At 40.4% G+C, this 57,671-nt stretch carries 40 protein-coding genes (1 of these 40 running past the window's edge); 17 read left to right on the top strand and 23 right to left on the bottom strand.

Annotated elements, in window-relative coordinates; genetic code table 11:
- The 6 genes from H6G18_RS13720 to H6G18_RS13695 all read right to left on the bottom strand — a co-directional run.
- Window positions 1-608, bottom strand: partial view of an NADH-quinone oxidoreductase subunit M gene (locus H6G18_RS13720; protein ID WP_190407654.1) — the 5' end (the start) only. 895 nt of this gene lie to the left of the window's left edge; the window shows 608 of its 1,503 coding nt (coding positions 1-608); it begins with the start codon at window positions 606-608; its stop codon lies beyond the left edge, outside the window.
- Between the two features lie 87 nt (window positions 609-695).
- Window positions 696-2,558: an NAD(P)H-quinone oxidoreductase subunit F gene (locus H6G18_RS13715; RefSeq protein ID WP_190407653.1), complete on the bottom strand. Its 1,863-nt coding sequence runs from the start codon at window positions 2,556-2,558 to the stop codon at window positions 696-698.
- A 920-nt stretch (window positions 2,559-3,478) separates the two neighbouring features.
- A complete protein-coding gene (locus tag H6G18_RS13710) occupies window positions 3,479-4,948 on the bottom strand; it encodes a dihydrolipoyl dehydrogenase family protein (protein ID WP_190407652.1) in 1,470 nt (489 codons plus the stop codon).
- 38 nt (window positions 4,949-4,986) lie between these two features.
- Entirely contained in the window at window positions 4,987-6,093 is a 1,107-nt protein-coding gene (cobD, locus tag H6G18_RS13705; protein WP_190407651.1) for a threonine-phosphate decarboxylase CobD, read from the bottom strand.
- Between the two features lie 26 nt (window positions 6,094-6,119).
- Complete coding sequence (locus H6G18_RS13700; RefSeq protein ID WP_190407650.1) at window positions 6,120-6,404, bottom strand: HU family DNA-binding protein; 285 nt, start codon at window positions 6,402-6,404, stop codon at window positions 6,120-6,122.
- Between the two features lie 581 nt (window positions 6,405-6,985).
- Complete coding sequence (locus tag H6G18_RS13695; RefSeq protein ID WP_190407649.1) at window positions 6,986-8,428, bottom strand: cobyrinate a,c-diamide synthase; 1,443 nt, start codon at window positions 8,426-8,428, stop codon at window positions 6,986-6,988.
- A 195-nt stretch (window positions 8,429-8,623) separates the two neighbouring features.
- On the opposite strand from H6G18_RS13695, the gene H6G18_RS13690 reads away from it, so the two are divergent.
- On the top strand, window positions 8,624-10,807 hold the full coding sequence (locus H6G18_RS13690) for a family 10 glycosylhydrolase (protein ID WP_190407648.1): 2,184 nt from the start codon (window positions 8,624-8,626) through the stop codon (window positions 10,805-10,807).
- A gap of 95 nt (window positions 10,808-10,902) precedes the next feature.
- On the opposite strand, the gene ilvB is transcribed toward H6G18_RS13690, so the two are convergent.
- The 3 genes from ilvB to H6G18_RS13675 all read right to left on the bottom strand — a co-directional run bounded on the left by ilvB (window position 10,903) and on the right by H6G18_RS13675 (window position 15,046).
- Window positions 10,903-12,801, bottom strand: a complete 1,899-nt coding sequence (gene ilvB / locus H6G18_RS13685) for a biosynthetic-type acetolactate synthase large subunit (protein ID WP_190407647.1) — start codon at window positions 12,799-12,801, stop codon at window positions 10,903-10,905.
- 211 nt (window positions 12,802-13,012) lie between these two features.
- Window positions 13,013-14,278: an MFS transporter gene (locus tag H6G18_RS13680; protein WP_190407646.1), complete on the bottom strand. Its 1,266-nt coding sequence runs from the start codon at window positions 14,276-14,278 to the stop codon at window positions 13,013-13,015.
- Between the two features lie 195 nt (window positions 14,279-14,473).
- Window positions 14,474-15,046 (bottom strand): hypothetical protein, encoded by a 573-nt coding sequence (locus H6G18_RS13675; RefSeq protein ID WP_190407645.1) that lies wholly within the window; start codon window positions 15,044-15,046, stop codon window positions 14,474-14,476.
- A gap of 262 nt (window positions 15,047-15,308) precedes the next feature.
- Between H6G18_RS13675 and H6G18_RS13670 the strand changes: the two genes are divergently transcribed.
- Window positions 15,309-16,424: a ferrochelatase gene (locus H6G18_RS13670; protein ID WP_190407679.1), complete on the top strand. Its 1,116-nt coding sequence runs from the start codon at window positions 15,309-15,311 to the stop codon at window positions 16,422-16,424.
- A gap of 624 nt (window positions 16,425-17,048) precedes the next feature.
- On the top strand, window positions 17,049-18,140 hold the full coding sequence (locus H6G18_RS25200; RefSeq protein ID WP_190407644.1) for a hypothetical protein: 1,092 nt from the start codon (window positions 17,049-17,051) through the stop codon (window positions 18,138-18,140).
- Between the two features lie 338 nt (window positions 18,141-18,478).
- Here the strand turns inward: H6G18_RS25200 and H6G18_RS13660 are convergent, their stop codons facing one another.
- Window positions 18,479-19,024, bottom strand: coding sequence for an NADPH-dependent FMN reductase (locus H6G18_RS13660; protein ID WP_190407643.1), 546 nt, complete (start codon window positions 19,022-19,024; stop codon window positions 18,479-18,481).
- 314 nt (window positions 19,025-19,338) lie between these two features.
- Between H6G18_RS13660 and ftsH the strand changes: the two genes are divergently transcribed.
- Window positions 19,339-21,237 carry an ATP-dependent zinc metalloprotease FtsH gene (ftsH, locus tag H6G18_RS13655; RefSeq protein ID WP_190407642.1) on the top strand — a complete coding sequence of 633 codons (1,899 nt, stop codon included), beginning with the start codon at window positions 19,339-19,341 and terminating at the stop codon, window positions 21,235-21,237.
- A 282-nt stretch (window positions 21,238-21,519) separates the two neighbouring features.
- Here the strand turns inward: ftsH and psaK are convergent, their stop codons facing one another.
- Window positions 21,520-21,780: a photosystem I reaction center subunit PsaK gene (gene psaK / locus H6G18_RS13650; protein ID WP_190407641.1), complete on the bottom strand. Its 261-nt coding sequence runs from the start codon at window positions 21,778-21,780 to the stop codon at window positions 21,520-21,522.
- Window positions 21,781-22,017: 237 nt separating this feature from the next.
- Between psaK and glsA the strand changes: the two genes are divergently transcribed.
- Window positions 22,018-22,932 carry a glutaminase A gene (gene glsA, locus H6G18_RS13645; protein WP_190407640.1) on the top strand — a complete coding sequence of 305 codons (915 nt, stop codon included), beginning with the start codon at window positions 22,018-22,020 and terminating at the stop codon, window positions 22,930-22,932.
- Between the two features lie 60 nt (window positions 22,933-22,992).
- On the opposite strand, the gene H6G18_RS13640 is transcribed toward glsA, so the two are convergent.
- Window positions 22,993-24,411, bottom strand: coding sequence for a hypothetical protein (locus tag H6G18_RS13640; RefSeq protein WP_190407639.1), 1,419 nt, complete (start codon window positions 24,409-24,411; stop codon window positions 22,993-22,995).
- A 628-nt stretch (window positions 24,412-25,039) separates the two neighbouring features.
- Here H6G18_RS13640 and psaA point away from each other — a divergent pair.
- The 7 genes from psaA to H6G18_RS13605 all read left to right on the top strand — a co-directional run bounded on the left by psaA (window position 25,040) and on the right by H6G18_RS13605 (window position 33,075).
- A complete protein-coding gene (psaA, locus tag H6G18_RS13635; protein WP_190407638.1) occupies window positions 25,040-27,298 on the top strand; it encodes a photosystem I core protein PsaA in 2,259 nt (752 codons plus the stop codon).
- A gap of 122 nt (window positions 27,299-27,420) precedes the next feature.
- On the top strand, window positions 27,421-29,652 hold the full coding sequence (gene psaB / locus H6G18_RS13630; RefSeq protein ID WP_190407637.1) for a photosystem I core protein PsaB: 2,232 nt from the start codon (window positions 27,421-27,423) through the stop codon (window positions 29,650-29,652).
- Between the two features lie 511 nt (window positions 29,653-30,163).
- The gene (locus tag H6G18_RS13625; RefSeq protein WP_190407636.1) at window positions 30,164-30,751 is read left to right on the top strand and encodes a hypothetical protein; all 588 of its coding nucleotides are present in this window, start codon (window positions 30,164-30,166) and stop codon (window positions 30,749-30,751) included.
- Between the two features lie 68 nt (window positions 30,752-30,819).
- Window positions 30,820-31,026 carry a hypothetical protein gene (locus H6G18_RS13620; protein WP_190407635.1) on the top strand — a complete coding sequence of 69 codons (207 nt, stop codon included), beginning with the start codon at window positions 30,820-30,822 and terminating at the stop codon, window positions 31,024-31,026.
- A complete protein-coding gene (locus H6G18_RS13615; protein ID WP_190407634.1) occupies window positions 31,026-31,373 on the top strand; it encodes a type II toxin-antitoxin system PemK/MazF family toxin in 348 nt (115 codons plus the stop codon). Before H6G18_RS13620 ends, H6G18_RS13615 begins: the two co-directional genes overlap by 1 nt.
- 323 nt (window positions 31,374-31,696) lie before the next feature.
- Window positions 31,697-32,137, top strand: a complete 441-nt coding sequence (gene cynS / locus H6G18_RS13610; protein WP_190407633.1) for a cyanase — start codon at window positions 31,697-31,699, stop codon at window positions 32,135-32,137.
- 32 nt (window positions 32,138-32,169) lie between these two features.
- Window positions 32,170-33,075, top strand: coding sequence for a DNA-methyltransferase (locus tag H6G18_RS13605; protein WP_190407632.1), 906 nt, complete (start codon window positions 32,170-32,172; stop codon window positions 33,073-33,075).
- Window positions 33,076-33,131: 56 nt separating this feature from the next.
- Here H6G18_RS13605 and H6G18_RS13600 read toward each other — a convergent pair whose 3' ends face one another.
- Window positions 33,132-33,344, bottom strand: coding sequence for a hypothetical protein (locus H6G18_RS13600; protein ID WP_190407631.1), 213 nt, complete (start codon window positions 33,342-33,344; stop codon window positions 33,132-33,134).
- A 369-nt stretch (window positions 33,345-33,713) separates the two neighbouring features.
- On the opposite strand from H6G18_RS13600, the gene H6G18_RS13595 reads away from it, so the two are divergent.
- Both H6G18_RS13595 and H6G18_RS13590 read left to right on the top strand, forming a co-directional pair.
- Entirely contained in the window at window positions 33,714-34,865 is a 1,152-nt protein-coding gene (locus tag H6G18_RS13595; protein WP_190407678.1) for an SGNH/GDSL hydrolase family protein, read from the top strand.
- Between the two features lie 198 nt (window positions 34,866-35,063).
- A complete protein-coding gene (locus tag H6G18_RS13590; protein WP_190407630.1) occupies window positions 35,064-35,426 on the top strand; it encodes a DUF4864 domain-containing protein in 363 nt (120 codons plus the stop codon).
- Window positions 35,427-35,490: 64 nt separating this feature from the next.
- On the opposite strand, the gene larE is transcribed toward H6G18_RS13590, so the two are convergent.
- Together larE and hrmK are read right to left on the bottom strand one after the other, a co-directional pair.
- Window positions 35,491-36,321 (bottom strand): ATP-dependent sacrificial sulfur transferase LarE, encoded by an 831-nt coding sequence (gene larE / locus H6G18_RS13585; protein WP_190407677.1) that lies wholly within the window; start codon window positions 36,319-36,321, stop codon window positions 35,491-35,493.
- 57 nt (window positions 36,322-36,378) lie between these two features.
- Entirely contained in the window at window positions 36,379-38,193 is a 1,815-nt protein-coding gene (gene hrmK, locus H6G18_RS13580; RefSeq protein ID WP_190407629.1) for a hybrid histidine kinase/response regulator HrmK, read from the bottom strand.
- Between the two features lie 189 nt (window positions 38,194-38,382).
- Between hrmK and H6G18_RS13575 the strand changes: the two genes are divergently transcribed.
- The gene (locus H6G18_RS13575) at window positions 38,383-39,249 is read left to right on the top strand and encodes a branched-chain amino acid ABC transporter permease (RefSeq protein WP_190407628.1); all 867 of its coding nucleotides are present in this window, start codon (window positions 38,383-38,385) and stop codon (window positions 39,247-39,249) included.
- Window positions 39,250-39,398: 149 nt separating this feature from the next.
- On the opposite strand, the gene psaX is transcribed toward H6G18_RS13575, so the two are convergent.
- Window positions 39,399-39,530: a photosystem I protein PsaX gene (gene psaX, locus H6G18_RS13570; protein ID WP_190407627.1), complete on the bottom strand. Its 132-nt coding sequence runs from the start codon at window positions 39,528-39,530 to the stop codon at window positions 39,399-39,401.
- A 164-nt stretch (window positions 39,531-39,694) separates the two neighbouring features.
- On the bottom strand, window positions 39,695-40,597 hold the full coding sequence (lipA, locus tag H6G18_RS13565; RefSeq protein WP_190407626.1) for a lipoyl synthase: 903 nt from the start codon (window positions 40,595-40,597) through the stop codon (window positions 39,695-39,697).
- Window positions 40,598-40,797: 200 nt separating this feature from the next.
- Between lipA and H6G18_RS13560 the strand changes: the two genes are divergently transcribed.
- Entirely contained in the window at window positions 40,798-41,439 is a 642-nt protein-coding gene (locus H6G18_RS13560) for a response regulator (protein ID WP_190407625.1), read from the top strand.
- Between the two features lie 449 nt (window positions 41,440-41,888).
- Window positions 41,889-43,451, top strand: a complete 1,563-nt coding sequence (locus H6G18_RS13555) for an NAD(P)H-quinone oxidoreductase subunit N (RefSeq protein WP_190407624.1) — start codon at window positions 41,889-41,891, stop codon at window positions 43,449-43,451.
- A gap of 125 nt (window positions 43,452-43,576) precedes the next feature.
- On the opposite strand, the gene H6G18_RS13550 is transcribed toward H6G18_RS13555, so the two are convergent.
- The 6 genes from H6G18_RS13550 to H6G18_RS13525 form a co-directional block, all read right to left on the bottom strand.
- Window positions 43,577-44,887: a sensor histidine kinase gene (locus H6G18_RS13550; RefSeq protein WP_190407623.1), complete on the bottom strand. Its 1,311-nt coding sequence runs from the start codon at window positions 44,885-44,887 to the stop codon at window positions 43,577-43,579.
- 151 nt (window positions 44,888-45,038) lie between these two features.
- Complete coding sequence (locus H6G18_RS13545; RefSeq protein ID WP_190407622.1) at window positions 45,039-50,429, bottom strand: trifunctional serine/threonine-protein kinase/ATP-binding protein/sensor histidine kinase; 5,391 nt, start codon at window positions 50,427-50,429, stop codon at window positions 45,039-45,041.
- A 119-nt stretch (window positions 50,430-50,548) separates the two neighbouring features.
- Window positions 50,549-51,769, bottom strand: a complete 1,221-nt coding sequence (locus H6G18_RS13540) for a hybrid sensor histidine kinase/response regulator (protein WP_190407621.1) — start codon at window positions 51,767-51,769, stop codon at window positions 50,549-50,551.
- Between the two features lie 85 nt (window positions 51,770-51,854).
- A complete protein-coding gene (locus tag H6G18_RS13535) occupies window positions 51,855-54,623 on the bottom strand; it encodes a hybrid sensor histidine kinase/response regulator (RefSeq protein ID WP_190407620.1) in 2,769 nt (922 codons plus the stop codon).
- A gap of 260 nt (window positions 54,624-54,883) precedes the next feature.
- Entirely contained in the window at window positions 54,884-56,653 is a 1,770-nt protein-coding gene (locus H6G18_RS13530) for a WD40 repeat domain-containing protein (RefSeq protein ID WP_190407619.1), read from the bottom strand.
- 409 nt (window positions 56,654-57,062) lie between these two features.
- Window positions 57,063-57,446: a hypothetical protein gene (locus tag H6G18_RS13525; RefSeq protein ID WP_190407618.1), complete on the bottom strand. Its 384-nt coding sequence runs from the start codon at window positions 57,444-57,446 to the stop codon at window positions 57,063-57,065.
- Between the last annotated feature and the right edge of the window lie 225 nt (window positions 57,447-57,671).

Below are 57,671 nucleotides of genomic sequence, written 5' to 3'. Positions count from 1 at the left end.
CCGGCGGAAAGGTTTTGAGTAGAGACTGCATCAAAGGCGAAACTAGTAGAACCAGTCAGCCAAACCATGCCTAAGAATGTAGCGAGAATTAAAGCGCCAGAAACGGCAGTGTAAATTAAAAACTTGATACCAGCGTAAGCCCGTTTTTCCCCTCCCCAAATAGAAATTAGCAAATAAAAGGGAATTAATTCTAATTCATAGAACAGAAAGAATAACAGTAAATTTTCTGCTAAAAAAGCACCTGCAACTCCACCACTCACTAACAAAATCATGGAGTAAAAAAGTCGAGGGCGTTCTGTTTGTTTACTGCTACTATAAATAGCAATCCAGGTAAGGAGGCTATTTAAAATCAACATCAAAATTGATAGCCCATCCACACCTAATTGATAACTCAATCCCAAAGTATCATTCCAAGGTAGATACTCTTGAAACTGCATCCCCGGATTACTGATGTCAAACTTTAGCAGAATGAAAACATTCCAGAGTAAAACTATCCCCGCAACAGTTAAAGCTACTAGGCGAATGCGGCTAGTTTGATTGGGGCTACTAGGCCAAAATCCAATGAAGATAGCACTTAAAATCGGTATCCAGATTAGTACACTAAGCATAATACTTTGGGAAATAGAATATTTATTACACTATGGGTATTAGTCGTCAGTTGTTAGTTGTTTTGCCACTGACAACTGACTAATTACTTAAAACATCAAATCGAGAAACTGGACTCCCCAGAAAGGCCACGTTACCCACGCACCTAAAACACCTACTCCTAGAAGAACAGTAAAGGCATAAAATTGGGTTTGTCCAGAAGTACTATATTTTAGACCTTCACCACCTAACAGCGAAAACAAACCAACCAAATTCACAATGCCATCGACTACGAAGCGGTCAATCATGTCGGCGAATTTAGAAAGCTGGGCAACGCTGAAAATAATGGTTATCCGGTATAGTTTTGGGGTATAAAAATCGTATGCCAGTAGGTCTTGTAAACCTTTCCAAGGCAGGCGAATTGGTTTAGGAATGATGTTGCTTAAATACATGACACCGCTAATACTGCAACCGAAGATGCTTGACCAAATTAGTAGTAAGACAACATCTTTATTGAGGGTTGCCCAATCAGGTAAAAGTGATAAGCTTTGCAACACTAAAGGCAGATGTAAAACAAAGCCTAATAAAATCATCATTGGTAGGATCATCGGCCAATGAACTTCTGGCGATCGCTCAGTCATCTGTTTGGGTTTACCACCAAAAATTAAGCCAAATTCTCTGACTAAGCTGAAGGCTGTTAGTGCATTGACAGCTATAACAATTCCTACTAACCAAGGGTGAGTTTCCCATAAGCCATCGGCTAATTTTAGTAATGCCCAAAAGCTACCTAAAGGGGGAAATCCAATTAAGCCCAATGTACCAACAATAAAGGCTAAACCAGAAATGGGACGACGTGACCACAGTCCGCCTAATTGAGTTACATCTTGAGTAATACTATTCCAAATAATGCCGCCAGTACTCATCACTAATAACGCCGCCGATACTGCGTGGGTAAGTACTAACAACAGTGCTGCTTCATCTTGTTGTACGCCTACAGCAATAAACACCAAACCCATGTAAGCGCTGACAGAATATGATAAACAGCGTTTAACATCAATTTGAGCGATCGCTATTAAAGAACCACCAATCGCTGTCACTGCACCAATCGCCACAATAAATGATGAAACTATGGGCGACAGAGTTAAAACAGGTTGGAGTTTAATTAATACCCATGCACCACTAGCTACTACTACCGAGTTCCGCAAAATCGTACTGGGAACCGGGCCTTCCATCGCTTCATCTAACCACAGATGCAAAGGGAATTGGGCGCACTTACCCATTGGCCCGGCAACTAAGGCTAAACCAACTAATGTAATGATTGTGGGGTCAACATTGGCTGTTTGCGCCCATTGTTCTAGTTCTGGGTAATTCCAAGTTCCAGCTAGAGGCCATAATCCCAATACCCCCATGAGTAAGAACAAGTCTCCTACCCGCTTAGTTAAGAACGCATCTCTCGCACCAGTAACTACCAGTGGTTGACTAAACCATAAGCCAACTAATAAGTAGGTTCCTAATGTCAGTATTTCCAAAATTACATAACTAAAAAACAGGTTATTACAAAGGACTAAAGCACATAACCCGGCTTCAAATAATCCCAATAATGAATAGAAGCGTCCCCATCCCCAATCTCTTTCCATGTAGCCGATGGCAAAAATTTGGGCAAGAAAATTTAAGCCCGTAATTACTACCATCGCCCCCACACTGATTGAAGAAATCTCTAAGGCAATAGTGAGGTCTAAGCCAGCAGTCGATAGCCAAGGAATAAATACTTCTTGAGGTAGATGATTCCAAGTGGCTTGTAAGGCGATCGCACTATGAAGTAAAGCCAAAAATGTCATTATGAGATTTACATAGCCAGCTGGTCTTGGCCCCATTTTGCGAATGATCCCCGGCGACCAAGGTATAGCTAATAACCCGCCTATTAACGCATACAAAGGAACAAGCCAAACAGTCTCAAGGAGAAACTGAGCCATGAACTTACCTCTAGATTTATCAAAAAAGATTAAAGTATTTCAGAGTTGACTTTCATCACTCCGAGTAAATCCAATTATTGTAAATAAGGCAAATTTATATTTGCTTAATATTCTTCTTAGCTTACCTTTATATCTATCAAAAAGGAATTACCGATCAAAATAAATTAGAGATATATACTCTAATTTATTCTTATCTATTAGAAAATCGAATAATAACTATCAATAAAAGTCTATAGTATTCTGGTTTGGTTTTTGAAATAAACATAGGGTGGGCATTGCCCATCATACAGATACTGAAATTTTTCAGCGCAGGCTACGCCAACAAAAATCAAGGCATATTGCTGCTATATGTAGTTAACTCTAACTTTTTTGGGGTGATAAAGTACACAACGCTAGTATGGGGCAGTATAAATAAAGCTACTATGCCAATCAGCACAAGCCTTAATACATAAACCTTTTAACTTGATGATGGATGGTACTAGCTTTTAGTTTTTAGACCTTTGTCTCTCTCAATTTATACTGCACCAAACCGAAAAACGTTCTATAAAGTCAAAATTATCATCCATAACATAATGTTCGCGTAGCTTTCTTTAGAGTAAAGAATTGAAAAAAAGCGAGTATAAACACCAGTCAGTGTTTTCAAAATGAATCTTGATGACTGTGCCTACTCGCTTCGAGATATACAAGGTTTTTGAGAAAAGCTTTACTTAATATATAGTGAAAAACCGAAAATCAAATGTTTGATAGATAACAAATCGTTATTTTTTATAATTTTTTATAAGTATTTTTTTTTACCCTGTTTTATGATTCAATAATCAGCCTCACTTAAATTATGTCCAGAATTGTTTTGATTGCTGATTTCAATTGAACAAGAAATTGTGATTACCAAAATCCAAAATTGGCACTATCAATGTAAAAATTCACAAATTCCAATTACGGCGCAAATAAAATAAGCCCTCTAACCAATCTTGCCAAGCCCCGTTACCGTAGAACCTCTGCTGAATAAACTCTTGCGCTGTTTGTTCGAGAATTTCTGAGAAACTGGGATAGACAGCAGATAAATCGCCTAAGTGTTTGACAGAAATCTTTTGAGACATTGCCAAAGCCACTAGATTAATTAACTCTCTAGCTTCTGTACCAAATATAGTGGCTCCTAAAATTTCTCCGTTACGTAGCACAACTAACTTGCAAACACCTGTAATTTCATTCCTGAGTTGGGCTGCGGCTATTGATTTATAGTAATGCTGTAAAACTAAAACTTCTTGTTTGTCAAATTGGCGTTTTGCCTGATTTTCTGTCAAACCTACTTGCGCTAGGGTTGGGTAAGATAATATTGCCCAAGGAAGGCATTGGTAATTAACTTGTAACCTGGGAAAAAACAAAGCATTATTCAGGGCAATTTTGGCTTCGTAGTTAGCAATGTGGGGGAACTCATAACCACCAATGACATCACCACAAGCATAAATCCGGCGATTAGTGGTTTGTAACTTACCATTGACGAGTAAACGATGCTGATGCCATTTCACTCCTACTTCGGACAAATTTAAAGACTCAATATTTGGTTGCTGTCCGGTAGCTACTAAAATTTCATCAGCTTCAATTGCCTTTTCTCCTGCCTGAATCCATTTTTGATCATCAATTCGCCTGACTTGTGTCACGAATTTTTGAGTCAGGACACGCACACCATCAACTTCTAACTGTGTTAGAAGCAACTGAGCAATTTCTGAGTCGATGTGAGGTAGAAGATGAGGAGATTTAACTACTAAAGTGACACTACAACCCAGTCTTGCTAGAGTTTGGGATATTTCAATACTTTGAGGACTACCGCCAATAATTACCCAATTTTGCGGTGGTTTTGAAGACAGAGAATCTGGCTTGTGTAGAGATTGCCAAATAGTTGCTGGTGTCAAGTAGCCAGTGGCTTGTAATCCTTCAATTTTGGGAATTGCCGGCAGGGAACCACTGGCAATTAAATAAGTGCGCCCACGTAGTAGTCGGTGATTTACAGCAAATGCTAAATGGGGAGATGTTTGAAATTGACCACTGTCAACAATGACATCAACTCCTTGAGCTGCTAAGTTAGCAACAGATAGTTGTTCTTGGATATTAGAAACAACGACTGGAGCAGATAGCATTGCTTCTGCCCATGCTACAGAAATTTGGCACTTTTCGGAAGTATCAGCGTTTATGGTGTTGATGCCAAAACCAGTCAAATTAGGGAACTTTTGAGTAAGGTTGGCAATTTGCCCTACAGCTTGCTGAAAAATCAAGCTGTTATTTATCTGAGATTCCACTAATGCCACTTTAGCTCTTAGTTGGGTGGCAGTTAAGGCGGCATAGCGTCCCGCAAGACTGCCGCCAATAATCACGACATCATAATCAATTGTCATTGGTCATCGGTCAGTGGTCGATAGTCAACGGTCAATAGTCAAGTATCAACAGAGTTCTTGACTATTGCGCTCAGTGCTGTTATTAGGCGTTGATTATCAGAGTGGGAACGGACGGCTACTCGGAAAAAACGATCGCCTAGTTCTTTAAAACTCAGACAATCACGAATTAAAATCTGGTGTTGCTGGAGTAATTGTTGCTGTAACTGCACACTCGATTGTTGTGTTTTCACTAATAAGAAGTTAGCAGCACTGGCATGGGGTTGTAATCCTGGGATAGAGGTTAGTCCCTGGAATAGTTGCCCTCGTGCAGGCGGTAGCCATTGCCAAGTTTGTGCTTGAAATTCCCGGTCTTCCAGGGCAGCTACTGCCGCAGCTGCCGCCAAGGTATTGACAGGCCAGGGGTCACGCCACAATTGCCATTTTTGCAGACGGTCTGGGTGAGCGATCGCATATCCTAATCTCAGTCCGGGTAGACTGTAAAATTTTGTCAGCGATCGCAATACCACTAGGTTGGAATATTCTTGAACTAATGGAATTAGGCTTTGTTCCTCCTCAGGAGGAACAAAATCCATAAATGCTTCATCCACCACCACCAAAGCAAACTGTGCCAATAAAGGCAAAATTTCCTCGCGTGTAAATAGCTTTCCTGTAGGGTTGTGGGGATTGTTCAGTAATAAAGCGTAATTAGTAATGAGTGGAGAGTGCTGAGTTTTGAGTATTTGCTGTAACTTACACTCGTTTCTCAACACTCGTTCCTCAGCACTAAGAAGGGGAAACTCCAGTACTTTAGCGTGGTACGCCCTCAAGGTTCGGTAGTAATCGCCAAAGGCTGGAGTGATTAAAATTGTTGCGGCTAATTCTGCTAATTCCCTACCTGCGAGAGTAAGTAATTCTGCTGAACCATTGCCCGGCAGAATCCACTCTAAAGGTAATTGATGGAAATGACCTAGAGCCAGTCTCAGTTCACCGTAATCAGGATCTGGATAGTGCCTGAGATTACTAATTTGTGACTGAATAGCAGCGATCGCGCTTTGAGGCGGCCCCAACGGGCTGATGCTAGCAGAAAAATCCACAATAGCATCCGCATAGCAGCCAGCTAATGCTGCTGCCCAAGCTAAATTTCCCCCGTGATCTGGTTGCCGCATCAAATTCAGGTTCCTAACAGTAAAACCTACTCTTTTGGGGGTGCTACTTTTTCTCTAAACAACTTACCAGCAGAGAATGCAGGAACTCTTGTCGCCGGAATTTCCATCTTTTCGTTAGTTTTGGGGTTACGACCTTCACGAGCTTTACGTTCTCGTGACTCAAAGGAGCCAAATCCCACCAACGTTACTTTATCGCCAGAGGAGACAGCTTCAATAATCGTTTCCAAAGCTGCTGTCAAGACAGCATCAGCTTGTTTTTTCGTAACACTAGCCTTTTCAGCTACGGCATCAACCAATTCACCTTTGTTCATTTGGAACTCCTTAATGTTTACTTGAGATTCAGCACCCATGCACCTTGTTGCATCTTGACTGAAACTCTGTTTGGTGGGATACAAAAGTCATCCTTTGGGAGTATATATACCCAAAATGCCTGTACATCCCATCGGCTCTACTTTTCAATGAATCATTCTAAGGTGTTGTAGCCAGAAGTGGATAGATGAAACCATTAATTTATATGGATTTCGGCTTTTTTTTTATTTTTTGGGTCATTGTTGCACTCAAAACCACTCCAAAAGTAGGAAAAAATACTTAGTAAATCCCCTTATAGCGAGGGTAACTCAGACTAAAACAACATAGCAAGTACTATCAATTTAAAATTCAAAATACCCTTCCAGAAGGCAAGTCTACAAAATTCAAAATTGCAGAAAGCTAGACTTGCTCTAAGTTTCCGGGTTTAAATCAGTTGCTTTTTTTGGGGGAATTGGTACAACATCTGAGTTGGCTCAACTAGCGAATATTAAGTTCTATTAACAAATTCAACTTTTGTTGAGTATCGTAGGGGTTACTTGGCGATCGCCAAGTCAAGTTGTCATATATTTTTAGTGCATATGTACTAAATAGCGTTAGTGGTTTTCCAGACACAGGCGCATCTCTGAATAAACTGGCGAGGAATTTCTACACTCTCTCCCCAATGAAGATGAATATAAGAGGCGTGGATATTTTGCGGTAACCCCCATCCTTCACAGCCCATATTTTCTGGACAGTCATAGCGGTAAGTTTCAAATAAGGGCTGAGTGGGTGCTGCAATCAACCGTGAGCGATGAAACTCATGTCCGTAGATATTTCTACTTGCATTCATTAATAGGCTATCTTGCAAGGCTACAGCACGACGATATCCTAAAGTTAAACGTCCACCCATAGCCGCAGATGTAGGTAATACTCCCACCATCGGCCAAGCTTTACCGTCAAAATCAACGATTTCCTCACACAAATACATTAATCCCCCACACTCAGCAATTGTGGGCATTCCTGCGAGGATAGCTTGTTTCACAGCATCACGAGCGCTGCTGTTTTCGGCTAGTTGCTGGGCGAAAACCTCTGGAAAACCGCCACCAAAATACAACCCCCGCACACCAGATGGTAGTTCCCCATGTGCTAAAGGACTCCAGAACACCACTTCTGCACCCAACTCTTGTAACAAATCGAGATTGTCTTGGTAATAAAAATTAAAAGCGCGATCGCGGGCTACGGCGATTTTGAGGGGAGTAGGGTAGGGGGCAGGGGGAAAAGGGGAAATCCTTCTGTAAGTTCCTCTCTCCTGCTCCTCTGTTTTTAACAAGGGTAATAAACTTTGCCAATCGAAGCAGGTATCACCTAAATCAGCGAGGCGATTAATTACAGCATCTAATTCTGGTAGTTCGGCAGTTGGGATTAAACCTAGATGGCGATCAGGAATTGTAATGTCATCTTGACGACGTAATACACCAAGTATAGGTAATTGCAAGTCTTGAAGAGAATTCTTCAGAAGAGAGAGATGGCGATCGCTGCCCACACGATTTAACACTACCCCAGCCATTTTAATTCTGGGGTCAAAGGAACGATAACCGTGAGCGATCGCCGCCACAGAACCAGACAAGCGGCTACAATCAATCACCAAAACCACAGGTAAATCTAAAAGCCGCGCCACATGAGCAGTACTAGCAAAATCAGTGCTTTTTCCTGAATGGGGAGTTATAAAATTATTCTCCCTGCTCCCTGTCCCCTGCCCCCTGCCAATTCCATCAAACAACCCCATGACTCCCTCAACCAGAGCATATTCACTCTCTTGGGAATAACGAGCAAAACATTGCTGGACGTAAGCTTCCGAAGTCAATACTGAGTCTAAATTGCGGCAATCACGACCAGTAACATAAGTGTGAAACATCGGGTCAATGTAGTCTGGCCCAACTTTGAAAGACTGCACTGTAGCATTGCGCCGACATAAAGATGCTAAAAGGGTGAGCGTAACTGTTGTCTTGCCCACCCCACTACGTTCCCCAGCAATCACTAAAGCCATAAAAAGGTTGACTAGCTTAAATCTTAGAACAGTAGTATACCGTCCCAGCTAAAATTCTGATTTGGCACTACATAGCCATTATTTGCGTCAAGTTCGTACTGAGGACTCTAGTCCTGACTACAAACTATGTAATGTTGCCTTGAATTCAATCCTCTCAATTAAGCTCATTTATTAAGCATCAATCTTGAGCCTGTAATGTTAACTAACTTATTCTCCATACCAAAAAAAGTGCTTTTTGTTCTTCAAGGTTGGTGGTCAATCAAGCGACTCTTACCAATCTTATTTACACTATCATTTGCTACAGTACTACTACTACAGAACCTAACTCCGGTAACTGCTCAACTACCCCAGTCACCACGTCAAGAAATTCGGGGAGTTTGGCTGACCAATAATGATTTTAACATTCTCAGAAATCGCACTAAAGTACAGGAAACACTTACTCAATTGCGGCGGTTAAACTTTAACACAGTTTATCCGGTGGTTTGGAATGATGGCTATGCCAAATTTCCTAGTGCCGTCACCCAAAGAATGGGTATCCCTTATTTCTTCAAAGGTACAGAGGGACAAGATGTAATTGCAGACATCATTAGTCAAGCTCGTAGTCAAGGTTTACTGGCGATACCTTGGTTTGAGTTTGGTTTCATGGCTCCCCTAACTTCAGAATTAGCATCAGAGCATCCAAATTGGCTCACGCAAAAGCAGGATGGAACCCAAACTTCAATTTCTGCGGCTGGTGAAGTCGCCTGGTTAAATCCTTTCCACCCAGAAGTGCAACAGTTTATTACTGATCTTGTAGTAGAAATCATTACCAAATACAACGCTGATGGGATTCAATTTGATGACCACATGAGTTTGCCGGTTGATTTTGGTTATGACAAATACACAATTAACTTATACACACAAGAAACTGGAAGTCCACCGCCACCGAATCCTCAAGCTCAAGCATGGATAAAATGGCGAGCAGATAAAATCACAGCTTTCATGGTGCAACTCAACCAAGCTGTGAAAGCAAGAAAGCCTAACGCAATTTTTGCAGTTTCTCCCAATTACTATGATTTTGCATACAAACTTCAGTTACAAGACTGGCTCAACTGGGTGCGATTGGGTGTTGTAGACGAGTTAGTAGTCCAGGTTTACCGGAATGATTTGGAAAGTTTTAGCACTCAAATTACGCGTCCAGAAATTATCGAAACACAACAATTAATACCTACTGGTATAGGTATTATGACTGGCTTGAGAAATCGCCAAGTTTCCATGTCACAAATTCAGTCGCAAGTAAGGGCGGCTCAAGGACGTGGTTTAGGTGCAGTCTTTTTCTACTACGAGAGCCTGTGGGACTATGCACCAGAACCAGTGGCGCAACGACAGACAGCCTTTCAACAACTGTTTCCCAATCTGGCTAGACGTGATACTTCTCAAGTCACAGCCCGAAAACCTAGTTTTGATACCATATCAGTCCCTTTGTATCCAAGAGGTTCTGTCGGTCAACGCCAGCGCGGTTATTTTCTCGAAGTAGCTGTGGCTAACGGTCAACCAAGACGTGTTCTTGTGGATACAGGCTCTGCGGGGCTGCGAGTGCCTAGAGAATTTTTAGGCAATGCCCCTATTAACAGAACTGGTCAAGTAGTTAGAGAAGTCTTAAGTGATGGTACTAGGATTGAAGGCGAGATAGTTTACGCCAATGTCAGGATTGGTTTGATTGCAACTGAAGAACCAGTTCCGGTACAAGTTGTCACCAGCCGCCAATGTATTCCCCAAAAACCTAACTGTTCTGCCAAAACGAATACACCATTCTCTGGTATTATTGGCGTCAATTATTCGGAACGGACACTTCCTTACAACCCTTTAAGAAAACTCCCAGGAAATTTAAGTAACGGATTTATAGTGACAGGCGATCGCGGTAGTAACAACAGTAGGCTGATTCTAGGTTTAACACCACAGAATCGAGGAGGTTTCAATATCGCCGCCCTGAATCAACAACCTGTAATTGATAGTATACCTGGCAACAGATGGGACTCTAGACTCAATGGAGTTTGTTTAACTATCGCTGGTAGTTCGATGAAAAATACCTGTAATGCCAGAATGGTAATGGATACAAGCGTAAGCAGTAGTTTTATTGATTTTAAGTCTGCCCCTCTCATGGGTAAACTCAAGCCAGGAAGATTAGGCCCAAATAATACTCTCAAGTTATCTATTCCTCGGATATTGGACTACAGCCTCGCCCCAGGAAACAGGGACGGGTTTAATATTTGGAACATCAATGTCTTGAGACAACTAGAGCAACCTATCATTGTGAATAGTGGAATTGCATTTTTCGATAGATATGATGTACTTTTTGATCCAGTGAATGGACAACAAGGTTTTCGTAGTCGTAGTTGAATTGAATAACTTTGCAGAGACTCTGCGTTTAAAGAAAAAACGCAGAGTATTATGCACCCTGCGTCATCAAAATTATTTATGTAAATCAAAACTAATTACAACTTAGTCCCGCATTCAGAACAGAAATTATGATTAGGGGAATTTGATGTACCACAATGGCTGCAATAAACTGGTTCGACACTGGTCTTTGGTGGTTGCTTAGGCAAACCAATCATCTGAGCATTACTCTTACCAGGAGCTACCATAGGATAGCAGTTCTCGTCTTTAGTAACGCGGACATCCAAAATTACTGGGCCCTCATGGGCTAACATTTGAGCGATCGCATCTTTTAATTGCTCCCGCTTTGTAACTACAATACCCTTGATGCCGTAGGCTTGTGCCAATAATTCAATATCAGGCATCCCTACTTCCATATTTGAGCAGGAGTAGCGTTCCCCGTGGAAGGCTTGCTGCCATTGGCGTACCATCCCTTGCCAGCCGTTATTCAAAATTACGGTCTTGACATTGATTCCATATTGTGCTGCTGTACCCAGTTCTTGTAAACACATTTGGAAACTCGCATCACCACTAATACAGATGACTTGTTCCTCTGGGAATGCCACTTTAGCACCAATTGCCGCAGGTAGCCCAAAACCCATTGTCCCCAAACCTGCGCTGGAAATCCAACGGCGGGGGCCATTCTTGAGGAATTGAGCTGCCCACATTTGATGTTGACCAACATCGGTAGTGTAGAAGGCGTGGGGTGCTTGGCTACCAACTTCCACAATCACCTCTTGCGGGGGAATGCTGTCTGGATGTTGGGGAACCACTAAGGGATAATCTTCCCGCCAACGGTTAATTAAGTTGAGCCATTCTTCGTTTTGATTTGGTGTATTTTTTGCACCTGTTTGTTTGCAACGACGCAACAAGTCAATTAGTACTTTCCGCACATCACCAACGATGGGTACTTCCGGAATGCGGTTTTTACCAACCTCGGCGGGGTCGATGTCGATGTGAATAACTTTGGCGTGAGAGGCGAATTCATCTAATTTGCCAGTCACGCGGTCATCAAACCTAGCACCGACGCATATTAACAAATCACAATCACTCACAGCAAAGTTAGCGTAGGCTGTACCGTGCATTCCCAACATTCCCAGAGACAGGGGATGATGTTCATCAAAAGCACCGATACCCATCAAGGTTGTGGTGACGGGAATATTGAATAACTCAGCGAGTTCCTGAATTTCTGCATGAGCGCCAGAGGCGATCGCACCTCCACCGATATATAGTAAAGGACGACGACTTTCCCGAATTAACTCAATTGCTGCATTAATCTGACGTGGATTTCCCTTAACAGTGGGGCGATATCCACGTAACTTGACCGAACCTGGTTCTACAGGTACATAGTCAAATTCTTCAAAAGCCACATCTTTCGGCACATCAATCAATACTGGCCCTGGACGGCCTGTGCTGGCAATGTGGAACGCTTCTGCCACAATTTGCGCCATGTCTTGGGGGTCACGCACTACGTAGGAGTGCTTGACGATGGGTAGAGTAATGCCGTAGATATCAGTTTCTTGGAACGCATCTGTACCGATCATTTTTCGAGGTACTTGCCCAGTGACAATTACCATCGGAATGGAATCCATGTAGGCTGTAGCGATACCAGTCACCAAATTAGTTGCTCCAGGGCCTGAAGTACCAAAGCATACACCTACTTTTCCAGTTGCACGAGCATAACCATCAGCAGCATGGGCTGCTCCTTGTTCGTGCCTCACTAGAATATGCTTAATACCGCCAGTTGCTTCCACCTTATACAGATCATCGTAAATTGGTAGGATTGCCCCACCAGGATAACCAAAGATATGCTCAACACCGTGGCGCAGCAGGCTGTCAAGTAGCGCAAAGCCGCCAGTCACCCGCTTGGGTTCCACAACTGGCGATGCTGAACTGGCAGGATGAGTATGTTTCTCTGTTTGTGAGAGACTAGTCGGGGAAGGCAGGCTCACAGTCACGGTCAAACCTCAGAGGATAGCTAAGTTGATGCTGGAATTCTGTAGTCAGTAATTCAATATTAATAGAAAAGTTCAATCAAATTATGATTTAAATTTCTTTCTTTAGTATGACGATGATAGATACGGGTTATGAGTAGAGGATTGCGGACTGGGGATTGAGAGGAAGCAGGAGGGCTGGGAACAGAGGGAGAAGAGAACGAATGACTATTGACTAAATCACATCTTGCAAAACTCGACGAGTATTCTTCCACGCCCAAATGCCTACGGTTGCGACTACGAAACTCATACTGATCAATACAGTTCTCAATCCTAGTGCATCAGTTAATGGCCCGGTAATTGCTAAAGGTGCTGATAAGGCAATATTTACAGCATGATTCTGAAAACCAAATACTTTGCCATACATTGTGGGTGGTGTTTGGTGTTGAATTAATGTTTGCATGGGTACGCCGATTAGGGAAGCACCCAAGCCTAAGAATGCACAAAGTGTTAAAGCCAGTAATAAGTTATGGGTAAAAGTAAACATTGCCAAAACCCCAGCCATCACTAAAAACCCGATTAAGGGTAAGGGTTTGTGATGAAATTTATCACCCCAATGCCCCAACATGGCTGCTCCCAATACCATCCCCACTCCTGCTGCTGCCAAGAAAAAGCCAAATTGTTGTTGTTTTAAACCAAAATCTGCTGCCAATCTAATAGATACCACCATTAAAGCTGCAAAGACACAATACAAAGTTGTCAGTTGCAGCATGGCATTCAATACTAGGCGGTTTTTCTTGAGATAGCGTAAGCCTTCTTTGAAATCAGTCCAAGGATGGATGAAGGCTGTGCGATCGCTCAAAGTTTTATGTTCAGATTTAAAATTAACTAGCAAAAAGGCAAGTGCTGAGAGCGAGTATAATCCAGCCACTATAGCTTCTTGACCATAATCTGTGCCTAAGAAGGTTTTTGCCCAACTCAGTATCGGCTCACCAATGGCAAAACCCACAATTAAAGCCCCCATCATTGTACTGCTATAGAGGGCATTGGCTGCCATAAAATTTTCTTTACGTACCAAAAGCGGAATAGCGGCCTGTTCTGCTGGGGCAAAAAACTGTGCTAAGGCGGAAATTGCAAAAGTTAGTATTAAAAAAAGAATAAAATCCCGTGGCGAGAAAGCTATTAAAAGCGTCAATAATGCCTGTATGACATTAGCACCCACTAAGACAAGCTTTTTAGAAACCCGGTCTACAAAAAGACCACCCGCAGAACCTAATAAAATGGCAGGCAGTGTAAAAGCTACCATCAAAATTGAGTACATCGAGTTCTCTGCTAAACCTGGAAGTGGTGGGTAATTTGCCAGCAAGGCGATCATTAAGACGAAAAAGACTTTATCACCTAACTGGGATAGTAACTGCCCCATCCACAGCAGCATAAAATCACGATTTTTGAGGAGTGCGCCAAACCCATTATTAATGGCAGCAGGTTCTGTAGGAAACATGGGGATTTTGGTTAGTAACTACGGTAGATGGGGAGTGGAGGAGGTTGGGGAAATGAGGGATTGGGGAGCGATGGAGAAGGATTTGTACTTATTTTGTCTCTCGTCTTGCAGAAAAATAAAACTACATCACCCTCGCCCCTCTTATTTTCTCATCACTCCATAAGTCACTCCTGTTCACTGGGACTATTTTCCGGACTATTTTTCTTCATAGTTTCTTAACAAAGAGGATAAAAACTCAGCCGCAGTTAAACGGTTTGTTATAGTATCTATTTCTACAGATGAATCAACGTGATAACCTTTTACTGTTTGAGGCGATCGCCACATGGTTAAATGATCAACCGGTGGTTCTGCATAAAAATTATCTTGCCCACTTCCCAGTGATAATGAACTCCAATGAGTGAAATAATCGTGACTTAGCCGATGAATGGGAAAATTTCCCCATAGTGGTACACCCCATCCATCTATAGCAATAAACGCTTTAACTTGGCCTCCCCAATTTTGCCATTGCCAAGCAGCAGCGATCGCTCCTACTACGCCAGCACTAAAGCTGATGAATATAACTGGCGATTTTAGCTTACTACCCAAGCGATCGTGTAAAAAATGCAAAACATGAAGCGATGATAAAGTCAAAACGCCTTGAACTGGGACTACAAGTATATTTATGTGCTTTTGATTGATTGAGCTATCAGAGATTGTACTTAACAGCCCCAAGATGAAGCTTTCCGTTAAATTTGGGTCATGGATTCCAGGGCAAATAATTATGGTCATTGGTCAATTGGTCAATACTCCACAGTCCATAGTCAACGGTGAATGTACACCTCAATACTTCTTCCCAAGATACAGTGTTAACTATTTTTCACTACTCGGTATCTAGTATTAACCACAGTATGTCTTTTGATATATTATTGTCACTTTTATTGTTATCCCATCCAGGGGGATAGGATAATAAATTACTGGGTGAGTAAATAATGCAGCTCTTTTGTAGCCACTGACTTTGCTTGCCATTCTGGTTTATATCGAGGAACTGATTGTGGTTGCCACACCGGAAAAACTACAAAACACACAGGAACATCTATCAACCCAAGACCGAGTAGCTGTGTTGCTCATGGGTTATGGTGAAGTTGAAAGTTACGAAGATTTTGCTAACTATAATGAACAGGCGCTGAATCTACTAACAGCGAAATTTGCACCTGTCCCAACTTGGATTTATCCCCCGTTAGCTAAGTTATTGGCGTTATTTGACCGTCACGAATGGGGACATCAGCACCACGATTTTATTTCCCCTCATAATGCCATCTTTGAAAAGCAGCGTGCTGGCATTGAACAAAACTTACAAGAAAAATGGGGCGATCGCATTCAAGTTTTCAAAGCTTTCAACTTCTGCGCTCCCTTTTTACCTAACCAAGTTTTGGCAGAAATCAAAAATCAAGGTTTCGACAAAATTTTGATTTATCCCCTACTAGTGGTTGATTCTATTTTCACCAGTGGCATCGCTATTGAGCAAGTTAACAATGCTTTATCCGAGACCAATGATGGTGAAAACCATTGGGTGAAAGCATTACGCTATATACCTTCCTTTTATAATGAGCCAGAATATATTCATTTAATGGCACATCTGGTTGAGGAAAAAATTAACGCTGATTTAGCCGCAGCTTATTTACCTTCTCAAATTGGTATTGTATTAATGAATCACGGCTGTCCTCACAAAGCCAAAGGTTTCACCTCTGGAATTGTCGAAAGTCAAGCGCTGTATGATCTGGTACGAGAAGAGTTAATTTATAAGTATCCCCTCATTTCTGTAGGTTGGCTCAATCACGACACACCTCTGATTGAATGGACACAACCAAACGCCGAGCAAGCAGCTAAAAACCTGATTCAATTGGGTGCAAAGGTTATTATCTTTATGCCCATTGGCTTTGCTACAGAAAACCACGAAACTTTATTAGATGTACACCACATCATCCATGCTTTAGAGAAAAAGTATTCGGGTGTGGATTATGTACAAATGGCTTGTGTAAATGACCATCCGGAGTTTTTAGCGATGGCTGCTGAATGGGCAAATGCTCAAATTGCTAAGTTGCAGAATGAGCAAGCAGTGGCAATTAACCCACAATTAGCTGCACACCATCACCATCATCATCATTAGAATTAGGGGTGTAGGGGTGTAGGGGTATAGGTTTACCCTTACACCCTGATTAAGTTTTGGCTCAAATTACGTTGTAATTCCCGAATGGTAATGCTGGTGCTATCCTCAGAAGCTAATTGAGGAAAATAATTTTAGATATTTATCTATGTTTCTGTCGTCATAAATATCATTGATAATTTCCTTGAAAATGAGAGAAATTATAGGCGATTACTTATAGTTAGTTTTCTCGGGAGTTGATCAAAATTTGTGAGGTCATGCAGAAGTTGTGTAAGTTCTGCAAAAGCTTGTGATATGTCTACAAAGCCACAACACTTTTCGGTTAAGCCTTAATACTTTCAAAAAATGACGCAGATTACACGGCTGAAACCATGATACTTTCGTGAGTGAAAGTCACTTTCAGTTCCTTAACCTAGAGGTATTGCACAAAATCCTCAGAGATACCTGTGCGCCGTTGCGGATGGAGGAAATTAGTACCCACAACTTTTGCAGGACTGCGTTAACCAGGATGAGCGATGCCGGCGCTGGACACCCTTTATCATTATACTTGGCGTTGTAAAGTAATATACTGAAAACTTATGCTATACTACTTAGATGCTCGTGGAAATAAGCAAATTTGGTATTACTATGGAATGGACATCACTATTAATAGAGCAACAGACTGATTTTATTCAAAGACTAAAATCTGGTCGCAATCTTCATTGTGAAATAGAAGGATACAATAGTGAATTAACGGTTATCTCAGGCAATAGGTTAAAGAAACTACGGGATTTTTGTTGGGATATGGTGAAGAAGTATAAGCCAGATGACCCAAAGCAATACTTCAATAATAACTTGAAAGGAAAACTTGGTGAAGAGGTTCTCAAATCCCGTTTAAATGATTTTGTTAGTGAAGTAGATTATGAAAAACACCTCTACGGTGATGGAAAAGTAGATTTTACCATAGCTTCTCATCCAAATTTCGGGATTCAGGTTAAAGCACGACAAGGAAATATTAATCAAGTCAAATGGTCAATTAGTAAAGAAGAAGTTGATAAAAATACTGTTTTAGTTTGTGTACTAATTCAAGAAGAAGTGAATGAATCACAAAATGAATATAACCTTATTTCAGCAGGGTTTTTACCAACAAATATGGTAAAGATAAATAATAATAGTGGTGTTGCTTCATTTGGGATAAATGAATTACTATACTGTGGCGGCTTATACAGTTATTTAAAAAGTTTAACTTCTTCTAAACGAGTTGGTTATCAAAATGAACTTACTAAATATAATTCAGCTTTAGAAGATTTAATGTTATCTATCCTTGTTAAAATTATCCAGCATGAAGACTTTATTGAACGAGTTGAGAATATTGCTGCAAGCAAAGTAATAGGAATAGCAGAGACTACTTATGATAAGTGCGACGGATTAATTGAAGGCAATGTAACATACTGCGAAATTGATAACTCAGTTTTTGAAATAAAACATGGTGACATCTACAGCCTAGAATGGACTATCGCCTTTAAAAATACTGGGATGGCATATATTGGCTACGTTACTGCTGATGGAGAAGATGGAGGAAATCCAGTTTCATTTTCATGCAAAGGCAATGTTGAAATTATGTTGCCAGATTATTTTCGAGACGAATTACTCACGGATATCAGCATTGAAGAAATAATTGGAGAACTGGTTTCAAGTATCAAGCTTCAAGTTGAAATCCATTCAGTTTGTTTCAATTAAAATTCACATTAAGCTGAGGAATTTTTATCCCAATCAGTAACCTGAGAGCCTACTGATTACTGTTGTATAGATTCTGGTGTAAAGATGTCGTGATAGTTCTAATAGCGATGCTATCAGGAGAAATTATCCAGATCAAGATTTAAGGAGAGGAGCGATCGCCTAATTGATGATTTAATACTTGATAGTCGTGTCAACTACCTGGCAGTCTAACAATCGCTCCGGGTGGTAATTGGATTTTCTCTGGCGTAATTACGGTGAACATTGAATTTACACTTTTTACTTGCCATATCAAAGAGAAAAATCCTCACGAGGAAATGTCTTCTCCTTATCCCCTATTTCTAATTTACTCCTCGCAGCTTGCGAGTGTTGTCTATTAAACTCTGAGCAAATTGGTCGAATCGCTGAGAGAGTTTTTCATCTAATAACTTTCCTTCAGGACTAAAAGCACCGTAAGCTTGTCCAATGGCAATTTGCTCTGGAATTACCCAACCATGTACCCAACGAACAATCAGTCTCAGCTCATTTAAGGCGTTGCTGTTAGATTGACCACCGAGAACGCTAATCAATCCTGTGACTTTATCAGATAATTGATCAAAGCTCATCAAGTCAAGGGCATTTTTTAAGACACCGCTAACACCGCCATGATACTCAGGTGTCGCCAAAACTAATCCATCAGCATTGCGAACAGTCTCACGCAAACGCTCAACATCGGGATATTCTGTATATTCTTTCCCACCATTACAAAATGGCAACTGCCACTGCCGCAAGTCAATAATTTCTACCTCTGCACCTAACGCTTCTAAGCGCTGCGCTGCAATCTGCAAAGCTAACTGTGTGTAAGAGTTTGATCTTAAACTACCAGCAATACCAACAATTTTTACCATAATCCACCCAACTTTAAAAATTTCTAAAAAAACGAAGTCATTACGAATTTGTATATAATCTTAACGATTTATTTTCTCGTAGTCAAATTACATAGTAATTACCCGCAGATAAGGCAAAATCAAGGCTTTGGGCTAGTAATTGCACAGAAAGTGAAGGAAAAAAGTTTTCCCCCTGTCCCCGGCCCCTGCCCTCTCACCTCTTCTGAGAGTTAGACTAGATTAGATAAAGTGATGTCCAGTTATGGCAATTTTTGCTGGAAGAATAGGCTTAAAATCAGCACTCAGCCTATGGCAGCAGACCAAGGGTAATTGTTATGAAAAATTTTGGGAAAAAGGCATTGAGAAAACAGCAATCACCAAAGCGCGTTGCTTGGACGGGTGCTATTGCAGCCAGTTTGATTATGTTACCAACGATGTTTGGTGGCAATCCTGTCTTGGCGCAAAAAGCAGAGCGTGAGTCTCTGTCATACGGAGAGTTGATTCAAAAAGTTAATCAAGAGCAAGTTAAAAGAGTAGAACTGGACGAAACTGAGCAAATAGCCAAAGTTTATTTAAAAGGTCAAAAGCCAGACACACCACCGATACAGGTGAGGCTGTTGGAGCAGAACACCGAGTTAATTAGCCAACTGAAAGAAAAAAATGTTGATTTTGGCGAAGTTTCTTCTGCTAATAGTCGAGCAGCCGTAGGGTTATTGATTAACCTCATGTGGATTTTGCCACTGGTGGCTTTAATGCTGTTATTCTTGCGTCGTTCCACTAATGCTTCTAGTCAAGCTATGAACTTTGGTAAATCCAAAGCGCGTTTTCAAATGGAAGCCAAGACTGGTGTGAAATTTGACGATGTAGCTGGTATCGAAGAAGCAAAAGAAGAATTACAAGAAGTTGTCACATTCCTTAAACAACCAGAAAGATTTACAGCTGTGGGTGCGCGGATTCCCAAAGGTGTGCTGTTAGTTGGGCCTCCAGGTACTGGTAAAACTTTACTAGCAAAAGCGATCGCTGGGGAAGCGGCTGTTCCCTTTTTCAGTATTTCCGGTTCGGAATTTGTGGAAATGTTTGTTGGTGTGGGTGCATCCCGCGTCCGCGATTTGTTTAAAAAAGCTAAAGACAATGCACCTTGTCTAATATTTATTGATGAAATCGATGCTGTTGGGAGACAACGGGGTGCAGGTATCGGTGGCGGTAATGATGAAAGAGAGCAAACCCTCAATCAGTTACTCACAGAGATGGATGGTTTCGAAGGTAACACAGGCATCATTATTATTGCTGCTACCAATCGCCCAGATGTATTAGATGCAGCCTTATTGCGTCCCGGTCGTTTTGACCGACAGGTAATAGTTGATGCACCAGACTTGAAAGGACGCTTAGAAATTCTCCAAGTTCATTCGCGGAATAAGAAAGTTGACCCTAGTGTATCACTGGAGGCGATCGCTCGCCGCACACCAGGATTCACAGGCGCAGATTTAGCCAACTTACTCAACGAAGCCGCTATTCTGACAGCTCGTAGGCGCAAAGAAGCAATTACTATCCTCGAAATTGATGATGCTGTTGATAGGGTAGTTGCAGGGATGGAAGGAACACCCCTAGTAGACAGCAAGAGCAAGCGCTTAATTGCTTACCATGAAGTCGGACATGGTTTGATTGGGACTTTATTAAAAGACCATGACCCAGTACAGAAAGTCACTCTCATTCCTAGAGGACAAGCACAAGGTTTAACTTGGTTTACTCCCAACGAAGAACAAGGTTTAATTTCTCGTTCCCAACTCAAGGCGAGAATTACTTCTACTTTGGGAGGTCGTGCTGCTGAGGAAATTGTCTTTGGTAAACCAGAAGTGACCACAGGCGCAGGTGATGACCTCCAGAAAGTCACATCAATGGCAAGGCAAATGGTGACAAGATTTGGTATGTCTGAATTAGGCCCTTTGTCTTTAGAAAATCAAAGTGGCGAGGTGTTTTTGGGACGCGACTGGATGAATAAATCAGATTATTCTGAGGAAATCGCTGCCAAGATAGATTCTCAAGTCCGAGAAATTATCAACACTTGCTACCAAACAGCCAAAGAATTGTTGCAAACTCACCGTGTGGTTATGGAACGGTTGGTAGATTTGTTGACTGAACAAGAAACTATTGAAGGTGAAATATTTCGCACAATTGTTGCTGAAAGTCAAAATCAAGTAGTTGATGAGCAGTTGTCAATGCTTAACAGTCAATAGGAGTGAGGAATCGTTAATGGGTAATTGGTAATTGAGAAGAAATTTTTACCCATTACCCATTACCTGTAATTAAGTATTACGCCTTGTGGTGCTAGCAAGTTACGTTTATAAGAAAAAACCAGAGAGTAATTTCTCTGGTTCATACAGACACAACAAAAATCAACTGAAGATTAACTTCGGTAATAATCTATTACAGCATGGGATGAGGATACATACTATGTAGAATCAGCAAATAGCCCACAGTATAAGTAATTTTCTGTGTTGACTTTTTGCTTTTTCTATTTAGATTCTGCCTAAGTTATGCAATCCTAAAACAATACCTGCTCCTAGAATATGGCCAAAAGCGGTAGTTGCTAGTAACGCAGGTACACCAAAACCACCAAAGAAATTGGCTGAAGGTAAAGCTGGTTCTGAACTAGGATAATTGATGGTCAGCTTGCCAAAAGCAATGGCGATGATATTGGCAATGATGATAATAATCCCGACTGTGGGACTCCATTCCAGGGGTGTGGTTGCAGCAGCGAGTAAGGTTGAAGTTAACACCTGATTAGCTCCTGAAATTTATTAATGATTGACAATATAATCTGCAAATTCCTCAACTGAATTCAAGAAAAATCTCGATTTTGAATTAATATTTAATATTAGTTTTTATTCCTTAATAAAGTAACTATTTTATTTTTACTAGTTGCTAAAGAAAAAGAATTTGGCAAAATATGGATAATAAAACTTTAACGTGAGTCTCCAAGGAAAGCGCACTTACAGGAAGGGTTCGTATCTATTGTGGTGAGATTTGACAGACTAGACACGGTAGATTTGTCTAACTGGATAAAACTAGCAAAGACGCAGACAAATCGGGGACGAGTGGCTGAACGTATTCCCAGGTTAGCTGTAGCTGATGCTGGTTGGTTTGCAGTCTATATCTGCTGTCAATCCGGTAAATTCTACAGTGGAGGAGATACGTCTTGTGTGTTTCCACTGATGAGTGTGATTAAGCCATTGAGCCTGCTGTATCTATTAGAACATCTAGGTGCGCAACAGGTTTTAAACTGGGTGGGGATGGAACCATCGGATGCACCATTTAATTCTTTAGAACAATTAGTGTCCGACGGTGGACAACCACGGAACCCGATGATAAATAGTGGGGCAATTACTCTCGCTGATAAGTTACCAGGAAATGATGCAAGTAATCGCACTCACTCTTTATGTCAATGGCTCAACCAATTAGCTGGCTGTCAAATTCAGTTAGATGAATTTATGCTGGCTTCTGTAAGATTATCTCGCTCTCCGGCTAATCAGGCGATCGCAAATTATCTCTCCGAAAAAGGTCATTTAGAAAATATTGATCTGGCACTTGACACTTACGAGCAAATATGCTGTTTGTCTGGGACAGTTGAGGACTTAGCTTTACTGGGAAAACTCTTGGCTTTAGAAAGCGCTCGATTATCACCACAGCATCAGCAGATTGTAAACTCCGTCATGTTGACCTGTGGTTTATATCAAGCTTCTGCTGAGTATGCCCTCAAAATTGGTTTACCAATGAAATCTGGCATTGGTGGGGGTTTACTGGCCATAGTACCAGGAGAAGGAGCGATCGCCGCTTATAGTCCCGCCTTAGATAGTATAGGTAACCCTGTGGGAGCGATCGCCTTTGTTGAGGTTTTAACGCAAAATTTGAAATTGAGTATGTTTAATTAATTTCTCTGTGTCTCTGTGGTTTGAAAATATTTTCACCACAGAGGCACAAAAGGAATTAGTTTATTCTGTTAGCTGTTCCGTAACGGTGGGTTTTGCTGTAGGACGTGGACGACGTTTGAAGTAATCCCCTAAGTTGGTTTTTCTACGTTCAGTTACCACAGGTGTTTCAGTAGCCTGGGGCGTAGGTGTGTCTTCTGGTTGTACTGTTGGGGTAACTTTCACCTCTGGTTGAGAGGTTTCAGTAGCCTGGGGAGTAGGTGTGGCTTCTGGTGGTACTGTTGGGGTAACTTTCACCTCTGGTTGTGGGGTTTCAGTCGCTTGGGGAGTAGGTGTGGCTTCTGGTGGTACTGTTGGGGTAACTTTCACCTCTGGTTGTGGGATTTCAGTCGCTTCGGGCGTAGGTGTGGCTTCTACCTGTGGTTGTGTAACTTCAGGTAACGCTGATTTTTCTTCTTCGGGTTGTGGTTCTGGGCTAGGAGTTATTACAGGTGTAGGTATTGGTTCTAAAACTGGTGGTTTAGCCATATAAGTCTGATCTACAATGCCACGTACCTCTTCGGCTTTCAATTCTCCTCTGACAATTTTAGAAAGAGTATCTTTACCGTTGGGTTGATAATTAAAGAGTCTGACTGTGGTGTTAAAGGCATTTTTGACTGGATTACCTTGATTATCAAGGAATTCAAGCTTTACCCAATTCTTCCCAGATTTAAAGCCTTTGAGGTAAACTGCTTGCCAGCGATCAAGTACAAAACTTTCACCATTTATCGTGCAGCGAATACGCCAATCACTAAACTGATCATTGGGCTGATCTTTAGCAACTAGATGTAATGGGGCGTTAGTCAGGTAAAAATCTAACAAGATTGGTTCTGCCCCGTAGCTACCTTGAGGACGACTGTAGGTCAACAGAGGTAGGCTGGAATCTGGATTGTTATCGTCGCTTTCAGTGAAAACGTGAAATGTTGTCTGGGCGTAAGCACCCTCATTTTTAAAGCTTTCATGCCAAGGGCGGGAAGCAAAGACTCGCAGAGTATGAGTCCCAGGGGATAAATCAGATAGCACTAGAGGCTGACTCAGATCGTAAACAGGTATATAAGGTTGGTTGTCAAGAATTACGTGAAGATGGGGGCCTAATTCCCATTGTGGGTGCTTAAAAATTGCTAAGTCTTTAACTTGAAACCTGACTGAAACAGTGTTGTCACTGATAATTTCATCAGCTTTAGGCGTAACTATAGTAACCTGTGGTTGATATATTTCTAAACTTGAGCGTAGTTCTTGAATGACTGTCGGTGGCGAAACTTCGGAAAATTGCTGAGAAATCTGCTGAGGTTTGTCTGTAGAAGTAACAGATACTTGTTGGCTTACAGCTTTTTCGCCACAACTAGCCAAGCCCAAGACTAACACTAATGTGATCAGCCACCTAAAAATAGCAAAACTTCTAGGGAGAAGCTTCCCCAAAGGCTTTTTGTGCCAAGGATTCATGCTTTATACCCAGTTATGAATAATTTCTGAATTTACCCAGGACAACGAGACAATAAGTGTTTAGGGATGAGGTGCTAAGAGTATAAGTGTGAAAAACTCTGACACATTCCCATAACGAAGAGTCTCGTTACGTAAGTCCTGAATTATTGTGACTGAAATGAGCGATCGCACACTATGGACTTAAGGTGAAATCTTGATCACATAGCATGAGTTTTTATAAAAAATGAAAAATTAGTTTTTTTTTTACAATTTGTAGTAATTGCCGATGGTAATATTAAAGACTATTTGAAAACAAAAATAGCAAAAACGAACTCAGCAAATTTGTGCCTTTTCTGGTATAAGAAGACATAAGTTTTACGAATTGTTATCCTTTGTAAATTAAATAGAGAAAGTATTGACTTTTGGCTAAAAAGTTTGCACTGCAAAGGCAGATTAGACAAATATTCTGGCTATTTTGAATTATTGTTAAAATGTCTCCAACAAAGTACAAGTTAAGACTTTATAATTCAACAGAAACAAATTTCCACATAGCTTCTTCATCGCTCCTCCAGCCACATTCTGGAGAAGGCGACTAAAGATCACTTTGTGGTTTCATGATTCCTCATTCCTTATCACCAGAGGAGGTCGAATGACAATTAGTCCTCCGGAGCGAGAGGAGAAGAAAGCCAGAGTAATCGTTGATAAAGACCCGGTTCCTACCTCATTTGAAAAATGGGCCCAGCCAGGACACTTCGACAGAACTCTAGCTAGAGGTCCCAAAACCACCACATGGATTTGGAATCTCCACGCCCTCGCCCACGATTTTGATACACATACAAGCGATTTAGAAGACATCTCCCGCAAAATATTTGCGGCTCACTTCGGCCACCTGGCGGTTGTGACAATTTGGTTGAGCGGGATGATTTTCCACGGCGCGAAGTTCTCTAACTACGAAGCCTGGTTAAGCGACCCGTTGAACGTGAGACCCAGTGCTCAAGTCGTTTGGCCCATTGTGGGACAAGACATCTTGAATGGTGATGTTGGTGGTGGATTCCACGGTATTCAAATCACCTCAGGCTTGTTCCAAGTATGGCGTGGCTGGGGTATCACCAACTCCTTCCAGCTCTACGTAACAGCCATTGGCGGCTTGGTATTAGCAGGCTTGTTCTTGTTTGCTGGTTGGTTCCACTACCACAAGCGCGCTCCCAAACTGGAATGGTTCCAGAATGTGGAGTCAATGCTGAACCACCACTTGGCAGTCTTGCTAGGTTGCGGTTCCTTGGGATGGACTGGACACTTGATCCACGTCTCAGCGCCAATCAACAAGCTTATGGATGCAGGGGTGGCTGTAAAAGATATCCCCTTACCTCATGAGTTCATCCTGAACAAAGACCTGTTGATCGACCTATTCCCCGGCTTTGCTAGTGGTTTAACACCTTTCTTCACTTTGAACTGGGGTCAGTACGCTGACTTCTTGACCTTCAAGGGTGGTTTAAACCCAGTAACCGGCGGCTTGTGGATGACTGATATTGCTCACCACCATTTGGCGATCGCTGTATTGTTCATTATTGCCGGACACCAATACCGCACCAACTGGGGTATCGGTCACAGCATCAAAGAAATTCTAGAGAACCACAAAGGCCCCTTCACAGGTGAAGGTCATAAAGGACTCTACGAAAACTTGACCACATCTTGGCACGCTCAATTGGCAACTAACCTTGCCTTCTTGGGTTCCTTGACCATCATCATCGCGCACCATATGTACGCGATGCCTCCCTACCCATACTTAGCAACTGACTATGCAACTCAGTTGTGTATATTCACCCACCACATTTGGATCGGCGGATTCTTAATCGTCGGTGGAGCTGCTCACGCAGCAATATTTATGGTGCGGGATTACGATCCAGTTGTGAATCAAAACAACGTCTTGGATCGGGTGATTCGTCACCGGGATGCTATTATTTCCCACCTGAACTGGGTGTCTATTTTCCTTGGCTTCCACAGCTTTGGTTTGTACATCCACAATGACACCATGAGAGCCTTGGGTCGTCCCCAAGATATGTTCTCAGACACAGCAATTCAGTTGCAGCCAGTATTTGCTCAGTGGGTGCAGAACCTGCATACCCTAGCTCCTGGTGGCACTGCACCTAACGCTTTAGAACCTGTTAGCTACGCCTTTGGCGGCGGTGTATTGGCTGTAGGTGGCAAAGTCGCAATGATGCCTATTGCATTAGGTACAGCCGACTTCTTGATTCACCATATCCACGCCTTCACCATTCACGTAACAGTACTGATTCTGTTGAAAGGTGTACTGTTTGCTCGCAGCTCTCGTCTGATTCCAGACAAAGCAAACTTGGGCTTCCGCTTCCCTTGCGACGGTCCTGGTCGTGGTGGCACGTGTCAAGTGTCCGGTTGGGATCACGTATTCCTCGGACTATTCTGGATGTACAACTCCCTATCAATTGTAATTTTCCACTTCAGCTGGAAGATGCAGTCTGATGTATGGGGAACAGTAGACGCAGCAGGTAATGTGTCTCACATCACTGGTGGTAACTTTGCCCAAAGTGCCATCACAATCAACGGCTGGTTGCGTGATTTCTTGTGGGCGCAAGCTTCTCAAGTAATCAACTCCTACGGAAGTGCGTTGTCCGCTTATGGACTAATGTTCTTGGGCGCTCACTTTGTATGGGCATTCAGCTTAATGTTCCTGTTCAGTGGTCGTGGCTACTGGCAAGAATTAATTGAGTCCATTGTGTGGGCGCATAATAAACTGAAGGTAGCTCCTGCAATCCAACCCCGCGCTCTGAGTATCACTCAAGGTCGTGCTGTTGGTGTGGCTCACTACCTCTTAGGAGGAATTGCTACAACCTGGGCATTCTTCCACGCACACATACTTTCAGTAGGCTAGCAATTAGTTACATAGAGTGCTGAGTAGTGAGTGCCAAGTGTTGCTTAATAACAATATTTGGGACTCAAAACTCAGAACTCTGGAATCTGAAACCTGATGGCTAAAGGTCAGAGGAAATATCAATGGCAACAAAATTTCCAAAATTTAGCCAGGATCTCGCACAGGACCCAACTACGCGTCGCATCTGGTATGCGATGGCGATGGGCAACGACTTTGAAAGCCACGATGGCATGACCGAAGAAAATCTTTACCAAAAGATTTTCGCTACTCACTTCGGTCATCTGGCAATCATCTTCTTATGGGCTTCCAGCCTCCTGTTCCATGTAGCCTGGCAAGGTAACTTTGAACAGTGGATTAAAGATCCTCTACACATCCGCCCAATTGCTCACGCGATTTGGGATCCCCACTTCGGTAAACCAGCAATTGAAGCTTTTACCCAAGGTGGCGCTAACGGCCCAGTAAACATTGCTTACTCTGGTGTTTACCACTGGTGGTACACCATCGGTATGCGTACCAACAACGAACTATATACAGGTTCTGTATTCTTGCTTCTGTTGGCAGCATTGTTCCTGTTTGCTGGTTGGTTGCACTTACAACCCAAGTTCCGTCCTAGCCTCTCTTGGTTCAAGAGCGCTGAACCCCGTCTAAACCACCACCTAGCTGGTTTGTTTGGTGTTAGCTCTTTGGCTTGGGCTGGTCACTTGATTCACGTTGCTATCCCCGAATCTCGTGGACAGCACGTAGGTTGGGATAACTTCTTAACCACTGCACCCCACCCAGCAGGCTTGACACCCTTCTTCACAGGTAACTGGGGTGTTTACGCTGAAAACCCTGACACAGCAGGACATATTTTCAGCACCTCTCAAGGCGCTGGTACAGCGATTCTGACCTTCTTGGGTGGTTTCCATCCCCAGACAGAATCCCTGTGGTTGACCGACATGGCTCATCACCACTTGGCGATCGCTGTGTTGTTCATCGTTGCTGGTCATATGTACCGCACTAACTTCGGCATTGGTCACAGCATCAAAGAAATGCTGAATTCCAAGTCCGGTTTAGTACCTGGTAGCAAGAGTGAAGGTCAGTTCAACCTACCTCACCAAGGTCTTTACGACACCATCAACAACTCCCTACACTTCCAGTTGTCTTTGGCACTGGCTGCTCTGGGAACCGTTACCTCTCTGGTAGCGCAACATATGTACTCCCTGCCTCCTTACGCATTCATTGCTAAGGACTACACCACACAAGCAGCGTTGTACACCCACCACCAATACATTGCCATCTTTTTGTTGGTTGGTGCATTTGCTCACGCAGGCATCTTCTGGGTTCGTGACTACGACCCAGAACAAAACAAAGGCAACGTACTCGACCGGATTTTGCAGCACAAAGAAGCGATTATCTCTCACTTGAGCTGGGTATCTCTCTTCTTGGGCTTCCACACCTTGGGCTTGTACGTTCACAATGACGTAGTAGTTGCTTTCGGTACTCCTGAAAAGCAAATCTTGATCGAACCAGTATTCGCTCAGTTCGTTCAAGCTGCCCACGGTAAAGTACTCTACGGCTTAGACACATTGTTGTCTAACCCCGATAGCGTTGCTTACACCGCCTACCCAAACTACGGTAACGTTTGGTTGGCTGGCTGGTTAGATGCCATTAACTCTGGTACTAACTCCTTGTTCTTAACAATCGGCCCTGGCGACTTCTTGGTACACCATGCGATCGCCTTAGGTCTGCACACCACCACCCTCATCCTAGTCAAAGGTGCTTTGGATGCTCGTGGTTCCAAACTGATGCCCGATAAAAAGGACTTCGGTTACGCCTTCCCTTGCGACGGTCCAGGCCGTGGCGGTACTTGCGACATCTCCGCTTGGGACTCCTTCTACCTATCTTTGTTCTGGGCGTTAAATACAGTAGGTTGGGTAACATTCTACTGGCACTGGAAACACTTAGGTATTTGGCAAGGTAACGTTGCTCAGTTCAACGAAAATTCCACCTACTTGATGGGCTGGTTCCGTGACTACCTCTGGGCTAACTCAGCTCAGTTGATCAACGGCTACAATCCCTACGGCGTGAACAACCTGTCTGTCTGGGCTTGGATGTTCCTTTTCGGACACCTAGTTTGGGCTACTGGCTTCATGTTCCTCATCTCCTGGAGAGGTTACTGGCAAGAGTTGATCGAAACCCTAGTTTGGGCGCACGAACGTACTCCTATTGCTAACCTCGTTCGCTGGAAAGACAAGCCCGTTGCTCTCTCCATCGTGCAAGCTCGTGTGGTTGGTCTAGCCCACTTCACTGTCGGCTATGTCCTCACCTACGCAGCCTTCCTCATCGCCTCCACTGCTGGTAAGTTCGGTTAATCTGGCTCCTAGTTTTGTAGGTAAGTAAAAAAATCCCCCACCTTGCGGCAGGGGATTTTTTTAACTGATACATAATTGAGTCTGCTAAAAAATATACTAAAAATTATCAAAGTATTTCAAATATTTAGGAGTAATTATTTGATGCCAAATTTATCTGATAAAGAATTAATAGAACAATTACATAGAACTTGGGTTCAATTCTTAATTAACAGTGAACGAAAAGACTGCGCAGCAATTATAATTGATGCTGAATTGTCATTTGACTATCCCTGTTCTGTCACTTCCGGAAAACAACAATCGTAGCGAAACACTGGAACTTTTATCTAATCAAGCTTTGAGCTTTTCTTTTCTAATAGAAACTAAAATTTGTAGCTAAAAACTGAAAAGTAAAGCTCCGAAAGGCTTTCAGCGATTGAGTTTTCCCAGTCTGACATAAGAGGGCTATGAATGGGATGAATACTATTCACGTAATTATATTTCAGGATTGCTTATATTCCTTCCGTTTAACTTGATGTTGACAGTCTTAAATAATGAAGAAATTCAAAGCTACCTAAAAAATACTTTTCTATTCATTGCTAGTGGCCATATCTGGAATAATATGCAATCTTTTCCACTTTATTACCGAATAAAGTTGTTACAAGTAGAAGAAAACTGGCAAAAAACTATTAAATTTCTCATTGCTAAATCAAAAGACTTAAATCAAGGGCTTGTTACTGAGAAGGCTTTTGCTCGGAAAGGTAGAGAGCCGATTGTTTATAATGAAATAAAGTTTGCATCACAGTCTGAAATTAGGATTGCACAAGAATTAGAAGCTAAAGGTGTTTTGTTCTTTCCTCTACCTTTAGCTGTAAGACATGAAACAGGTAATATTTATGAAGATCATCGAGAGGTAGACTTTCTAGTTTGTCTAGATGGAACATTTGGAATTTTAGAGATTTCTTTCCATGAAGGTAGGTATGAGAAGGATAAGGAAAAAGATGCTTGGTTTAAAAAATCAGGGATTCTCTGTATTGAACATTACCCTGCTGAAAAGTGCTATCACCAACCAAAAGTAGTTGTAGAAGAGTTCTTGAGCTTTCTTTCTAAACACAAAAGATAAGTACAAAAAGCTATATCTTAAAACTAATTTCAAGTATCAGCAATGAAAATATTGATCTACTGGCAAGTATGAACACTAAACTTATTGAATCTCTCGTTCAAGTAATATTTTCTTTATCTGAAGAAGAACGCTTTCTTTTGGAAGAAAAACTATTTTTTAATTCTTCTTATCCATCTACACCAGAGATTATGCAAGTTGCACAGAAAAGTAAAGTATTTGACTTTTTAGATAATGAACCAGACTTATATACTCTAGAAGACGGGGAAACTGTCTAATGTCTCTACAAAAGGGAGATGTAGTTTTAGTTCCATTCCCATTTACAGATTTGACTGGAACAAAATTGCGTCCTGGCTTAGTTTTATGGGTTGATAGTGCAGGTAATGATATAACTGTATGTTTTATATCTTCTCAAAATACTAATAATTTGTCACCCGAAGAATTTGTTTTAGAGCAATCAGATACGGAGTTCTCTGGAACAGGATTAAAGGTTATTTCTAAGGTTCGAGTAACCAGACTAGTTACACTTGAGCGTAGATTAATTACTAGAAGAATCGGTAAATTAGGAGCAAATCACATTCAGCATTTGAATTTACTTATGCTTCAAGCGTTTCAATTGACATAATAGCAACCAAAGAGCGATCGCTTGTCAACACCTATAGTATTTTATTGAGAAATGTTAATCAATTTAATAACTTTTGCTAACTTTATTTGATTTATAGGTATTAGTTATAGAAATATTGACAGTTAGCAAAGCTAGTATCACAGTTGCCGCGATCGCAACGTTAAAGCATAAAAAATTGTGGCGTTGCATAATAAATAGATAACTTAGGTTGATAAATCTCAGTGTGTAGATATCTGAGTGTAGTAAATTAAAAAAGCGATCGCCTCTGACTAATCATGGTAAAATTTTCTCTGGAAAAATTAATTTATTAGAGGAATTACCAGATGTCTATACCCGAAATTACGCAAACTTTGTTAGAAGCTAAAAAAGAGAAAGGACTCAGCTTTGCTGACTTAGAAAAAATTCTTGGACGGGATGAAGTATGGATTGCGGCTGTATTTTACCGCCAAGCTAGCGCATCCCCGGAAGAGGCTAAGTTACTGGTGGAAGCATTAGATTTAGCACCTATCCATATTCAAGACTTGACTGCATACCCAGTCAAAGGATTGGGGCCAGTTGTGCCAACAGACCCACTGATTTACCGCTTTTATGAGATTATGCAGGTGTATGGTTTCCCAATTAAGGAAGTAATTCAAGAAAAGTTTGGCGATGGGATTATGAGCGCGATTGATTTCACCTTGGATGTGGAAAAAGAAGCAGACCCAAAAGGCGATCGCGTTAAAATTACTATGTCTGGTAAATTTTTACCTTACAAAAAGTGGTAGTCTTTGACTCATCAAAATAATTTAGATGCCGCTTGAACTCACAGCAAACAACAACCATAAAAGTAATTAACTTTACAGCTAATTATACGCAGCAATACGGACAAGCATATCTAGGTGACTGCCTGGAAATTATCCAATCCATCCCAAATGACAGTATTAATTTAATCCTTACTTCGCCACCATTTGCCTTAACGCGCAAAAAAGAATATGGAAACGAAAGCGCAGAAAAATATATTGAATGGTTTTTACCTTTCGCCTACGAATTTAAAAGAGTTTTGGCAGAAAACGGTTCATTTGTTTTAGATTTAGGCGGTGCTTATCTTCCTGGTAATCCCATACGTAGTATTTATCAATACGAAATTTTAGTAAAATTGTGTAGAGAAGTCGGTTTTTTTCTAGCTCAAGAATTCTATCACTATAATCCGGCGCGACTACCTACCCCGGCTGAATGGGTGACTATTAGAAGAGTTCGTGTCAAAGATGCAGTAAATGTAGTTTGGTGGCTATCAAAAATACCCAACCCAAAAGCGGATAACCGGAAAATTTTAAAGCCTTATAGTCAAAGTATGAAAAAATTACTCAAAAGCGGCTATAAAGCTAACCTCCGTCCTAGTGGACATGACATTTCTGATAAGTTTCAAAAAGATAATCAGGGTGCCATTCCACCGAATTTACTAGAAATTGCTAATACTGAATCTAATAGTGCTTATCTACGACGTTGCAAAGCAGCAGGTATCAAACCACATCCAGCAAGATTTCCTCAAGGGTTTGCTGAATTCTTCATCAAGTTCTTAACTGATGAAGGAGATATAGTATTAGATCCATTTGCAGGTTCTAATACTACTGGGTTTGTTGCTGAAATTTTGCAACGCCGATGGATTTCTATGGAAATTAATCAGGATTACGTTTTGGGAAGTCGCTATAGATTTAGTGAATAGTCAACAGTGAATATATTTAGCTATCAACTTTTGACCATTAACTTTATCAAGCAGATTTATATTTCACCATTCACTTGCATTTGATGAACCTTGTCTGCTAACTCTTGACGACTTTGATCGTCAAGTTTATCTATTGCTAACATTCCCATGAGAATTACCTCTTTTAGGGTTAAACGAGTGGAATGTGCCTGTTTCTGCACAATCTCTTTAATAATGGGACTAACACCGATCGCTGTACTAGCTCTAGCCACGAAATTATAGGGAATCATCAATCACTTCGCCTAAATCTTAGCACTTTATACTGATTTCTTCTATATCAATAGAACTTTATTTAAATGTGTAAAAATCTATATTTACAAGTTTTGACACAAAAGATATCCTAAAGCTAGGTAGCAATTATTACAAAACCCTAAATAAAGTAAAAATACTGGATAAGTATTAACTTCACGAAACTCGTTATCAATTAGATTGCAAGATATGCTTTAAAGAATTTGTGAATTGTTAAATATAATCTCGTTAACCTAGTTTACAGAACTATACATTTTCAATAAAAATAATATTTTAACAACAGTAAAATTCCTGAATGCAGGAAATTAAAGCTGTCATCGAAAAAACAGTAAGTAGAGGAGAGAAAAGTGATGAGGGATTCTTATCTGTTGGCAGTAGGCTTGTTAACAGGACTGACACTACCAGCATCCGCTCTACCACAGATAGCGAATATCCTGCCAGACAATTCTAGATTCGAGTCGGATATAAAACAAAGCCTACAGACCACTATCACCCCAAATACATCTTTATCCGAATATAGCAACCAAATATTGCAGGCGTTAGAAACTTCACCATCAACAGTAGATGAAAAAAGTCTTCCTACGCTTTTTAACATTTCCTTCCCAGAATTTAGCCGTCAAACTTTGTCACCTTCTAAAGCTTCTCAACCAACAGGAGGCGAAAAAAATCTTCCTAGTTCTGATGTCCCTTTACTGCAATTTACCAATCAAGAATCATCAACACCCATTAACTCATTCTTTAACCTCAATCCCCAACCGACTAATCTGCCATTTACTTCTGGTAATCAACTTTACCATTACAGATTAGCAGCACTGAAAACTGGTCAAATTTATACGCGCCAAGACAGTGATAGTGAGCAATTATGGGAAGATTCAAGTAAAAAGCAGCAACTAACTTATGATGACTGGAAAAGTTTATTAGCTCTAGAAGCAAAAGCGATCGCCCAAGGTCAAGGTAAAAACCGTCTCAGTATCTTAGTAGGGGATTCCTTGAGTATGTGGTTTCCCAGAGAAAAGCTACCATCTGGTAAATTGTGGCTGAATCAGGGAATATCGGGAGATACTTCTAGTGGGATAGCTAACAGATTGGCAGCATTTTCACAAACTCGTCCTGATGCAATCTACGTTATGGCCGGGATTAATGACTTACGTAGAGGGTCTAGCGATGAAGTCATTTTGCGTAATCACCGCCGGATGATCCGTAGCTTAAGGCAATCTCACCCCAGAACTCAGATATTCGTGCAATCTATTTTACCTACTCACTTGTCTAATATTTCTAATAGTCGTATTCGTCAAATCAATACAAAGCTTGCCCAAATTGCGAAACAAGAAAAAGCAAATTATTTAAATATCCATAGTTGGTTTACGGATGCGGATGGCAATTTACGCTCTGATTTAACGACAGATGGCTTACATTTGTCTGCTGACGGTTATGATGTATGGCGATTTGCCATCCAGCAAGTAGAATTCAAACTCACTCAAAGCAGAAATGTTGACCGTTAACAATCAAATAATTTTGGATTTTAGATTGACGTTAGGGTAGCGGACGCAGCGCAGCGAGTATTTGAGATTTTTCCGTTCACATTTTCATAGCAGTACGAAGTGCAGGGCTTGTAGCTTGCTTCTCCGTAGGAGTACCAAAGAACAATCCAAAATCTAAAATTCGGAGAGTCAATACAAACTACCGTAATTTATATACTTATGAAAGTTACAGATCAAGATTTTATTACTATCCGGTCTGTCATTGAAAGCCAATTGGCAGCCTTTCAACAAGATGATGCTCTAGGTGCTTTTGCCTGTGCTACTCCCGCAATTCAAGAGCAATTTCAAAATGCAGATAATTTCCTGCGGATGGTGAGCATGAGTTATCCTGCTGTCTACCGTCCTCGCTCAGTATTCTTTGAGCAAGTCACCACTATTCAGGAAAATATCACTCAGCCAGTGTTGCTTTTAGCTCCTGATGGTGTCCCCCTCAGGGCTTTGTATTTTATGGAGAAACAACCAGACGATAGCTGGCGAATTAATGGTTGTATTCTCGTGTCAGTGGAAACGGAGACTTTTTGATAATTTGTCATAACCTATGGGTAGGCTTACGCCTGCGTAGAAAAGCAAGCTACGTAGTTCGTAATTAGACTTTAAGTGGGGAATTTGCTTGATTGAGAACTTGGTTTAATTTACCACTGCGATAACCTTCTAAATCTAGGGTGACATATAGGAATCCCAACTCTTGAAGTGCGCTAACGACAGACTGTAAATCTGTTGTCAGGATAAAATCTTTGATTTTTTCTGGTGATAACTCAATACGAGCTGTATCTCCTTCAGAACGGACACGCAAATTTTGCCAACCTAACTTTCTAAGGTAAATTTCGGCTCTACCTACGCGTTGCAATTTAGCTATGGTAATTTCCTCGCCGTAGGGAAAGCGGGAACTTAGACAAGGCTGGGCTGGTTTTTCCCACCAAGGTAAGCCTAGTTGATGGGAAAGTTGGCGGACTTCTAACTTGGTGACACCAACCTCTGCTAGAGGCGATCGCGCGCCTCTTTCCTTCGCCGCTTGAATCCCCGGACGGTAATCATGCAAATCATCAGCATTCACACCATCCACCACATAAGGATAGCCCAACTCTAAAGCCAAAGGTTTTAAAGTATCGTGTAATTCGCTTTTGCAAAAATAACAACGATTAACAGGGTTCGATGTGTAATTGGGATTATCCATCTCGTGAGTCTGGACAATTTTATGAGGAATTCCCATCGTTGCGGCTTGAATTTTCGCGTCCTCTAGTTCCTCTGGTAACAACGAAGGCGAAACCGCAGTCACAGCCAAAGCGCGATCGCCTAACACATCATAAGCAATCTTCGCTACCAAAGTACTATCAACACCCCCAGAATAGGCAATTAAAGCCTGTCCCATTTCTGCAAATAAGGCTTTTAATTGCTCAAGTTTTTCAGTCAATATCATTTTAGTCATAAGTCATAAGTCATTAATCATTAGTCAGCACTCCCATCTCCCCAATCTCTAATCTAACTGACTATACTTAGCCACCAGACTAGCCAAAAGGTTTAAGTCAATTGGTTTAGAAATATAGTCATTGACTCCAGCAGCTAAACAGATTGAGCGATCGCCTGTCATTGCCATTGCCGTTTGGGCAATAATAGGAATCTGTTGATATTGAGATTTTTCTCGCAACTGCTTAACTAAATCTAGACCATTAGCACCTGGCAAACAGACATCCATTAAAATAACTGCTGGCTGTTTTTGAGCAAGTGCAATCCACATCTCATCAGCATTCTTCACCCAAGTCACCTGATATCCCAATTTACCTAAATGAATTTGCATCAATTCACCATTGGGTAAATCATCTTCAACTAACAAAACTTCTCGGGAAATGGTACGTGTAAAAGATACAGAAGATGTTGCTTCCTCATACTCCTCATCTTCTCCTACAAATACCTCACCATTCTGTGTTAAAGGCAAGATAATTGTAAAACGAGAACCTTGATTAACTTCGGATTCCACTTCTATAGAACCACTGTGAATTTCTGCCAGTTTACGAGTTACCACTAACCCCAAGCCAGTACCTTCATGTTGAGAAAAGGAAGGGTTAGGGATTTGGAAATATGGTTGAAACAATAGAGCAAGATGCTCTGGAGAGATACCACTGCCAGTATCCCAGACAGTAAAGTGTATAAATAAATCTTCAAGTTTCACCTTTAAGCCAACAGTGCCTGTACTGGTAAACTTGAGAGCGTTAAACAACAAATTCAAGAGCATTTGCTTGAGTCGTAAAGAGTCAGCCACGAACATTTTGACATTGGGATCTATTTCCAAAGACAACTTCAACCCTTTATTTCCGGCTTTCTCTTTTACCAGTGCTAATACATTTTGACAAAGTTCCGGCACATTAACTTTTTCCCACTGTACTTCTAATTGATTAGCTTCAATCTTGGAGAGATCCAAAATATCGTTGATTAGAGCCAATAGGTGTTTACCACTAGATTGAATAATATTTAAATATTCGTGATGGCGTTCTCTACTGGGATCATAACCTTGCGCCAAAAGTAGGTGAGTAAAACCAATAATCGAACTCAGTGGTGTGCGAATTTCGTGGCTGGTATTCGCTAAAAATTGGTTTTTCAGTTGATTAGTACGCTCTAATTCTTGATTAGAAACACCTAAATTTTGAGATTTTTGCTGTAAAGATTGTATTTGCTGGAGGTGAGCCAGTGCTTTAACACACTGCTCGGCTGACCTCTCCATTAATTGCGTATACAGTTGAGGATGTGATGCGGTGAATGTTTTGTCACGAAGCTTTAAGTTGTCTATCGCCAGAAGTAACCACCCAATCACAGCACCAGAATCATCCGTTAATCGCCAAGCGTTGGGCGGTTTTTGCTTTTCTAGTTCCTGTAAATCTTTGAGTTTGATTGCTTCTTGCAATTGCAGGCGCAATTTTTTCCCTTCTTTGGGTATCACTTCTAAAAATAGAGGTTGACAGCCTAGAGATAGGGGACGAGAAATATAGTAAACTTTACCAACTGCTGCTTGCGGTTGAAACAGAGCGACACCTAAGGCAGAGTTTGGAAAGTCCACGCTGCTATTGTTTAAAGCAATGTCAAGTTCATTCATCACAGTTTGGTAAATATCCGCTTCTGTGGTTCTTGGTTGAACAGTGCTAAAAGCAGACTGTAGGCAATCATGCAAACGCCTTTGTAGCTGGTTCAAGCTGCGTTCCAGCCATAACTCAGCGCGAAGTTGCTGAATTGTTGCCAACAAAGTTGGCGCTGCATCTATCTGTGAGTTTTGTTCTGGTAAGCTTGAATACTGCTGCATGGTCAACTAGACCGTTTAACAATTTTAGTTTTGCAAAAAATGCAATTACGATTCTATGTATATTAGCTCACAATTTTTTTTTGTCGAGAAACTATAACTTAGAGTATCGATTGTCACCATTAAACTGGAAATTGGGATCGAAAATCATTCTTTCCAAACAACTATAGATTAGCTTATTTAACTAGCAACATGGATATACAAACGATTCAACTGATTGTCAACGGGATTGCAGTCGGTAGCATTATTGCTCTTGCAGCTGTTGGATTGACTCTTACCTATGGAATTTTACGGTTATCTAATTTTGCCCACGGTGATTTTTTAACTTTAGGGGCTTATCTGACTTTGCTGGTGAACACGTTTGGAGTGAATATTTGGTTATCGATGATAGTGGCAGTAGTAGGAACTGTTGGAGCAATGTTACTGTCGGAAAAACTGCTGTGGTCAAGAATGCGCTCAATTCGCGCTAATTCTACTACTCTGATTATCATCTCAATTGGGCTGGCATTATTCCTACGTAATGGGATTATTTTGATTTGGGGCGGCAGAAACCAAAATTATAATTTACCCATTACCCCTGCTTTAGATATTTTCGGTGTGAAAGTACCACAAAATCAACTGGTAGTGTTGGCATTGGCAGTGTTGTCCATTGGCGTATTGCACTACCTCTTGCAAAACACAAAAATTGGTAAAGCCATGCGAGCTGTTGCTGACGATTTAGATTTAGCCAAGGTTTCTGGTATTGATGTCGAGCAAGTAATTTTCTGGACTTGGCTGATTGCTGGCACAGTCACCTCTTTGGGTGGCAGTATGTATGGCTTAATTACAGCTGTGCGTCCAAATATGGGGTGGTTTTTGATTTTACCTCTATTCGCTTCCGTAATTTTAGGTGGGATTGGCAACCCTTACGGAGCGATCGCCGCCGCTTTTATTATTGGCATTGTCCAAGAAGTTAGTACACCCTTCTTAGGTTCCCAATACAAACAAGGTGTAGCCCTCTTAATCATGATTTTGGTGTTGCTCATTCGTCCTAAAGGTTTATTTAAAGGCACGATGTGAGCAACACCATTCCACTTAGTTTGGGGATTAGGGTGGAGATTGGGCAGAGAGGCAGGGTGCAGGCGAAAAAAGAGCCATTTGCTCTAATTTTCTTCCCATACTCCCTGGTCTCTACTCCTTACTCTCTACTCCCTATTCCCGAAATATAACTAGTCAATAATGTGGAAATAGTAGGCTGCTACCAAGAAGTTAACAGCTAGTAGCAACAGCGCCCAACCTGTACGAAAAGCATAGGGTGGTTTTCCTGTATTGGCAACTGGGGAAGTTTTGGCTTTAGCCATCAGACGTTTCTCCTTATGTCATGACTTTTTCAGAAATACCAAACAGAGGACACAATTGCCCATATTCTTTAAAAATATTTGTGTGAATGAGGAATTAGGGAGTGAGGAGTACTGAGTTAAAATTTCTTCCTCTGCTTCCTTCACACCCATATAGCCCTATCTCTTCACTCCTCCCCAGCATGGTAGGAACTGCGAACCAGAGGCCCCGAACGGACGTGACTGAAACCCATTTCGCTGGCTAATGTGCCGAGTTGGTCAAATTCCTCTGGTGTCCAGTATTTTTGGACTGGTAGATGTTCTAGGGATGGGCGCATATACTGACCGATGGTTAGGCGATCGCATCCTACAGCCCTTAAATCTGCCATTGCTGTGGTAAGTTCGGCAACAGTCTCTCCATGTCCTACCATTAAGCCGGATTTAGTGGGAATATGGGGATTGATTTCTTTAACTAAAGACAGAACCCGCAGTGAGCGATCGTATTTAGCGCCCCGCCGCACTGGCCCGGTTAAACGACGTACTGTCTCAATATTGTGGTTAAAACAAGCTGGTTGAGCATTTACAATCATTTCTATCCGTTGGCGCTGTCCTGTTTCTCCTGCGCCTGCACCACCCCAAAAATCGGGTGTCAAAACTTCAATTTGAGTACCCGGACTTAACTGGCGGATTGCTGCCATTGTTTGCACAAAGTGACCCGCTCCTTGATCTGGTAGGTCATCACGGGCGACAGACGTTAGTACTACGTAACGCAGATCCAACAAATTTACAGCCTCTGCTACTTTTTGCGCTTCCTCTGGGTCAATTGGCATTGGTGCATGACCCTTATCGACTTGACAAAAAGCACAAGCACGGGTGCAGGTAGGCCCCATGAGTAAAAACGTAGCCGTTTTTTGGGCATAGCATTCACCCCGGTTGGGACAACGCCCTTCTTCACAAATTGTATGAATTTGGCGCTGCTTAATAATACGCTGTACTGTCGAGAGTTCACTGGCTTTGCCAATGGGACGGCGTAACCAACTAGGCATCGCCGTAATTTCTGACTTGAATTGAGCAGGTTGTGAGGAAGTCATAGGTCTTAGAAGTTTTGTAAAACACTGCCGACAACGACATTTATACCGAAATATACTATCCCCCAATTAATAACAATGTTGGATATAGTGGGAGCATTCTCACGGTCATTCGGCATACCACTTCGTGGAAGCAAGCTACGCGCAGCGTCCCGTAGGGAAGCCGCTATTTAAACTTCAATATTCTGTTAGAGCAATCAGTCGTGGCAAGTAACAAAATTCTAGTTATCGATGACACTACCGTTGTCAGGGTAAAAGTACGTGAAATGTTGCCTCCTGGCAATTTTGAGGTATTGGAAGCAAAGGACGGTTTGGAAGGGATAAATCTCATCCGCCAAGAAAAACTTAGCTTGATCATGTTGGATTTCCTACTGCCTAAATTGAGTGGCTGGGAGGTTTTTCAGCAAGTCCAAGCTAACCCTGAACTGAGAAAGATTCCTTTAGTGATTATGTCTGGTCGGAAGGAAGAGGTGACGGAAAAACTCACCGAACCTTTTGAATATTTTGAATTCCTGGGTAAGCCTTTTGATCAAAAACAGCTAATTAACGCGATTAAGTCAGCAATGACTAAGGCTAAACTGCCACGCCAAGAACTAGTAGGAGCAGTTGCTGCTACTAAGAATGGTAATGTAGCCACTGCTACTATGACAAATGGTGTTGTAGCAACTGTAGCCACATCTACAGTTGCTACATCTACTAAAGTAGCAACTGCTGAAACAGACGCAGCTGCGGCGGCTGAAATCCAAGCACTCAATGATAAGGTTGCCAAAATGCAAGCAGAAATTGAGGGCTTGAAGAAGCAGCTGGCTCAAGTAGTAACTTTTATTAAGCAAAAAATTAAGTAGCGATCACCTACGGTGGGATACTGACTTGAAAATCTAACCGCAGCTAACAACTTGGGTAGAGTTTTGAGATTCAAGAGTAACTCGATGACCTACAAAATTGCCAAATTATGGAACTTTAGCTTTCAAGCAGAATCTTATTTGCTTGTTAGCCCCATAGAGAATTTAATAAAAGCGATCGCCATCGGTTTTTAGTTTACAGTCATACTTATTTCCTACCTAGCCTACGCTTTGTCGTAGGCTACTGCTTTTTTCAGTAGACTACTAAGATAAAAAGGCTCAACTATAGTAACAGTAAGTAACAAAAGGCTACTACGCTACCAGTGGGGAATTTTTAGTCAAAAGCGAGTATAAACTGAAAGCTAAAAAGATAAATGCAACTTTGGTCAGAAACAATAGATAGAATGAACAAAGTTAGCCTTGATGTCTAATCGCCAAAACCTATATATCTCATGGATTTTGCTAATCTTGCAGCCCAGTTGAACGCTGGAACAATTTTGCCTGAGGGAATTGTCATTGTCACCCTCATGGGGGTTTTGATTGTTGATTTGATTTTAGGGCGTACATCCTCACGCTGGATTGGATATCTGGCGATCGCTGGTTTACTCGCGGCGGTTGTCGCCCTGTATTTTCAATGGGATGCGATCAATCCCATCTCTTTTACCGGTGGTTTTATTGGTGATGACCTCAGTATCATCTTTCGCGGTATCATTGCCTTGTCTGCCGTTACAACTATATTGATGTCAATTCGCTACATTGAGCAGAGTGGAACTGCTTTAGCTGAATTCATCGCTATTTTGTTAAGTGCTACCCTGGGCGGGATGTTTCTCTCTGGGGCTAGTGAATTGGTAATGATTTTCATCTCCCTAGAAACCCTGAGTATTTCCTCATATTTGTTGACAGGTTATACCAAGCGTGACCCCCGATCCAATGAGGCGGCGCTGAAATACTTGTTGATTGGTGCTTCTAGCACGGCAGTATTTTTGTATGGTGTGTCACTGCTGTATGGTTTATCTGGGGGACAAACAGAACTGAGTGCGATCGCTAATGGCATTGTCGCAGCTAATCTTGGTCAATCCTTGGGTGTAGTTATCGCCCTGGTTTTTGTCATCGCGGGTATTGGCTTTAAAATTTCCGCCGCACCTTTCCACCAATGGACACCAGACGTATATGAAGGCGCTCCTACCCCAGTCATTGCCTTTTTATCCGTCGGTTCCAAAGCAGCTGGCTTTGCTCTAGCTATCCGTCTGTTAACTACTGTCTTCCCCTTCGTCGCTGAGGAATGGAAGTTTGTGTTCACAGCCTTGGCCGTCCTCAGTATGATTTTGGGTAACGTCGTCGCCCTAGCCCAAACCAGCATGAAACGGATGTTAGCTTATTCATCCATTGCCCAAGCCGGGTTTGTGATGATTGGCTTAATTGCTGGGACTGATGCGGGATACGCCAGCATGGTGTTCTACTTGCTGGTATATCTATTTATGAACCTGTGCGCTTTCACCTGCATCATCCTCTTCTCCTTGCGGACAGGAACAGACCAGATTGCCGAATACTCTGGGTTATATCAAAAAGACCCACTCCTCACACTAGGTTTGAGTATCTCTCTGCTTTCTTTGGGTGGTATTCCTCCACTAGCAGGGTTTTTCGGCAAGATTTACTTGTTCTGGGCTGGTTGGCAAGCAGGTCTTTACTGGATGGTCTTACTAGGCTTAGTGACCAGTGTTGTTTCCATCTACTACTACATTCGTGTAGTCAAAATGATGGTAGTTAAAGAACCCCAAGAAATGTCTGACGCAGTTAAGAATTATCCCGAAATACGTTGGGATTTACCTGGATTTAGACCGTTGCAAGTGGGTTTAGTAGTGACATTAATTGCAACTTCTGTAGCAGGAATTTTATCTAATCCACTCTTCACGTTGGCAAACAATTCTGTTGCCAATACTGCTATCTTGCAAACCACAAAAGTTGTCAGTACTCAGGTAAGTGCTATTCCTCCTGAGAAACCAGAAGGTTTATAGACTATACCTCACATCTTAAATCCCCGACTTCTTTGAGAAGCCGGGGATATTGTTTTTCAGTATACTCAATTAACCTGAATTCGACGTTTTTACCAAGTTATTATATACAGTTTTATATCTTCATTTCAATCAATGGGAATAGTAATTATAAACTCAGAACCTTTTCCCATAGCTGAATTTACCTCTAGCTTTCCTTCATGTTTTTGGACAATGATTTGGCGGGCAATTGATAAGCCTAAACCAGTTCCTTTGCCTACAGGCTTAGTAGTAAATAAATTATCAAAAATCTTTTGCTGAACTTCATCTAACATTCCTATTCCATTATCTTTAATTTTAATTAAAACGTTATTTGTATCTTCACTCAGCATGGTTTGAATTAAAACTTGGGGAATACCAATTATTTCACTATTTATCACTGACGACTGATTACTAGTAAATGATTCATCTAAAGCATCAATAGCATTGGCTAAAATATTCATAAACACCTGATTTAATTGCCCAGGAAAGCAGTTAATCAGAGGTACTTCACCATAATGTTTTTTAATTTCGATATCAGCACGATTTTCAGATCCTTTCAATCGATGCTTCAGAATTAAAATAGTACTATCAATTCCTTCATGGATATCAAATTGAATTTTGTTTTCTGTATCTGACCTAGAAAAAATTCGCAGACTTCTGCTCATATCTCGGATGCGCTGAATACCTTCTTTCATTGAGAAAATTAAATTAGGTAGATCAGAACGCACATATTCTAAATCCATTTCGCTAATTTCATTTTGAATTTCTGTTACAGGATGGGGATAGTAATTTTGATAAAGGTCTATTAGATGGCTCATACTTTCAAAGTATGATAGAGCGTGACCTAAATTGCCGTAAATACAACTGACTGGGTTATTAATTTCATGAGCTAATCCTGCTACCAATTGTCCCAGAACAGACATTTTTTCTTGTTGTATAAGCTGGAGTTGATATTCTTGTAAGTCTTGTAATACTCTGTTAAGTTCAGAAGTCCGTTCCACTACACGGGTTTCTAAATTTTTAGTCAAGTTTCTGAGTTGCAGATGTGTGGAGATGCGAGCTAATACCTCTGCTTTATGGAAAGGTTTGGTGATGTAATCAACTGCGCCTAAACTTAAAGCTTCGACTTTACTATCTGTGTCAGTAATGGCTGTCATGAAAATCACGGGGATATCATGAGTTTCTGGATGAGTTTTTAAATGTTTACAGGTTTCAAAGCCATCCATTACTGGCATCATTACATCTAACAAAATTAAATCTGGTAATCTATGTTGTATTTTTTGGAGTGCTTTTTTTCCATCAATTGCTGTAGCTACTTCAAAACCTGCTTCAGTCAATGCTTCAGATATAATTTCCAGATTGGTGAGAGTATCATCTACAACTAAAATGAAGCTATTTTCGGTTGATGTATCAAGCATTTGATTTAAACTCGTTTATTTTATAGTTATTCACTGCTGATGCTATGAGAGTATGGTTCCCAGAAATTGTACTAGAGCAACAGACGTAGCTAGGAATTGTTGTAACATCAATATATTTTCAATGTGAAGAAGACGAAAAAAACGATTGTATTCAACCCACAAATTTAGCTTTGATTGGTAGAGAAATGATAAATTCTGAACCATCACCGAAAACTGAATTTACTTTTAAAGTTCCTTGATGCTTTTCGACAATAATTTGTCGGGCGATGGATAATCCCAAACCTGTACCTTGTCCTACAGGTTTTGTTGTGAATAAGTGATCAAATATTTTTTGCTGTATCGCCTCTGTCATTCCCATTCCATTATCTTTAATCCGAATTAAGACATAATTTTTATCTGTGCTGATTTGAGTTTGAATTGTTATTTTAGGAGCATTAGCTTTAATTTCATCTAAACTCCGGCTAGAATTTGCTTCTTCTAAAGCATCGATAGCATTAGCTAATAAATTCATAAAAACTTGGTTTAACTGTCCACTGAAGCATTCTATGGCGGGTAAATTACCATAATCTTTGATGATTTGAATATCAGGACGAGCATCACAAGCTTTGAGGCGATGTTTGAGAATCAAAAGGGTACTGTCAATGCCATCATGTAGATTGCAGGAAACTGGGCGATCGCTATCACTACGAGAAAAAGTCCGTAGGCTGGTACTAATGTTGCGAATACGCTGAACACCTTCTCTCATGGAAGAAATCAACTTCGGTAAGTCAGCACGGATATAATCTAAATCAACCGCTTCAATTTCTTGTACAACTTCTGCAATGGGATTGGGGTAATACTTTTGATAAACGTCAATGATATGCAGTAAATCTTTTACATAGTCCATTGCTGGTTGTAAATTCCCCCCAATAAACCCCACTGGATTATTTATTTCGTGTGCTACCCCAGCGACGAGATTACCTAACGCCGACATTTTTTCACTCTGGACTAATTGCAATTGCATTTGCTGGAGATTTTCCAGAGATTCTTGGGATTGTTGGTAAAGACGGGCATTTTCTAGACAAATAGCTGCTTGGGAGCAAAGTAAATTCAATAGTTCTAGGCGATCGCGTGTAAATGCTCCAGAGGTAAGCTGATTTTCTAGGTACACAATGCTGATCAGCTTACCTTGTTTGAGGATGGGAGTACACAAAACACTCTGGGGTTGGTAGTTAATAATATACGTATCGTGGGCAAATCTAGTGTCACTGGCGATATTGTGAATTACTAATGTCTGCTGAGTCCGTTGCACATAGTTGATCACAGCGTGGGGAATATCTGGAAAATTGGCTAGAGGTGTAGATTGCAAGACTTGAATTTTTTCGCTGGCGATGTCTCCGGTAGCTTCTACAACTAAATTTCCTTGATGTAACAGTAATAAAATACCTCTTTGCGCTCCAGAATTGGTAATGACTACCTGCATCAAGGTAGAAAGTAATTTGTCTAGCTCGATTTCGCTAGAAAGTGCTTGATAGGCTTGCATTACTGTTATCCCCTCCAGAAATGTTGAACCACTTGCTTTGGTAGCAACTACGGTTTTATTCGTCATTGTCAGGGAAGCTAGATTTTCTTCGATGGTTTCTTGGTAGAGGAGTTTTGATAATAGTTGGGGATAGCGTTGTTCTAAGTCGTGAATCTTGGCTGTTGCGCCCCAACGAGCATAGGCGTAGTAAGCATCAATTAAATATACTTGAGCAATTTTCTCTTTCCCCCACCCCAAATAGAATTTAGCAGCCAGTTCATTAGCGAGGGCTTCTTCTTGCAGATATTGGTTTTCTTGTGCTGCGGCGATCGCGCGATCGTAATATTCAATTGCTAAGGTGTGTTCACCCAAAACTCGATATTTTTCTGCTTCCACTAAAGCAAATTTATGTAGGTAGTTCATTGGTGCATTATCTGCCCAATTCTGCATTTTTTGCTGGTTAAGTTTTACTTTTAAGATGATTTCTGCTTGTTCATCTGGCGTAGCATCAATATATATAGCTAACTTGATTAAAGAATCATAAAAATGAAATACAGGTACAAAAAATAAAGCTGTCATCCCCTCTAAATACTTTTCTGCAAAAGCCGTACTGACTACTGCTTCGCAATTCCTATTAAACAGATAACAAATTATCATTTCGTGGCAATAAAAATAACCAGCATTAATATCTTTTATATCTTCAGGTAATTCTAATTTGACACTATCTTTTTTACTGGATTGCCTGAGATATTTAACTGCTTGATAGAGTGTTTGATAATAATTTATGGTATTGCTACGTTTAATTTTTCTAACGCCTTCCATAAATAAGTTTACATCTTGCTCTACAACTGATAAATCTTCACCAGCAAAATATAAATGTACAGATTTCTTAAAGGCTGAATATGAAGCGAATTCTAAATCTCCTGTTTCTATGCCACTAAAATAGGCATCTTTTAACGGCTCTATGGTTGTCCTTAAATGATCTTGCCAATGTTTGATAAAACAATTAACAAGGAAATAGACTTTTGCTTGCAGTGCTTTAGCATTTAACTTTTGTAATAAGTTTAAAGCTAATTGACCAAATTGATACCCTAAGCTAATATTTCCCACTATCCCACAAAGGATAAGACCATAAGCAGCATAGGCATAAGTTGAAGCAGCAGTATTACCATATTTTACTGATAAATTGATTTCTTGAAAGACGATCAAAATATATAATGATGGTGAAGTGACATAGCTGGCAGCAGATATATTGATTAAGATTTGCATAGCCACTAACTTATCAGAGTCAGTCATTACAGGCAAATCTAAAATATCGGTAATTTTTATTCCTTCCCATAGCTTTTGTGTTGTTTGTAAGCCACTGATAATATCTTCTTGGTTTGGTTGTAGAGGAAATTCTATTCCCAACAACTTCAGGACTTTTAGCCCTATTTCAACAGCTTCCGAAAGTTGATTTTTGGCTATACAAACTTGTATTTTTATTTCATAAATTTTGGCTTTATCTAAAAATTTATCGGTTTGTTGCAGCACAATTGCAGCTAATCTTTCGACTTCTGCAAACACAGTGCTGAGATACGCTGCTTCTGTAGCTGCATTATATAATTCTAGAGTCAATTGATACTGAGTTTGCCAAGTATCTGGGGCTAATAGCTCTATTCCTGTGGTGAAATATTGGCTAGCAGCAACATAAGCGGTTGCAGTTTGAGCTTTACGTCCTGCTATTAAATTTAACTTTGCTAGTTCATCTTTTTGACTTTGTTGGATGGTGAGTTCTAAGCCATAATTTAACTGATTAACAATTTCAAAAATATTTTCTTCTGTCGTTTCAAAGGGGCTATTTGCTAACAGTAAATTTCCTATTCTTAAGTGAGTTGCTTGTTTATCTCCTTCGGGAATTAATAAATAAGCGGCTTGTTGTACTCGGTCATGGAGAAATTTATAAGTTGGAAAATGGTAATATTGCTCATTTCCTAAATTCGAGTCTCCAGTTTCCGATGGTTCATCATTTTGATAAAATTTATAAATTTCATTTTGAGGTAAAATCAAACCATCTCGTAGTGCTTCCCATAAGTCACTTGCTGTTTCCAAGAGTGATTTTTCATATATAATTGCCAGAGTATTTAAATCAAATTGATTGCCAATACAAGCAGCCAGTTTTAAGATTTCTTGAGTTGCAGATGGCAATTTTTGTAATTGTTGTGCCATAAATTCAACGACATCATCGTTGAGTGTAAGCAACTTAACTTGAGCAATATCCGATTGCCAATAACCAATATCAAAATCAAACTTAATTATTCCATCTTTATATAAAGATTGGAGGAATTGATTTGTAAAAAAAGGATTACCTTGAGTTTTTTGATATATTAAATCGGTCAGTCTTTGAGCTAGTTCTAGAGAACAGGTAAGCGTATCAGCCACAAGATAATTTAAGTCTGTTAGTTGTAAGCTATTTAATGTAATGATGTTGATGGTATACCCAATTTTTTCGATCTCATTTAATGTCAATATTAAAGGATGTACCAGGGAAACTTCATTATCTCGATAAGCCCCAATTAGAAGTAAATAACCTTGATCTACTTCACTCATTAATAGTTGAATTAATGTCAAAGAAGCAGAATCAGCCCATTGCAAATCATCTAGGAAAACGACTAAGGGATGTTCAGGAGTTGTAAAGACTTGGATAAATTTTAAAAATAGAAAATTAAACCTAATTTGAGCAGAAATTCCCGATAACGCTGGGACTGGAGGTTGTTTACCAATGATATGCTCCAGTTCGGGGATGACATCGATAATTACTTGCCCATTGTCTCCTAATGCTTGCAGAAGTTGATCGTGCCAACGGGCGATTTGGATGTTATTTTCACTCAGTATTTGTCCCATGAAATTCCGCAGGGACTGGACAAATGCAGATAGAGGAATATTGCGCTGGAACTGGTCAAATTTTCCTTTGATAAAGTAACCGTGTTGGCGGACGATGGGTTTGTGGATTTCGTTAACTACGCAGGTTTTACCGATACCAGAAAAACCTGCTACGAGGATAATTTCCGTTTTACCTTGAGCTACACGTTCAAAAGCGGCTAAAAGAGTTTGGACTTCTACTTCTCTACCATAAAGTTTTTCGGGAATGATAAAGCGATCGCACACATCCCGCGTTCCCAATGAGAAATTACCTATAATGCTAGTTTCTCTTAATTGATTCCAGCATAAAAGTAAGTCATGTTTTAACCCCAAAGCACTCTGATAGCGGTCTTCGGCATTTTTTGCCATAAGTTTTATGACAATATCACCTAGCACCTGGGGAACTAGTTGTTCATTTTTAAATTGTGAATTGTGAATTTTAAATTGATCTGGTTGCTTGGCAATATGACAGTGAACCAACTCCATTGGGTCATTAGAAATAAATGGTAACTCTCCGGTAATTAGTTCAAAAAAGGTGACACCAAGGGAATAAAAGTCACTACGATAATCAATTCCTCTATTCATCCGTCCGGTTTGTTCCGGTGATAAATAAGATAAAGTTCCTTCTAAAACTTGAGGATTTTGGATTTCTTGATTTTCTCTTGGCAATAGAGACGCAATACTAAAATCAATCAGTCTAATTTCTTTAGTTTTGGGATGAATCAGAATATTAGCAGGTTTAATATCTTTGTGAATAATTCGTTGGTGATGTAGTCGGTCGAGAATAGAAACAATTTGTACAGCAATTGATAAAAACTCATACACATCTAAAACATTGTGCTGCAACCACTGTTGCAAAGAAATACCGCCAAAGTCTTCCATCACTAACGCATAACCATTACGATAGGTTTCTAAACTGTAGGGTTTGACGATACCAGGAAAATCAAGATTTTTGGCAATGGAATATTGGTTGCGAAATTGCACCATTTCGCTAAAAGTGGGATATTCACTTCTGAGAAATTTGATGACAACAGGTTCTTGGTCAATATCTCGTTGACCCCGATAAACAAAGGTGTGGCTGCTGGAATAAATAAATTCTAGGATGTGGTACCCAGGAAGAGTGATGGTGGGATTAATCATATTTATGGGATGAACAGGGAAGGGGAAAGATTGTACTAGCTTCTTTGCTACACCTTCATTAAGTTTTCCCCAGTGATGTCAATTACTAACGAATACTTCCCATTCCCTACTCCCCATTCTTAACCAATCACTTGCTGAATTGGAATGGTAATTAAAAATTGAGCGCCTTGTCCGGGGGTAGAGTTTACCTGTAGAGTACCCCCATGTTTTTCCACAATAATCTCATGAGCGATCGCCAATCCTAAACCCGTACCTTTACCTAAAGGCTTGGTAGTAAAAAATTGTTCAAATATATTCTGTTGTACTTCTGGAGAAATTCCGATACCATTATCGACAATTTCAATTAATATCGATTTTTGGTCATCTGTGACTGCTGTCCGAATCCAAATTGTCAGTGTGTCAGTTGTTTTTTGATTAACTACTGACTCTTCTAAGGCATCAATTGCATTAGCCAGCAGATTCATGAATACCTGGTTAAGTTTTCCGGCATAACACTCTACCAAAGGTATGTCACTATATTCCTTGATAATGTTAATTATTGGACGTGTCGGGGAAGCTTTGAGGCGGTGACTTAAGATAATGAGTGTGCTATCAATGCCTTCATGTAGGTTAAATGGTTGAAATTCTATATCTTCTAATCGAGAAAATAAACGGAGCGATCGCACAATTTGTTCAACCCGCTCAGTTCCCATTGCCATTGAAGATAATAGATGTGGTAAGTCTTTTTTAATAAACTCTAATTCAATATTTTCGGAAAATTCTTTAATTTCTGGGGATGGATCACTTGTGTGAGTTTCGTATAATTTTAATAAGTCTAATAAATCTGTAATATAATTTTGAGCATGAATTAAATTACCATAAATAAAGTTAACGGGATTATTTATTTCATGAGCAATTCCTGCTACTAATTGCCCCAAAGAAGACATTTTTTCCTCTTGCGCTAACTTTAGTTGAGTTCGCCTTAATTCTAGATGGACATTAATTCTCGCTAATATTTCCTCATATTCGATAGGTTTAGTAATATAGTCCACTGCCCCAAGTTTTAAACCTTTGACTTTATCAACAGTATCAGATAACGCTGTCATAAAGATTACGGGAATATCCTTGGTTTTTGGATCAGCTTTCAGGCGACGGCAAGTTTCAAACCCATCAATGCCAGGCATCATTACATCTAATAAAATTAAATTAGGTAATGCTTCTTTCGCTTTGGCTAAAGCACTTTGTCCATTTTTAGCTACAGAAACTCGAAAACCATTTTGATTAAGGATGTCAAATAAAACCTTGATGTTAGTTGGGATATCATCTACAATTAAGATTGAGTTATTTATGGGACTGCTCATCTAATAATCCTGTAAAACATCGTAGTTTCAGATCCACAATTTATGCAAAATTTTCCGGAAATTAACGTACTTATAAAAATTAAAATCAACAAGATATATAAGGTTGAATCATTGCCACAATAGCCTCATCTTCAAACTCGGCAATTAATTCTGAGACTTTATCAGTAAAAGATGTATATTTTTGATCTAATTGTTCAATTCTGGCTATTTCTTCTTGAATGCCTACAACATAACCGGCTTTAGCCGCTTGATATAAATTAACTAGTTCTGTACCAGGAGGAAATATGATTTCTTCTGTATAAGAATTAATTTTTACTGAAGAATTATGACTAGCTGAATAAATCCATTTTATAGATAAATAATTTTGTAATATATCAAATAATTCCTCAGCTTTTACAGGTTTTTGGAGAAAATCATCACAGCCTGCTTCTTGGCTTTGTTGGCGGGTAAAGTTAGATATGCTAGCAGACGAAGCTATGATCACTATTTTTGAAGATTCTTCTGGCGATCGCAGAATTTCCTTCATCTGAAAACCATCAATTATAGACATTGCTAAATCAGTAATAATTAAATTTGGTTGATTATATTTTGCCTTGTCTAAACCCTCTTGCAAATTAATAGCCTCAATCACCTTAAACCCTATGGATGACAATAAATCGACAATAAAAGAACGATTACTATCAATATCATCGATAACTAAGATAGTTTTTGGCTCACCTTCATAGCCAATAATAGTGTTTGTAATTTTAGATGAATTTGATGATTTCCAAGTATCAACTATAGGCAAATCCAAGTCAAACCAAAACTTAGTTCCTTGACCATAGATACTCTCAACTTTAATCTCACTACCGATCAACTCTACAATTTGGCTACTAATTGCCAGTCCTAAGCCAGTACCTTCTGATTTATGTAGATTATCTCCTACTTGCTCAAAAGGCAAAAATATTTCTTTCAATTGTGCGGTTGTCATCCCGATACCTGTATCTTCAATATTAAATCTAACTTTCGCAACTGGTAAATCCTGATTTCTATCATTAATAAATATTTTTTTATTGCTACTAATAACTTCTACAGTAAAAGTGACTATACCATTGTCTGTAAACTTAATGGCATTACCTAAAATATTAATTAAAACTTGGCGTAGCCGTTTTTCGTCAGCAGAAATAGTGCTTGGTATTTGATTTTTTAGTTTATATATAAAACAAATTTCTTTTAGTTCTGCTTTAATACGGCAAATATCACAAACGCCTAATAATAATTTTTCTAAATCAAAATCCGTAGGATAAAGTTCTAATTTTTTAGCTTCAATCTTGGCAATATCTAAAATATCATTAATTAAAGTCAGTAAATGAGAGCCGCATTCGTAAATAATATTAAAACCTTGCATTTGCTCTTCGCTGGCAGTTGGATCAAGTTGTAGAATTTGAGCATAGCCAAGAATCCCATTTAGAGGAGTACGTAATTCATGACTCATATTAGCCAAGAATTCGCTTTTGGCGCGGTTAGCAGCATCAGCAACTTCTTTGGCGGTTGTAATTTCTGCTGTTCGTTCTGCAACTCGTTCTTCTAATTCTTGATTATTTTGTTCTAATGCTGCGAAAGTATCCCGTAGCTGTCCCGCCATTTTATTAAAAGATGTGGCAAGAATACTCAGTTCTTTTAAGCCATAAATTGTAACTTCTTGGTCGAGATTGCCGGAGGCGATCGCACTACTAGCTTGGGTTAACTGTAAAATAGGACGTATAATCCAACGGGAAGTATATACTCCGATTATTGTCGCTATCATCAGCGCCCCTAAGCAAAGTAAAATAGTTGTGCGATTATTGGTGTTAACTTCCGCCATAAAGTCCCTTTCAGGAACTACAATAATTACTAACCAATCCAAACCTACTTGATCATTCCAAGGTTTTATTTGTACAAAATGTCTTTCACCTTCCAGTTCTAATACAGCCTCTTGGTTATTTTTAATATTTTGAAGTTGACCAAAATTTTGCTGGAGATAATTGGTTGTTCCTTGAATTAAATAATTGTTACTCTGGAGTGCTGATAGCCTTTGTGCTTTTCCATTCATCAAGTTGTATGGTGGTTCACTAGTTGAAGAAGCTACCAGTAGTCCAGAACGTTCTAAAATAAATATTTCTCCTGTTTTACCTACCTCCAAATTAGCTAAAAAGCTGCTAACTTGTGATAATATTAAATCAACACTAATCACACCTACAAATTTATTAGCACCATCATTGATAGGATAACTTGCAGAAATAGATAAAACTTCTGGTTTATCCTCCCATGAATAAATTTGACTCCAAACAGGTTTACCTACCTTAACTGCATCTGTATACCACGCTTCTACACGAGGATCGTAATCTTTAATTGCTTTTAGTTGATGGCGATCGCCTTGATCATTAGTATTGTAAACATAAAGTCTGCCAATACCATTTTTTTGAGAAACTTCGTTAATTAATAGGCTACCGTTATCTAATCTTTCAACTCCAATAAATTCTCCTGGGGGATTAGCAAAACTAATATAACCAATATTAAATACTCGCATTTGCTGCCAGAAATAACGTCCTGTAAGCTGAAAATTTTCTAAATTCAGCATTCCTAGCTGTGTAGCATCTATATTAATTTGATTAATCTGATGAGGGGTTGCTAAGTAAGTATCAAGATGTTGATCAACTAGATCATTCACTTTCATCATCAGCTGATCAGCAAGTTCATTCACCGCCCTCTGCCCATTTTTAAAGGAGAGATATCCTACAAGACTGACTGCGGTAAAAATTTGCAATACAAAAGGAATAATTAAAACTAGGCGTAATGGCAACTTTTTAGTAGTTTGGACACTAAAATGAATCATAGTTTTTTGGTGCTGCGAAGAAGGCTGAGTGTGAATATTTAGCATTATTTTGCCCATTCTTGCAGCATCAATATCACAAGGTTATTGACCCTTAGCTGTAGGGTGATACTAATTCAAAATGGTATCAGGTACTGTATCACTATGTTTTTTAAGTAATATAGTAACAACTTGATATTAACAGCTTTTTGTCACCTAAAATATGTACCAAAAAACAACGCTAATTTAACTAGCGCTGTTGACTATGGACTATTGACTATGGACTAACTCCTCTGCCAAAGTTTAATCGTTTTATCCAAACTGCCACTGACTAACATCTCACCAGAAGTTGTAAAAGTTAGTGCTGTAACAATATCAGTGTGACCTGTAAACGTAGCTAATAACTCCCCTGTTTCCAGGTGCCACAATTTGATAGTTTGGTCGGCGCTACCACTGGCAATAATTTGTTCATCGGGACTGAAGGCGATCGCATAAACTTTATCTGTATGACCTTTGAGAGTGCGAATTAATCTCCCAGTCGCCAAGTGCCAAATTTTAATCGTTTGATCCCAACTACCACTAATTAGCAGTTGACCATCTTTACTCATCACTAAAGAACGCACAATATGACCATGACCCATGAGAGTGTGTAATGGTTGTGCATCCTTGAGATTTTTTCCCAGCCAGGAACCAGAAGTCTGCCAAACTTTGATTTTGCGATAGCTACCTGTGACTAAAGTTTGTCCATCCCGGCTCAAAACCAGAGAATGAGCCGCCGTATCATCTAAAGACAAGATAGCTTTGACCTGACGGTGCATCAAATCCCAAAATAAAATTCTTCTGTCATCGCCACCAGTCGCCAGCATCCTTCCATCCGGTGTGAAAGCCACACACCGCACAACCCCATTATGCTTATGCAGGATATCAATTAAATCTAGTGCGCCTGTATGCCAAATTTTAATAGTGGAATCTGCACCGCCACTAACTAACAATTGTCCATCGGTACCAAAAGCCAGAGAATTTACTTCGTCTACTATCCCAGATACAGTCCAAGGATATTCTGACAAGGTATCAATTAATTCACCTTGACTTAAATCCCATAACTTTGTCTCTCCCCGACTTCCACTAGCCAATATCGGCAAACCATTGTCACACCCAGAACTAAAAGAAAAACAATTAATTCCTCTAGTGTGTCCTCTCAATGTCTGCCAGCATTCCCAATCACCAATAATTTCTTTACGGGGATGCTCCGAGGGTACGGTTTGAATAGTTTCTGGTATTGTCCTCTCAATCACTACTGGTAGGAAATCCAGTCTCGCCTCTTTTTTCACAGTCAGCGATTCTAAATACCAACTTAATCCGCCTGCATATAACAAATGGCTAGGAGTGAAATATAGTTTTGGTTCAGTTAAGGCAATTTGACTAGTGGGTAAAAATCCAGCAATTACAGCTTGTTTTTCATAACCAAGTTTACCTGTGGATGGATAAAATAAACACAGAAAAATTAATACTTGGTGATTTCTCAAATCTTCTTGAGTAACTGACCACTTAATTTTATCTTTCTTAATACCGTTAAAACTTTCTCCATCCGCTACATAAACTTGCACACTTAACTTGGGATTATCCGCTAGTAAATAAGTAAATTTACTTTCACCGCGCAAATTACCCTCATCATCTAGTACCATGTTTTTCACTGTATCCTGAGGTAACTTTTTCAGTAACTTACCCAGACGTTCAGTGATGATGCGATCGACAATTTGCTCTCGCAAGAAATAATCTTCTGCTTGCTGCTGGAAATAGATAGGGAAAGGTATCGTCCAGTCAGGGGGTTCAGGATATTCAGGCGGGATGGGAGGTGGGTTTTTAGCGAGAATTTCTGCTTGTCGGCGAGAAACTTCCAGAATTTTGGCAAATGGCTCTCCCCAGAATGCCATAATTTCGCTGTGGCAACCTTTAACTTGACTTTCCAACAACGATAGATCGTAAGTTTTTGGTTTTTTCACACGAAGAAGGAAATCAGCTTGTTGAGCTTTGAGTAAGCTAATCCAATCCATCTGCATTTCTGTGGCACAATTTTGCATACTTAAGGTAAGTTATACCAATGCAATTAATCAAGTTTATAACTTCTAGTTAATTAAAAATTCCGTAATCCTCGCAGTCTCATAGAACACAATCATAGGCAAAAGTTTGCAGAGAGTATCCATATAAACAGGATTTGTAGCCTTGATTGCTTGATGTGACTCAGATAGGGAGAATTTCCATGAAGTCCATCAATTCTAACTAACCTTAACCAAGAGATACTGTTGCCCTAGAACAGTTATATTTCCAAAGAAGAGTATGATTTAATTGGGTTTTGAGACACAGACAACTCAGCAAAAATTGTTTAAGGTTAATCGAGTTTCACAGCAAATCAAGACCATAGTTGCAATTTGTGATTAATGATATGTGTTGTTAAGGTTAAGGTTAAGCTTTGTTGTTTGGCGTAGTAGCTTGAGTAGTGATACCAGAGGTATCCCCAGATTCTAAACCTTGAATTTTTTGGTGTAAATAAGAGTCGTCACTGCTAACTATAGTTTCTAAATTGGCAATTCTCTGTTCTAGTAATTCCACTTGTTGCCCTGGTAAGTAGTGAGCTTTCAATTTTTTCTCATCAGAGCGCCATATTGCAAGAGTGCCTGCTGTTGCTCCTCCAAGAGCCGCTAGGGGGATAATAGGGCCACTGCGAGTTATGGCCGAAAGGGGTATACAAAGAGCGAGCATACCGACCGTAAACCCCCAAATTTTTGTAGTAGCTGCCACTCTAATATCTTGAGATGCGTCTATATATTCTGGCGATCGCTTAACCATAGCTCACCTACAATGAATTACTTATTAGAGTGGCATATTTACTTAAAAAAATCCCTCCTACATTTGGGTTAAGTATAATTACTCTAGGGATGAAAGGCTACACCGGGGACAGGGCAATAGTGCGATTCGTTGACCTGAAATCAACCAAAATCCTTTATGGATAAAGGTTTGAGGGATAGGTCGCAGGGTTTTTATAAAACCTTGACAACTTAATCTTCGTGGAGG

Origin of the sequence: Anabaena subtropica FACHB-260 (genome assembly GCF_014697105.1) — a bacterium.
Classification (GTDB): Bacteria; Cyanobacteriota; Cyanobacteriia; order Cyanobacteriales; family Nostocaceae; genus Trichormus; species Trichormus subtropicus.
This window is presented reverse-complemented; position numbering and strand designations above follow the sequence as displayed.

Coding starts and splice junctions, on each gene's coding strand:
- H6G18_RS13715 (WP_190407653.1), bottom strand. CDS start 2,558: ATGGCTCAGTTTCTCCTTGAGACTGTTTGGCTTGTTCCTTTGTATGCG.
- H6G18_RS13710 (WP_190407652.1), bottom strand. CDS start 4,948: ATGACAATTGATTATGATGTCGTGATTATTGGCGGCAGTCTTGCGGGA.
- cobD (WP_190407651.1), bottom strand. CDS start 6,093: ATGCGGCAACCAGATCACGGGGGAAATTTAGCTTGGGCAGCAGCATTA.
- H6G18_RS13700 (WP_190407650.1), bottom strand. CDS start 6,404: ATGAACAAAGGTGAATTGGTTGATGCCGTAGCTGAAAAGGCTAGTGTT.
- H6G18_RS13695 (WP_190407649.1), bottom strand. CDS start 8,428: ATGGCTTTAGTGATTGCTGGGGAACGTAGTGGGGTGGGCAAGACAACA.
- H6G18_RS13690 (WP_190407648.1), top strand. CDS start 8,624: ATGTTAACTAACTTATTCTCCATACCAAAAAAAGTGCTTTTTGTTCTT.
- H6G18_RS13680 (WP_190407646.1), bottom strand. CDS start 14,278: ATGTTTCCTACAGAACCTGCTGCCATTAATAATGGGTTTGGCGCACTC.
- H6G18_RS13675 (WP_190407645.1), bottom strand. CDS start 15,046: ATGACCATAATTATTTGCCCTGGAATCCATGACCCAAATTTAACGGAA.
- H6G18_RS25200 (WP_190407644.1), top strand. CDS start 17,049: ATGGAATGGACATCACTATTAATAGAGCAACAGACTGATTTTATTCAA.
- H6G18_RS13660 (WP_190407643.1), bottom strand. CDS start 19,024: ATGGTAAAAATTGTTGGTATTGCTGGTAGTTTAAGATCAAACTCTTAC.
- ftsH (WP_190407642.1), top strand. CDS start 19,339: ATGAAAAATTTTGGGAAAAAGGCATTGAGAAAACAGCAATCACCAAAG.
- H6G18_RS13640 (WP_190407639.1), bottom strand. CDS start 24,411: ATGAATCCTTGGCACAAAAAGCCTTTGGGGAAGCTTCTCCCTAGAAGT.
- psaA (WP_190407638.1), top strand. CDS start 25,040: ATGACAATTAGTCCTCCGGAGCGAGAGGAGAAGAAAGCCAGAGTAATC.
- psaB (WP_190407637.1), top strand. CDS start 27,421: ATGGCAACAAAATTTCCAAAATTTAGCCAGGATCTCGCACAGGACCCA.
- H6G18_RS13625 (WP_190407636.1), top strand. CDS start 30,164: ATGTTGACAGTCTTAAATAATGAAGAAATTCAAAGCTACCTAAAAAAT.
- H6G18_RS13620 (WP_190407635.1), top strand. CDS start 30,820: ATGAACACTAAACTTATTGAATCTCTCGTTCAAGTAATATTTTCTTTA.
- H6G18_RS13615 (WP_190407634.1), top strand. CDS start 31,026: ATGTCTCTACAAAAGGGAGATGTAGTTTTAGTTCCATTCCCATTTACA.
- cynS (WP_190407633.1), top strand. CDS start 31,697: ATGTCTATACCCGAAATTACGCAAACTTTGTTAGAAGCTAAAAAAGAG.
- H6G18_RS13600 (WP_190407631.1), bottom strand. CDS start 33,344: ATGATTCCCTATAATTTCGTGGCTAGAGCTAGTACAGCGATCGGTGTT.
- H6G18_RS13595 (WP_190407678.1), top strand. CDS start 33,714: ATGAGGGATTCTTATCTGTTGGCAGTAGGCTTGTTAACAGGACTGACA.
- H6G18_RS13590 (WP_190407630.1), top strand. CDS start 35,064: ATGAAAGTTACAGATCAAGATTTTATTACTATCCGGTCTGTCATTGAA.
- larE (WP_190407677.1), bottom strand. CDS start 36,321: ATGATATTGACTGAAAAACTTGAGCAATTAAAAGCCTTATTTGCAGAA.
- hrmK (WP_190407629.1), bottom strand. CDS start 38,193: ATGCAGCAGTATTCAAGCTTACCAGAACAAAACTCACAGATAGATGCA.
- H6G18_RS13575 (WP_190407628.1), top strand. CDS start 38,383: ATGGATATACAAACGATTCAACTGATTGTCAACGGGATTGCAGTCGGT.
- psaX (WP_190407627.1), bottom strand. CDS start 39,530: ATGGCTAAAGCCAAAACTTCCCCAGTTGCCAATACAGGAAAACCACCC.
- lipA (WP_190407626.1), bottom strand. CDS start 40,597: ATGACTTCCTCACAACCTGCTCAATTCAAGTCAGAAATTACGGCGATG.
- H6G18_RS13555 (WP_190407624.1), top strand. CDS start 41,889: ATGGATTTTGCTAATCTTGCAGCCCAGTTGAACGCTGGAACAATTTTG.
- H6G18_RS13550 (WP_190407623.1), bottom strand. CDS start 44,887: ATGCTTGATACATCAACCGAAAATAGCTTCATTTTAGTTGTAGATGAT.
- H6G18_RS13545 (WP_190407622.1), bottom strand. CDS start 50,429: ATGATTAATCCCACCATCACTCTTCCTGGGTACCACATCCTAGAATTT.
- H6G18_RS13540 (WP_190407621.1), bottom strand. CDS start 51,769: ATGAGCAGTCCCATAAATAACTCAATCTTAATTGTAGATGATATCCCA.
- H6G18_RS13535 (WP_190407620.1), bottom strand. CDS start 54,623: ATGATTCATTTTAGTGTCCAAACTACTAAAAAGTTGCCATTACGCCTA.
- H6G18_RS13530 (WP_190407619.1), bottom strand. CDS start 56,653: ATGGATTGGATTAGCTTACTCAAAGCTCAACAAGCTGATTTCCTTCTT.
- H6G18_RS13525 (WP_190407618.1), bottom strand. CDS start 57,446: ATGGTTAAGCGATCGCCAGAATATATAGACGCATCTCAAGATATTAGA.